Genomic DNA, 56390 nt, shown 5'->3' with positions numbered 1-56390 from the left:
CGGCGCCGGCAACATCGGCCGCGGCTTCGTCGCCCAGTTCCTCCACGCGAGCGGCTACGAGGTCGTCTTCGCCGACGTGAACGACGACCTGATCGGGGCGCTGCGATCGCAGTCGTCGTTCGAGGTCCACGAGGTCGGCGAAGAAAGCCGGACGACGGTCGTCGACGGCTACCGAGCGATCAACAGCCGCACCGACGAGGCGGCCCTCGTCGCCGAGATCGCGACCGCCGACGTCGTGACCACCGCGGTCGGCGCCCGCATCCTGCCGTTCGTCGCCCCGGTCATCGCCAAGGGCCTGGCCCAGCGGTCGGCCGACCTGGCCCCGCTCTCCGTCATCGCCTGCGAGAACGCCATCAACGCGACCGACTCGCTCGCGGCCGCCGTTCGTGAGCACGACCCTGCCGAGAACGCCGTCTTCGCGAACTGCGCCATCGACCGCATCGTGCCCGAGCAGGCCGGCGGCACGCTCGACGTCACCATCGAGTCGTTCTTCGAGTGGGTCGTCGAGAGCACGCCGTTCGGCGAGCACCGCCCCGACATCGAGGGCGTCACGTGGGTCGCCGACCTCGAGCCCTTCATCGAGCGCAAGCTCTTCACGGTCAACACCGCCCACGCCGCGGCCGCCTACCACGGGTTCCGCAAGGGGCTCGCGAGCATCCGCGAGGCCCTCGACGACGCCGAGGTCATGGCCGAGGTCCGCGGCGTCCTCGCCGAGACCAAGGGTCTGCTCGTGGCCAAGCACGAGCTCGACGCCGACGAGCAGCAGGCCTACATCGAGAAGAACCTCGTCCGCATCGCCAACCCGCACCTCCCCGACACCACCGAACGCGTCGGACGCAACCCGCTCCGCAAGCTCAGCCGGCACGAGCGGTTCGTCGGACCCGCGGCCCAGGCTGCCGAGCGCGGGCTGCCCTACGACGCCCTCGTGCGCGCCGTGCGTGCCGCCCTCGACTTCTCGGTGCCCGACGACGTCGAGAGCGTCGAGCTGCAGTCGCTGCTGAGCTCGGGCCTCGGGGCCGACGAGCTCACCCGCACGCTGACGGGCGTCCAGGACGACCACCCGTTGTTCCCCGTGTTGCTCGCGGCGGTCTCGTCCAAGCTCACCGCATGACGCCAGCCGAGCCGCAGGTGCCGGTCGGCGGCGACGCCGACGATGCCCTGACCTGGGGTGACGAGGCCGACAGCAGTCACGTCGAGGGGCCCACGCCCACGGGTCGCCCTCGTCGGGGCAGACGGTCCGACGCCACCGGCGCCGACGTCGACGACGAGTCGGGCGAGCCGGACTCGGGCGACGAGGACGACGAGGACGACGTCGACGACGGCCCGGCCGTGATGAGCTCGGCGTCGCTGGTCGTGCACGGCGTGCTCGGCGGCGTCTTCCTCCTCTGGGCCGCGGGTTGGATCGTCGCCGTGGGCGACTTCACGAACCCGTTCACCGACGCGATCTCGTCGCTCATGTGGAACCTCGGCGAGCTGTTCGCCGTGGTGGCCCCGATCGCGTGGTTCGTGGCGGTCATCGTGCTCGTCCCCGTCGATCGCACCGGCCGCCGTCTCGCCTGGATGGCCCTCGGAGCGCTCCTCGTCGCCCCCTGGCCCCTCGTGATCGGAGGCTCCGCATGAGCGACCACGAGCACGACGCCGTCTCGGTGACGGCCGGCGACGCGAGCGAACCGGGCCGCGCCTCCTTCTTCTTCTACCTCGCGGTCGCGATCGTCTTCGCCGTCTTCTTCGCCTTCGACCTGTTCGAGGCGATCTCGAACCTCGTGCTCGTACCGCAGGTCTTCACGCAGAACAACGACTTCTACCGTGAGAACGGCCTGGACGGCCTCGTGGTGTCGCCGCCCTGGGTGCCTCTGATCGTCGGGGTCGTCGTGCCGCCGCTGGCGTTCGTCGCCGCGATCGTGGTGGGCCGCCGTCGTGAACTGTGGAAGTTCACGCTGGCGCTGTTCGCGGCCCTGGGTCTCGTGGCGGCCGTGTCGCTGACCCTGACGGCGTACGTCACGACCGTCTGAGCGAGCCGAGGAGGCGCGGGTCGGGTCGTCGACGCCGTCCACCGGGGACGGCGTCATCCGGACGTAACGATCCGCGCGAGTCGATAGAGTCGTCAGCAGCCGCGCCCACGGCGCGTCGCGGCCCCTCACCGACCACCACCCAGAGAAGGACGTCCGCCCCGTGGCCAAGCCCGTCGTGTTGATCGCAGAAGAACTCTCACCCGCCACCGTCGACGCCCTCGGGCCCGACTTCGACGTGCGGTCGGTGGACGGCACCGACCGCCCCGCGCTGCTGGCAGCCCTGGCCGACGCCGACGCCATCCTCGTGCGGTCGGCGACGCAGGTCGACGCCGAGGCCATCGCCGCCGCCCCGTCGCTCAAGGTCGTCGCGCGCGCCGGCGTCGGGCTCGACAACGTCGACATCAAGGCGGCCACCACGGCCGGCGTCATGGTCGTCAACGCCCCGACGTCGAACATCATCTCGGCCGCCGAGCTGACGGTTGGGCACATCCTCAGTCTTGCCCGGCACATCCCGGCGGCGCACTCCGCCCTGGCGCAGGGGCAGTGGAAGCGGTCGAAGTACACCGGCGTCGAGTTGTACGAGAAGACGGTCGGCATCGTCGGCCTCGGCCGCATCGGCGCCCTGATCACGGCGCGGCTGCAGGCCTTCGGTGTGAACGTCGTGGCCTACGACCCCTACGTCACGCCGGCCCGCGCGCAGCAGCTCGGGGTCACGCTGCTGTCGCTCGACGAGCTGCTCGCCACGAGCGACTTCGTGACGATCCACATGCCCAAGACCCCCGAGACCACGGGCATGATCGGCCTCGAGCAGATGAAGGCCATGAAGAAGTCGGCGTTCGTCGTCAACGTCGCCCGCGGTGGCCTCATCGACGAGGACGGGCTGTACGAGGCTCTCACGACCGGTGAGATCGCCGGCGCCGGGCTCGACGTGTTCGTGAAAGAGCCCCCGGTCGACCAGAAGCTGCTCGGTCTCGAGAACGTCGTGGTCACCCCCCACCTCGGTGCCTCGACGGACGAGGCACAAGAGAAGGCCGGCGTCTCGGTCGCCCGTTCGGTGCGGCTCGCACTCGGCGGCGAGCTGGTGCCCGACGCGGTCAACGTCGCCGGCGGCGTCATCGACCCCTACGTGCGTCCCGGCATCCCCCTGGTCGAGAAGATCGGCCAGGTGTTCTCGGGCCTCGCCGACAGCCCGTTGACGAGCGTCGACGTCGAGGTTCGAGGCGACCTGGTCGAGTACGACGTCAGCGTGCTCAAGCTGGCGGCCCTGAAGGGCATCTTCACGAACATCGTCAGCGAGTCGGTCAGCTACGTGAACGCACCGGTGCTGGCCGAGCAGCGCGGCATCACCGTGCGTCTGCTCACCGATCCGACCAGCGACGAGTACCGCAACGTCATCACCCTGCGCGGCTCGTTGAGCGACGGTTCGCAGATCTCGGTCTCGGGCACCCTCACCGGGACGAAGCAGGTCGAGAAGATCGTCGAGATCAACGGTTACGACGTCGAGGTCCCCATCGCGGCCCACCACCTCGTCATGGTCTACACGGACCGCCCCGGCATCGTCGCGGTCTACGGTCGCGAGTTCGGCGACGCCGGCATCAACATCGCCGGCATGCAGATCGCCCGGCAGAGCGCCGGCGGGCAGGCCCTCAGCGTCCTCACCATCGACAGCCCCGCGCCCGACGAACTCGTCGAGAAGGTGCGTGTCGCCATCGACGCGAAGACGCTGCGCGAGATCGACGTCACGCTGTAGTCACGGCGCCCGACGACGAACCGCCCCTCATCCGGTCAGGCCGGAGAGGGGCGGTTCGTCGTCGGGGGACTGCCCGGTGTCGGCGGGCTTACAGGTCGAGCGACTCGTGCGCCTCGAGCTTCACGGCGTCACCGCCGACCGACTGTGCGGAGGCCTTCATGCGGTCGAAGTGCATGGCGAGTCCGGGCGCGGAGAGAGTCTGCTCGTGGGTCGGGAAGGCCAGTCGGGGCTTGACCGCCGCGACGTAGTCGATCACCTCGGCCACCTTGAGCCACGGCGCCCCGACGGGGGTCGCGAGGACGTCGACCGGCACCGGTGGGACCGTGAACTGGTCGCCCGGGTAGAACAGCGAGCCGTCTACGAGCACGCCGACGTTGTCGATGACCGGGATGCTCTCGTGTATGACCGCGTGGCGCGAGCCGTGGAACGCGAGTGTGAAGGGGCCGACCTCGACGGTGTCGCCGTCGGCGACGACGTGCACGTCGAAGCCCTCGGCGGCCGTGGCCACGCCCGCCGGGCCGTAGACGGTCGCGTCGGGGTTCGTGGCGAGCAGGTGGGTCAGCTGGTCGGGGGTCCAGTGGTCGGCGTGCTCGTGGGTGACCACGACGGCGTCGACGTCGTGCAGGTCGATCAGGGGGGCCGTGAACGACCCGGGGTCGACGACGAGCTTGCGCCCGTCCTTCTCGAGGATCAGGCAGGCGTGTTCGAGCTTCGTGAGGCGCATGAGAGCGACTGTACGCGCGTCGGGTGGGTCGATCTCGACGCGCCGGTGTCTCGATTTGTGACGGACTCGCGGGGTGTGGCATACTCGACGAGTTGCAAATACGGCCCCATCGTATAGCGGCCTAGTACGTCGCCCTCTCACGGCGGTAACACGGGTTCGAATCCCGTTGGGGTCACCACAAGCACCGACAAGAAACCGCCAGGCTCTCGCCTGGCGGTTTCTTCGTTTCCGGCCACCGCATGAGACGGCCCGACACGCACGAGACCGCCGGGCTCTCGCCCGGCGGTCTCGTGTCCTGCATGGTGGGTCAGCCCTTCGTGGCACCTGCCAGCAGGCCGCGCACGAAGAACCGCTGCAGGGCGAAGAACACGATCAGCGGCACGATGATCGAGATGAACGCGCCGGCCGTCAGCAGCTCCCACGACTGGCCGTACGACCCCGAGAGGTCTTGCAGGGCCTTCGTGATCGGCAGTCCCTGCCCGGACGTGAAGACGGTGGCCACGAGCAGGTCGTTCCAGACCCACAGGAACTGGAAGATGCCGAACGAGGCGATCGCGGGCATCGACAGCGGCAGCACGATGCGGAAGAACACCTGTCCGTGACCGGCGCCGTCCATGCGGGCGGCCTCGATCACCTCGGCCGGGATCTCCGAGATGAAGTTGTGCAGCATGAAGATCGCCAGCGGCAGGGCGAAGATCGTGTGCGCGATCCAGACCTTCGCGAACGAACCGTCGAGGCCGTTCACGCCGAGCCCCGGCAGGATGTACAGGCCACCGATGCGCAGGCCGTCCGAGAACAGGCGGAGCAACGGCACCAGTGCCATCTGGATCGGGACGATCTGCAGGGCGAACACCAGCACGAACATCGTGTTGCGTCCCTTGAAGTCGATCCAGGCGAACGCGTACGCCGCCAGGCTCGCGATCGTGATCGGGATGAGCGCCGCCGGCAACGTGATCACCAGCGAGTTCAGGAACGCCTTGCCGAGCGTGAGGCTGTCGCCCGAGTTCAGGGCGTTCACGTAGTTGTCGAGCGTGAACCCCGGGTTGGCGAAGACGGTCCACCAGCCGGTGGTCTTGATGTCGTTCGCGGGGCGGAACGACGAGATGAACAGGCCGGCCGTGGGCAGGGTCCAGATCACGGCGATGATCAGCGCGGCGATGGTCGCGCCGCGGCTCGTCGAGCCCTTCTTCAGCTTGCCGCTCGAGTTCTCGATCTTCGCGACGCCGCGCTTCAGCTGGCTCTCGGTGCGCGGGGTGACGGCGACCCCGACCGGGGTGGGCGTGGCGGTCATCGGATCTCCCTCTGCTTCTGGATCTGACGGGCGTTGTAGATCACGATCGGCAGCACCAGCACGAACAGGATGACGGCCAGCGCCGAGCTGTAGCCGGTGCGGCTGCCGAGCTGGAACTGCCGGACCATCTCGAACGCGAGGATCGTCGTGTCGTTGCGTCCGCCGGTCATGGCCGAGACGATGTCGTAGACCTTGAGCGACGCGATCGAGATCGTCGTGAGCACGACGATGATCGTCGTGCGGATGCCGGGGACGGTGATGTGCCGGAACGCCTGGAACCCGTTGGTGCCGTCGAGCGACGCCGCCTCGAGCTGTTCGGCGGGGACTCCCTTGATGGCGGCCGACAGCACCGTCATGGCGAACCCGGCCTGCGTCCAGATCAGCACGATCACGAGCAGGAGCGTGTTCCACGGCTCGAGCCCCAGCCAGTCGACCGGCTGACCGCCGAAGGCGACGAGGATGCCGTTGAGCAGACCGATCTGCTCGCCCTGGCGGATGTCGTAGAAGAACTTGAAGATGATCGAGGCGCCGACGAATGAGATGGCCATCGGCATGAACACGAGCAGCTTGAGAAACTTTTCGCCGCGGCTCTTGTCGATGAACACGGCATAGGCGAGGCCGATGGCCGTCGCGGTGATCGGGGCGAGCAGCACCCAGATCAGCGTGTTGCCGAAGGCCGTGAGGCCGTCGGGGCTCGTGAAGACCCAGACGAAGTTGTCGAGGCCGGCGAAGCCGGAGCCGTCGTTCTTCATGAAGGCCTGGCCGGCGGTCGTGATCGTCGGGTAGATGAGCCCGATGATCAGGAAGAAGACCGCGGGTGCCATGAAGGCGATCAATTGCAGCGAGTACCCGGCACCGCGCTTCGAGCGGTAGTCGAGCAGGAACAGTCCGCCGCCCAGGACGGCCGCGATGGCGGCGACCCAGATGACCGAGTTGTAGAGGCCGAACGCCAGAAGCACGACGACCGGGACGACCACGCAGACGGCCAGCCGGATGATCGTGTACTGCGGGCCCCGGCGGGGGGCGAACTCGACGAAGACGAGCACCACGGCCACGAGGGCGGTGAAGGCGACGAGGATCAAGGGGATCTGCGCCAGGGGCGGGATTCCCGCCAGCCACTGGAAGAAACTGGACATCTCTGTCCTTTCACGTTCGGGTCCGAGCAGGACGGGGCCCGTCGCCGTCACCCGGGGCGGCGAGCGGGCGCGGGGTCAGGGGCCACCGACGCGCGGTGGCCCCTGTGGCGCGGGTGTTACGAGGTGTAGCCGGCCTGGATCTCGTCGAGCACCGTGTCGGTGTCGGTGCCGTCGATCCAGTCGACCATGCCCTTCCAGAAGCTGTCGGAGCCGACCGACTTGGGCATCAGGTCGGAACCGTCGAAGCGGAAGGTGGTGTCGGTGCCCTGGAGGATCTCGACGGCGCCCTTGAGCAGGTCGCTGCCGGCGTTCTCGGGGTCGAGGCCCTTGTTCGCGGAGATGACGCCACCGAGGGAGACGCGGCTGTTGGCCCAGTCGGCACTGGCGAGGTACGCCTGCACCTTCGCGGTGTCGTCGTCGTTGGAGAACGCGGCCACGAACTCACCGCCACCGGTGACGGCTGCCGGGTCGTCCTCCTTCATCGGCGGGGTGAGGAAGGCCCAGACGTCGCCGTCCTCGGCGACCGTCGCCGGCTGACCGCTCGCGTTGTTCGCGGCCGTCAGGAAGCCCTCGAAGAACGAGGCCTGGTGGGTCAGGGCGCAGCTGCCGTTCGCCACGTTCGTCGCGACGTCGCCGAAGGCGGTCGAGTTGATCGACTTGACGTCGCCGTAACCGGCGTTCACGAGGCTCGGGTCGAGCAGGATGTCGCCCACCGAGTCGAAGGCCGCCTTGATCTCGGGGTCGGTGAACTTCGTGTCACCCGCGACCCACGAGTCGTAGGCGTCGGGACCGGCCTCGCGCAGGACGAGGTCCTCGACCCAGTCGGTGCCCGGCCAGCCCGAGGCCTCGCCCGAGTTGAAGCCGGCGCACCACGACGGGCCGCCGGTCTTCTCCTGGATGGTCTTCGACAGGGCGATGAGCTCGTCGTAGGTCTTGGGGACCTCGACACCCCACTCCTCGAACTTGGCGGGGGAGTACCAGACGTAGCCCTTGACGCTGGCCATCAGGGGGGCGCCGTACTGCTTGCCGTCGACCTGACCGTACTTCTGCCAGTCTTCCGACCAGCCCTCCTTGACGTTGGCCAGAGCGTCGGCGGGCAGTTCTTGCACCTTGCCGGAGGCGACCGTGTCGGCCAGCAGGCCGGGCTGGGGGAAGATCGCCAGGTCGGGGGTGTCGCCACCCTGGACCTTGATGCCGATCTGCTTCTCGAACTCCTTGTCGCCCGTGTACTTGATCTCGATGTCGTTGGCTTTTTCCCAGTCGGCCCAGGACTGCTCGAGGAGCGTGGCCTCGTCGCCGTTGATGGTGCCGTAGACGTTGACGACGCCGTCGGCGGTTCCGACGTCACCGGCACCCGCGCCTCCGGCGTTCGGGTCGTTGGGGTCGGCCGTGCCGGAGCATCCGGCCAACAGGAAGCTGGACGCCGCCAGGATGGCCAGGGGGCCCGTGAAGCGGCGGTGCAGGGATGCTCGCATTGGTGTCTCCTCGTTGAGTCGCAAGAGCGGACGGCCCGTGCTGTCGGGGTGATCGTCCGCCGCACGTCGTCGTCGACGCGCGTCGACGATGAGTGTCACATACTCGCAGGAGGCGCGCAACCGGGTCTGCTACGTCGTCCGTTCGAGGGGCGCGGCGGCCGAGGTGCCCCGCACGACGAGACGTGGTGCCACGAGGACGTGAGGGGCGTCGTGGCGTCGCCCCTCGATGCGATCGACGAGGTCGTCGACCGCGGCGGCGGCGATGTCGGCGCCGGGCGGGTTGACGGTGGTGAGCGGCGGTGAGGTCATCTCGGCGGCCAGGTCGCCGATGCTCAGCGCGACCACCGTGAGGTCGTCCGGGATCGACCGGCCGGCCGTCGCGGCGGCCTGCACGAAGCCGGCGAGCGCCATCTCGTTGAAGCCGAGCACCGCCGTCGGCCGGGCTGCCGAGGTGACGAAGGCGTCGAAGGCCCGGCGGCCACCCGAGACGGAGTCGTCGGCCGCATGCACCTCGAGCGTCAAGCCCCTCTCGCCGACGGGGCGGACCAGCGCCCTCGTCGTCCGGTCGAGCGGACCGGAGCCGCGCTCGGGGGTTCGGATGCTCTGCCCGAGGAAGAACACGCGTCGGTGACCGAGGTCGGCGAGGTGGTCGACCGCCTGACGAGCCAGCGAGTCGTAGTCGGCGTCGACGAACCAGAGCCCGTCGACGTCGTCGGGGCGCCCGATGTTCGTGAACGGCAGGCGGGACCGCGACAGCACGGCGACGCGGTCGTCGCGCGCCGTGAGCTCCATGAGGATCACCCCGTCGACCAGGCCCTCGCTCACGAGGCTGCCGAGTCCCTCGACGTCGTCGATGGGGTTCGACCACAGCAGCAGGTGGTAGCCCCGGCGCCTCGCCCGGTCGGTGGCCGCCGCCACGTACTCGAACTCGGACGACGTGACTCCGCGGCGCCCGTACGGGTAGTGCAGGGCGAGAATGCCGCCCCGCGCACCGGCGAGACCCCGGGCGAACGCGTTGGGCGTGTAGTTCAACTCGGCCATCGCCGCTTCGACGCGGCGGCGGGTGGCGGCCGAGATGGTCCGTCGCCCGCTGATGGCGTACGACACGGTGCTCGACGAGACGCCTGCCAGACGCGCCACGTCGTCACGGGTTGCCGGCATTCTCGTCCACCTCGTCGTCGATCGTGTGCACAGCATACGAGCGACCGCCCCGCGGTCCGCGCGGCGGAGGGGCTCGTCAGGGATGGGTCAGGTGGGCCACACCGGTCGGAATTGCACGCTGATGCGAGGACCGACGGCCTTCTTGGTCTTCGCGATGGCGTGTTCGTGGGTCCGTTGGCAGCTGCCGCCCATGACGAGCAGGTCGCCGTGGCCGAGCGGGAACCGCCGGGTCGTGCCGGTCGACCGGGACCGGACCGCGAGCGTGCGCGGCGCCCCGAGCGAGAGGATGCCGACCATCGTGTCGCGGTCGATCGTGCGCCCGACGCTGTCGCCGTGCCAGGCGATGCTGTCGTCGCCCGTCCGGTAGAAGCACAGCCCCGCCCGGTCGAAGCGCTGCTCGGCGGGGGCACCGCGCTCGTGCGCGTAGTAGTCGTTGAGGTCGTCCCGTGCCCGGGCCAGCACCGGGTCGGGCAGCGGGTCGCCCGCGCCGTAGGACGAGACCAGCCGCGGCACCTCGACCACCCGGTCGTACATCTGCCGTCGGTCGGCCCGCCACGGCACGTCGGTCACGAGGCGCTCGAAGAGGGCGTCGGAACTCGACGCCCAGCCGGGGACGACGTCGAGCCAGGCGCCCTCGCCCAGGTCGAGGTGGTCGACGCGCCCGACGAGCGGCGCGAGGTCGGGACCGTCCGACAGGCCGTCGAGCAGCGAGGCGGTGAAGGGGATGCTCATGTCGACACCCTACGCCAGGTTCGAACACCCGTTCGAATGACGATCGGTGGTGGAGTCACCCACCGCCAGAGCCCGTCGGGACCGCGAAGCGCGCAGGCGAGACCAGCTCGCGCGCGACCCCGTCGACGTCCACGTCGACCAGGCGCCCCGCCCACGCGTAGACCTGGAGCTGCGCGGCGTGCTGCCAGAGGGTCCGCCCGCTCGAGAGGTCGAACGCCACGAGGGTCGACCGCCCGCCCGAACTGCCGTACGCCAGGGCGTAGCCGACCGTCCGACCCGCCGCCGCGAGGACGGCCCCGTCGGGCAGCGACACCCGGGCACCGGCCGAGCCGGTGGACCCGTCGAGCACGCGGACCACGACCGGGCCGGGGCCCGCGGCCGTCGACGTCGCGAACACGCGGTCGTCGGTCTGGCCGGGCAGGCCCTCGAGGGCGGACGAGCTCGACGCCGGGTCGGTCCAGCGCACGTCTCCCGTCGCGAGGTCGAGGCACGTCACCGTCCGCGAGCGCACGTCGGTGACGGCGAGGCACGACCTCGTCACCGAGTAGCCGCCCCGGACGTCCCGGTCCGAGCTCCAGAGGCGCTCGCCGCCGGCGGTCAACGCGACGAAGCCCGCGTCCCCACGTCCCGTGGCCGCGCCTCCTCGGGGGGCGTAGACGACGTCGTCGTGGACGACGTAGCCGATCAGCCGGTCGAGTCGGGCGCCCCAGGGGCGTTCGACGCCGGTGGCCAGGTCGACCTGGACCGAGCCGTCCGCCCGGGCCACGACGAGCCGGTCGCTCAGGGCGAGGGCGACGCCCGTGGTCGAGGCGGTCCCGCTCCACACCACCCGGTCGAGGTCCCGCGCGTCGCGCAGGTCGTAGCGGTAGACGCCGCCGACGCCCTGCTGCCGGCCGGTGACCACCACGGCTCCCACGGTCTGGAACTGGTCCCCGTCACCGGCCGAGCCGGTCTCGACCACCTCGACGGGACGCCCGGTCTCGAGGGACAGCGTCGCCAGCACCTGCTCGCCGTCGACCGCCGCCCGGACGAGCACGAGTCCCGCCTCGGGCACCGCCGTCACGGACGACACGAGGGCGGGGCCGGTCAGGCCGCGCCCGTCGAGGTCGTCCGCGACGTCGTGCACCCAACGGAAGGCACCGCGGTCGACGTCGAGCGCGCCGATGCGCGTGCCCACTCCCTGGGTCGGGGTGGCGCAGTCGCCGTCGTTGGCGAAGCCGTAGGTCCAGGCCCCCGCGGCGCTCACGAGCGCGAGCCCCTGCGCCACGGGTGTGGCCCGGTAGCGGAGGCACTCGGCCGGGGCCTCGGGTGCGAGGGCGGCCCGCAGGTCGACCCGCCACCCGGTCGTGCCGGGTTCCTGCCGGAGGTCGTCGACCGAGATGCCCTGCCAGGGCGGGTCGGCCCCGTAGCCGGGCTGCGTCGGCGTGACGAGCACCGTGGTCGCGAGCGCGGCCAGGGCCACGGCGGCGTAGGTCACGGCGAGCCTGCGTCCCGGCCTCACGACGTCGCCCCGACGCGGGCGGTGTCGACGAGCCGCCGGGCGACCCCCTGCTCGTCGATCCGCACGAGATGACCGCCCCAGAACGCCACGGTGCCCGACGTCGAGGTCGACCAGAGCGGCCGGCCGTCGTCCAGGTCGAGGGCCGCCACGTCCCGCCCCGACGAGCGACCGTCGTCCGTCTGCAGGTAGAGCACCGAGCGGCCCGCCGCCGTGAGGTCGTCGAGCAGTCCGACGGACGAGCTGAAACGGGTGTGCCCGTCGGCGCCGTCGAGGGCGAGCAGTCGTGACCCACCCGATCGCTGCACGACGACGAACACGTCGGCCGCGCGCTGACCCGGCACGGCCTCGACCGCGAAAGGGGCGCCCAGGTCGGTCGTCCAGCGCACCGTGCCGTCGCGGGGGTCGAGGCACTCCGCCTCCGTGTCGCCGCCGGTGACGACGATCACGCAGGAGGGCGTGACCGCCAGGCGGCGTCCGCCGGTCGGACGGCTCCAGACGGCCTCACCGTCGTCGTCGAGGGCCTCGACGGTGCCGTTCGCGCGGGTGCGATCGATGCCGAAGGCGACGACGTGGCGTCCGTCGTCCGTCGTCACGGACGAGCCGACGGGCGGAACGGCGATCTCGTCCGGTGACGCCGCGAACGGTCGTTCCCGACCCGTGGCGGCGTCGACGAACACGGTCTCGCCGCCCCGCGACACGAGGGCGCCGTCGTTCAGGAGCGCCGGCGAACTGCCCGAGTCGACCCCGCCCTCCCACACCGGGTCGGCGAGACGCGAGGCCTCCACGAGTTGGTACCGATCGCCCGACCCGGCGACGCCCGAGAACGTGCGCAACTGCAGGGCTCCCCGCGAGTCGACGCTGACGCTGGGCAGGTCGCGCCGACCGCGGGTCGACTCGACGAGCGAACCGTCGCGCAGGTCGAGGGCGGCCAGCACGGTCGCCCCCGTGGTCTGGGTCTGCACCAGCACGCGACCGGCCGAGGGGACGACCTGCGTCGCGGGGATGCTCAGCGCGTCGGTGTCGGGGACGTCACGGGCCAGGTCGTGCACCCAGCGGACCGTGCCCGTGGCCGTCTCCACCAGTCCGATCAGGCTCGAGTCCGCCTCGGACGCGTACGAGCGGCAGGCCGGCGCGCCCAACGCGTCGCCGAAGTCCAGGTCGACCGAGGTGCCGACCGCCACGAGTCCGTCGACCGCCGGGGACGCCCAGAAGTTGAGGCACCGACGCGGCGCGTCCGGCGCGAGCGTCGCCGCCAGGTCGAGCGTCCAGCCGGTCGCGTCCGGCGACCGCCTCAGGTCGTCGACCGCGAGCCCCGTCCAGGGGCGGCCGTCGCCGTAGTGCGGAGCCACCGAGACCGCCCCGGCGGCCACGAGCGTGGACGCCACGACCAGGGCGCCCAGCACGCCGACGAGGCGACGACCAGGGGAGGCGCGGTGCCAGCGACCGGCGACCCGCGCCTCCCGGGGGTGGTCGCGCGCGCGCTCGGGGTGGCTCATGGTCGGCCTCCTCGTCGAGCGCGCCCGTCGTCCGCCCGACGGGTGTCGTCATGCTATTCGGAGCCCTCGCCCCGGGCGCTCGCCGCAGCCGTCGGGTGCGCCGGGAATGGCCGTCGTCGGGGCCGGGTTCACCCCACGACCGTCGAGAAACCTGCCCGAAACACTGGCGTAGACTCCACGGATCATCTTGCCGTCGATACAAGAGAAAGGGCGTGCCCGTGGGTAGGACGCTGGCCGAGAAAGTGTGGGACGACCACGTCGTCGTCAAGGGCGAAGACGGCGCCCCCGACCTTCTCTACATCGACCTCCACCTCGTGCACGAGGTCACCAGCCCCCAGGCGTTCGACGGACTGCGTCAGGCCGACCGGCCGCTGCGTCGCACCGACCTGACGATCGCGACCGAAGACCACAACACGCCGACCCTGGCGATCGACAAGCCGATCGCCGACCTCACCAGTCGCACGCAGATCGAGACGCTCCGCCGCAACACGGCCGAGTTCGGCGTCCGTCTCCACCCGCTGGGCGACGCCGAGCAGGGCATCGTGCACGTGGTCGGCCCGCAGCTCGGCCTGACCATGCCGGGCATCACCGTCGTCTGCGGCGACTCGCACACCTCGACCCACGGGGCCTTCGGGGCCATGGCGTTCGGCATCGGCACGAGCGAGGTCGAGCACGTCATGGCGACGCAGACGCTGCCGCTCAAACCCTTCAAGACCATGGCGGTCACCGTCGAAGGGACGCTCCGCCCCGGCGTCACCGCGAAGGACATCATCCTCGCCGTCATCGCCCAGATCGGCACCGGCGGTGGTCAGGGCTACGTGCTCGAGTACCGCGGCAGCGCGATCCGCGCCCTCTCGATGGAGGGGCGCATGACGATCTGCAACATGTCGATCGAGGCGGGCGCCCGGGCGGGCATGGTCGCGCCCGACCAGACCACGTACGACTACCTGCAGGGTCGGCCGCACGCTCCGACGGGTGCCGACTGGGACGAAGCCGTCGCCTACTGGGACACCCTGCCGACCGACGACGACGCCGTGTTCGACGCCGAGATCTTCCTCGACGCCGACACGCTCGAGCCGTTCGTCACGTGGGGCACCAACCCGGGCCAGGGCGTGTCGCTCAGCGACTCCGTGCCCGACCCCGAGTCGGTCGTCGACCCCAACGAGAAGGCCGCGGCGACGCGTGCGCTCGAGTACATGGCCCTCGAGGCCGGCACGCCGATGAAGGCCATCCCGGTCGACGCCGTGTTCATGGGGTCGTGCACCAACAGTCGCATCGAAGACCTACGCGCGTTCGCGTCGATCATCCGTGGCCGCACCAAGGCCGAGGGCGTGCGCGTCATGGTCGTGCCGGGGTCGGCTCGCGTCCGCCTCGAGGCCGAGGCCGAGGGGCTCGACCGGGTATTCACCGACTTCGGCGCCGAATGGCGCTTCGCCGGGTGCTCGATGTGCCTCGGCATGAACCCCGACCAGCTCGCACCGGGCGAGCGGTGCGCGTCGACCTCGAACCGCAACTTCGAAGGTCGCCAGGGCAAGGGCGGTCGCACGCACCTCGTGTCGCCCCTCGTCGCCGCGGCCACCGCGGTGCGTGGGACGCTGTCGTCGCCGTGGGACCTCCAGGCCGACGACGACCACGTCGTGGCGGCCTCCGCCGACGTCCGGGCGACCGACGAACCCGTCCTCGCCGACGGCACCGATCGAGCAAGGGCCCTCTGATGCAGAAGTTCACCACCGTCACCGGTGTCGCCGCTCCGCTGAAGCGTTCGAACGTCGACACCGACCAGATCATCCCGGCGCAGTTCCTCAAGCGGGTCACCAAGACCGGCTTCGAGGACGCCCTGTTCTTCGGGTGGCGCAACGACCCCGAGTTCGTGCTCAACCGGCCCGAGTTCCAGGGTGCGCGCGTCCTCGTCGCCGGACCCGACTTCGGCACCGGCTCGAGTCGTGAGCACGCCGTGTGGGCGCTGCGCGACTTCGGCTTCGACGTCATCATCAGCTCGCGGTTCGGCGACATCTTCCGGGGCAACTCCGGCAAGCAGGGGCTGCTCGCCGCGGCCGTCGCCGAAGACGACGTCGAGCGCATCTGGGCCGAGATCGACGGCCGGCCGGGCGTCGAGATCACGGTCGACCTCGTGGCACAGACCGCCACGGTCGGCAGCCTCACCGTCGGATTCGAAGTCGATGCCTACACTAAGTGGCGTCTCCTCGAAGGCCTCGACGACATCGGCCTGACCCTCCGCGACGAAGCGGCCATCACAGAATTCGAATCCCGCCGCGCCGCCTGGCGCCCGAAGACATTGCCGGTGAAGTAAGTGAACTCTCTCGTCCAAGACGCAGCAGCAGCAGGTGCCCGTGTGGGGTTGACCTCCGATGAGATCGTCATCCGAGGCGGCAAACCGCTGATCGGTCGCATCGAGGTGCGTGGTGCCAAGAACCTGGCCACGAAGGCCATGGTCGCGGCCCTCCTGGGCGACACCCCCAGCATCCTGAAGGACGTCCCGGACATCAGCGACGTCAACGTCGTGCGTGGCCTGCTCTCGGTGCACGGCGTGCGCATCACCGACCCGGCTCGCGGCGAGATGATCCTCGACCCCTCCGCCGTCGAGTCGGCCCACTTCGCCGAGATCGACGCCCACGCCGGCTCGAGCCGCATCCCGATCCTCTTCTGCGGACCGCTGCTGCACCGCCTGGGCGAGGCGTTCATCCCTGACCTCGGTGGCTGCCGCATCGGCGACCGGCCCATCGACTTCCACCTCGACGCCCTGCGTGCCTTCGGCGCCGTCGTCGACAAGTCGTACAACGGCATCCACCTCACCGCGCCCAACGGCCTCACCGGCGCCAACATCGAGCTGCCCTACCCGAGCGTCGGCGCCACCGAGCAGGTGCTGCTGACCGCGGTGCTCGCCAAGGGCGTCACCGAACTGCGCAACGCCGCGATCGAGCCCGAGATCATGGACCTCATCGCCATCCTGCAGAAGATGGGCGCCGTCGTCTCGGTCGAGCCGAACCGCGTCATCTTCATCGAGGGCGTCGAGAAGCTCCGCGGCTACACGCACCGGGCGATCAACGACCGCAACGAGGCCGCGAGCTGGGCCTCGGCCGCACTCGCGACCAAGGGCGACATCTTCGTCGAGGGCGCCGACCAGAAAGACCTGATGACGTTCCTCAACGTCTTCCGCAAGGTCGGCGGCGACTTCGACGTCCACGAGGACGGCATCCGCTTCTTCCACCCCGGTGGCGAGCTCAAGCCCGTCGTCGTCGAGACCGACGTCCACCCCGGCTTCATGACCGACTGGCAGCAGCCGCTCATCGTCGCCCTCACCCAGGCACAGGGCACCTCGGTCGTCCACGAGACGGTCTACGAGAACCGCTTCCAGTTCACCGAGGCCCTCAACGACATGGGCGCCGACATCACGGTCCACAAAGACGGACTGCCCGACCACGACCGCCGTGTCGCACGTCGCGAGTTCGAGCAGGCCGCGGTCATCAACGGCCCGACGGCCCTGCACGGAGCCGACATCCGCGTGCCCGACCTGCGCGGCGGGTTCAGCCACCTCATCGCGGCCCTGACCGCCGAGGGCGAGTCGAAGATCAGCAACGTCGGCATCATCAGCCGTGGCTACGAGCACTTCATCGCGAAGCTGCGCAAGCTGGGTGCCGACTTCGACTTCAAGGGCTGATCGACCGGTGTCCACAGCCGACCCCGACGCGCCCGTCGTCCCGGTCCCGGCGCGCAGGCGTCGCAAGGAGAAAGGCGCGTTCTTCCGCGTCCTCGCGACCCCTGCCGCGCCCCTCTTCGACCTGATGGCCCGGATCGACATCGTCGACGGCGACAAGCTGCCGGCCGGGGGCGCCTTCGTGCTGACCCCGAACCACTACACGAACATCGACCCGGTGGTCGTCGGTCGTGTGATGTGGTCTCTCGGGCGCGTGCCGCGCTTCCTGGCCAAGGCATCCCTGTTCCGGGTGCCGGTGTTCGGCCGCTTGATGCACGCCATGGGGCACATCCCCGTCGAACGGGCGGGCCGCACGCACGACCACGACCCTCTGGCGGCCGGTCGCCTGCTCGTCGCCCGGGGCGGCGGCGTGATCGTCTACCCCGAGGGCACGCTGACCCGCGACCCCGACCTCTGGCCGATGAAGGGCAAGAGCGGCGCCGTCCGGCTCGCCCTCGCCGCCGGGGTCCCTCTCATCCCGATGGCGCACTGGGGCAGTCAGCACCTCATGGGCCGCTACTCGAGTCGGCTGCACCCCTTCCCGCGCAAGCGCATCACCGTCGTGATCGGCGATCCGGTCGACCTCTCTGCCTACCGCGATCGTCCGCTCGACCAGGCCTCCGTCACGGCCGCCACCGCCGTGGTGATGGACGCCGTGACCGAGCTCGTCGAACGGCTGCGGGCCGAGAAGGCACCCGTCGAACGCTGGAACCCGACCAAGAACCACCAGAAGGAGACAGGCCGCTTTGAGTAGCTCCGAGTCACGCGAAGGCGCCATCGAGGCTCTCGGAGAAGGAGCGGTCACGACCGAGGCGATCTCGATCGTCATGCGCGACTCGATCCCTCGCCGGGTGGCCGTCCTGGGATCGGGCAGCTGGGGCACCACCTTCGCCAAGGTCCTCGCCGAGGGCGGCGCCGACGTCACCCTCTGGGCCCGTCGACCCGAGGTGGCCCGCGAGATCACCGAGAGCAAGCGCAACAGCGACTACCTGCCGGGCATCAACCTGCCCCGCACCCTCGTCGCGACCCCGTCGGTCGAGCAGGCCCTGGCGGGTGCCGAGCAGGTCTACCTGTCGGTCCCCAGCCAGACGTTGCGCGACAACCTGACGGCCATCCGCGGCATGGTCCCGTCCGGGGTGCCGGTCGTCAGCCTGATGAAGGGCGTCGAGAAGGCCACCGGGTTGCGCATGAGCGAGGTGATCGAGGCCGAGCTCGGCATCGACCGCGACCTGATCGCCGTCGCGTCGGGGCCCAACCTCGCGCTCGAGATCGCGAAGCGGCAGCCCACGGCCGCCGTCGTGTCGTCGTACAGCCTCGACACGGCGACCCTGGTGGCGGCCACCGCCACCAACCCGTACTTCCGCTCGTTCGTCAACACCGACGTGATCGGGACCGAGTTCGGCGGCGTCCTCAAGAACCTGATCGCCGTCGCGATCGGCATCGTCGACGGCGTGGGGTACGGCGAGAACACCAAGGCGTCGATCATCACGCGCGGGCTGGCCGAGATGACCGCCTTCGCGGTGTCGTTCGGGGCCAAGGCCGAGACCCTCGCCGGTCTCGCCGGGCTGGGCGACCTCATCGCCACGTGCGAGTCGCCGCTCTCACGCAACAACACCGCGGGGCGACTGCTCGGGCAGGGTTACGCCTTCGGCGACGTCGTGCGCCAGATGAACCAGACCGCCGAGGGGCTGGCCTCCGTCGCGCCGATCCTCGAACTCGCGCGGTCGCGCGGCGTCGACATGCCCATCGTCCAGCAGGTGGCCGAGGTGCTCGCCGGTACACTCGACCCGCGCAACATCGCCCCGCACCTCACCGAGACGGACGAGCCGCAGGGCGAGTGACCGCTGGTCGTCCTCGCCGGGGGCGTGCGACGACCAGAGCCCGCTCACCGCGGGTCGGCCTGCGGGCCGTGACACCGACGAAAGGCCCCTCATGGCGAGCACCGAGCCCACCACGACCGCGCGCGTCGCCTCGACCGACGCCTCGTCGGTCGACGTCTCGCCGGTCGGTGCTTCGGCACCCGAGGCGGCCAAGACCGTCGTGGTCGTCCTCTTCGGCGGCCGGTCGAGCGAGCACTCGATCAGCTGCGCGACGGCCGGGGGAGTCCTCTCGGCGATCGACCGCGCCCGCTACGACGTGGTGCCCGTGGGCATCACCGTCGACGGGGCGTTCACCCTGCAGCCCGATGACGCGGCGAGGTTCGCGCTCGACGCCGAGACGCTGCCGACCGTCGTCGACAACGGCACCCGCGTGCACTGGCCCGAGTCGTCCGCCACCCGCGAGCTGACCGTCACCGAGCCCGACGGTACGACGCGCCTGCTGGGCGAGGTCGACGTGGTGTTCCCGATCCTGCACGGTCCGTTCGGCGAGGACGGCACGGTGCAGGGCCTGCTCGAACTGACCGGGCTGCCCTACGTCGGGGCGGGCGTGCTCGCCTCGTCTCTCGGCATGGACAAGCACTTCACGAAGACGGTGCTGCAGGCCGCCGGCGTGGCCGTCGCCCCGTGGCGCACCGTCCGTCGTCGTGACTGGGACGCCGCGCCCGAGCGTGTGGCCGCCGACGTCGAGCCGCTCGGCTACCCGATGTTCGTCAAGCCCGCCCGAGCCGGGTCGAGCGTGGGGGTGTCGCGCGTCGACGTGCCCGCCGACCTCGCCACGGCCATGGCCAAGGCCTTCGCCGAGGACCACAAGGTCCTCGTCGAGTCCGCGGTCGTCGGCCGCGAGATCGAGTGCGCCGTGCTCGGTGGACGCGACGGGGCGGCGCCCCGCACCTCGGTCGCGGGTGAGATCGTCCTCGCGAGCGACACCTTCTACGACTTCGAGTCGAAGTACCTCGGTGCGCCCGGGGCCGACCTGGTCTGCCCGGCCGACCTCGCCCCGGGCGACCTGGCCGAGATGCAGCGGCTCGCCGCGCTGGCCTTCGAGGCCATCGACGGCACGGGCCTGGCTCGCGTCGACTTCTTCCTGACCGAGGACGGCTGGGTGATCAACGAGGTCAACACCATGCCCGGCTTCACGCCCATCTCGATGTTCCCCGCCTGCTGGCTCGCGAGCGGCCTCAGCTACCCCGAGCTGATCGACGAACTCATCGCGCTCGGCCTCGAGACCGAGCGCTGACGGCGGCACAGCGCTGACGGAGACCGACGCTGACGGAGAGCGGGCGCCCCCGCGACCGGCCCTACGGCGCCGGGGTCGGCGTCGGCGTGGGCGTCGCCGAGGGCTTGTCGGCCGACCCGGCCGAGCCGGGCAGGTCGCCGGCCCCGACGCACTTCATGCCGTCGTTCGGCAGGTAGCCGACCGCGTCGGCCAGGTCGCGCAGCACGTTGCCGCCGTTCGCCTTGGTGGTGTCGACGACCACCTGGACGCCGGGTTCGCGGCCGTACGTCGTGAGGATCGAGGTCTCGGCGTCGTCCGGGTCTTGATCGACGAGCCAGTCGACGCCCTGGATGTCGTAGCAGGGCAGGTCGGACACCGCGGGCGTCTCGACGCCGCAGTGCAGCAGCACGCTCGTCGGCGAACCCCAGGCACCGGTCGCCTGAGCGTCGGTCTCTCGGCGGCCTTGCCCGTCGTCGACGACCTCGGGCAGGTGGACGGTGACCTGGGCGCAGGCCGGGTCGTTCGCCCCCGCGGCGGGCTGCATCGGGACGGCTTGCGAGCAGCCGACGAGCGTCGTCGCGAGACCGGCCCCGACGAGCACGAGGGCCGAGACGCGAAGACGGGGACGGAGGCGCGCGGCGAGGCGCGAGGACGGGTTCGACATCGCATCCAGGCTACCGTTCAGCACATGGAACGACGCTCCACCGACCCCCGCCCGGACGACGCCGACACCGTCGAGGGCGTCGGCGAGCTCGCCACCCTGGCCCGCATCCTGCCGCGCCTGCCCCGGGGCGACGACACTCTGCTCGGTCCCGGCGACGACGCCGCCCTGGTCGCGGCGCCCGACGGCCGGTTCGTGGTGACGACCGACCTCATGGTGCACGGCCCCGACTTCCGTCGTGCCTGGTCGACGTCGTACGACCTCGGCTGGAAGGCCGCGGCGTCGAACCTGTCCGACGTGGCGGCGATGGGCGCGCGGCCCACGGCGCTGGTCGTCGCCCTCGCGGTGCCCGGTGACACGCGCGTGACCGAGCTCGAGGCCTTCGCGGACGGCCTCCGCGAGGGCTGTTCCGCGATGGCCCCGGGCGCGGGTGTCGTCGGCGGCGACCTCTCGGTCTCGCCGACCTTCACGGTCGCGGTGACGGCGTTCGGCGACCTCGAGGGGCGCGCGCCGGTGCGGCGGGACGGAGCGCGCGTCGGCGACGTCGTCGCGGTGTCGGGGGCGCTCGGCCGTTCGGCGCGCGGACTCGACCTGCTGTTCCGTCTCGGTGTCGAGCACGAGGGGGTGCCCGACACCGCCGCGGCCGTCGCCCTGCGCGAGCGGGACCCGGACGTCGACTGGCACCTCGCCCCCACCCCACCCGTGGCCGACGGCCGCTCGGCGGCCTCGGCCGGGGCGACCGCGATGCTCGACCTGTCGGACGGCCTCGCCCTCGACGCCGGTCGGGTGGCCCGCGCCTCCGGCGTCGTGGTCGACCTGTCGGCCCGGGCGCTGGGCGACGACCCCCGGCTCGCCCTCTCGGGCGGCGAGGACCATTCCCTCTTCGCCACGTTCCCGCCCGACGTCGCCTTGCCCGGTGGTTTCCGCGCCGTCGGCACGGTCCGCGATCCGGCAGGAGGCGCGCCCCGCGTCACCGTCGACGGTTCCGACCTCGGCGAGTCCGGCGGGTGGGACCCGTACCGCTTGTGGTCCGGGGCGCAGGGCTGACGAGCCGACCCGCGCCTCCTGGTCCGGGTCAGTCGCGCAGCGCGAACCAGACCGTCGTGTCGCCGTACTGCTTCTTCACGTCGAGGGTGAGGCCGTCGGGCCAGCCCGGTTCGCCGTCACGCGAGGCGCGCTCGACGACGACGAGGGCCTGCTCGTCGAGCGAGGGCAGCAGGGCCGTGAGGTCGGCGGTGAGGTCGGCGGCCGACAGCTCGTAGGGCGGGTCGAAGAAGACGAGGTCGACGAGCGCCGAGCCGCCCTCGAGGTACGACCGCACGGGCTGGGCGACGACGTCGACTCGCGGGGGAGTGCCCCGGGGCGGTCGGGGTGCCCGTGCCAGGACCGACTCGACGTTGCGGCGCAGCACCTTCGCGGCGGCCGGGGCCTTCTCGACCAGGACGACCGAGGCGGCACCCCGCGACGCCGCCTCGAGCCCGAGGCCACCCGTGCCGGCGTAGAGGTCGAGCACGCGCCGGCCCCGGATCTCGTCGCGTGCGTCGAGCGACGAGAACAGCGCCTCACGCACCCGGTCGCTCGTGGGCCGCGTCCCGACCTTGGGGACGACGAGCGAGAGGTTGTCGGCGAAGCCGGAGATGATGCGGGACATGGGGTCAACCATGCCAGGTCGACACGCGACACCCGGCGCGCATCGGGCGCGCACCCGGCACGCACGTGGTTCGAGCATCCCGACAACGCATCACCGTCGACCACCCCGCCCGGTCGTCGGACCTGCACAACCGAGTTGGCGGTGCCCGCCGACGTCGGCAGCATCGGTGCCATGACCAGCGTTGATCGTACTGTGAGGCCCTCGTTCACGAAGTCGCTGTTCGCCGGGCGCATCGCCTCCGAACTCGTCTTCCCGTACCCGCAGATGACCGCGGCCGAGAAGGCCCGGGTCGAGACGGTCTCGGCGTCCGCCCGCGAGGTGCTCGCCGGCTACGACCCGCTGAAGGCCGAACGCGACGGGTGGATCGGCGACGACCTCGTGCGCGAACTGGGCGAGCGGGGTCTGATGGGACTCTTCGTCTCCGAGGAGTACGGCGGTCTCGGGCTCGGCCAGAGCGCCTACTGCCGCGTGTACGAGGAGTTCGGTCGGGTCGACGGCACCCTGGCCACCGTCATGGGGGTGCACCAGTCGATCGGGACGAAGCCTCTGCACCTCTACGGCACCGACGACCAGAAGGCGCGGTGGCTGCCCGACCTGGCGAGCGGCCGGAAGCTCGCGGCGTTCGTGCTCACCGAGCCGAACGTGGGCAGCGACGCCTACGCGCTCGAGACCCGGGCCGAGCGGCAGAGCGACGGCAGCTGGCTGCTGAACGGCGAGAAGCGGTGGATCGGCAACGGCGACAAGGACGTCCTGACCGTCTTCGCGCAGAGCGACCTCGGGCACGTCGCGCTGATCGTCGAGAAGGGCACGGAGGGGCTGAGCACCGGCCCGCGGTTCGAGACCCACGGCCTCAAGGCCAACCACCTGCAGCGCGTGCACTTCAAGGACGTCCGCGTGCCCGCCGAGAACCTGCTCGGCGAGCCGGGTGACGGCTTCCGCATCGCGGTCAACACGCTCAACAACGGTCGCATGTCGATGGGGACGGCCATCGCCGGCGGCATGAAGAGGTTCCTCGAGCTGAGCCTCGAACACACGGAGGCGCGGCAACAGTTCGGCAGGCCGCTCGCGGACTTCGAGATGGTCGGCGACAAGCTCGCCTGGATGACGCAGCAGATCTACGGCGTCGAGTCGATGTCGTACCTGACCACGGGCCTCGTCGACCGCGGCGACACCGACTTCGCGCTCGAGTCCGCCCTGACCAAGGTCGCCGCGAGCGACACCGGCTGGTACGCCCTCAACCGGGCCGTGCAGCTGCACGGCGGCGAGGCGTACATGGAGGGGCACCCGCTGTCCAAGGCCCTGCGCGACTTCCGCATCTTCCCGATCTTCGAGGGAGCCAACGACGTCCTGCGCGCGTTCGTCGCCCTGAACGGCCTCAAGACGCTCAGCGAGGAGCTGCCCGACGTCGCGTCGCTGCGACTCGGCGACCCCGGTCGGGCGCTCGGGGTGCTCGCGCCGTACGTCGCAGGGCGCGTGCAGCGACGCATCCGGCCCGAGCGGCCGGTCGGGGTCCATCCCGCGCTCGCCAAGCAGGCCGCCGAGCTCGGCGACCAGGTCTCGCGGCTGCGCGAGCGCACCGAGGGGGCGCTCCGCAAGCACGGCAAGAAGGTGCAGGAGAAGCAGCTCGTCCAGAAGCGCCTCGCCGACGCGGCGAGCGGCATCTACGCGCAGACGGCCGTCCTCTCCCGGGCCTCGACGGCCCTGCAGGAGGCGCGGGCCGACTCCGACGCCGAGCGTCACCTGGCCGTCGGCTTCTGCAAGCAGTCCGCCCGCGGAGTGGGACGGCAGCTGCGGGCCCTCGAGGTGAACGACGACGGGCACGTGGCCGACCTCGCGAAGTCGACCCGCGCCTCCGGCGGGTACTCCTTCTCGCTCTGATCACGGGCGGGCCCGACGGGGTCCGGCGCAGCCTGGCGCGGGCGCTGTCGGGGGCGGGCGCTAGCGTGGTGTCCGTGCCCGACTCACCCCTCGACGCGTCGCTGGCCGGGGCCCTCGGCGGCCGGACGGCCACCGCCCTGCAGAAGGCCTTCGGCCTGCGCACGGTCGGCGACCTGCTGACGCACTTCCCCCGGCGCTACGCCCGTCGGGGCGAGCTCACGGCGCTCGACCAACTGCCCCTCGGCGAGTCCGTCACGATCGTGGCCCAGGTGCTCGACGTGCGCGAACGCACGATGCGCGCCCGGCGCGGGTCGATCCTCGAGGTGCGCATCGGCGACGGCCAGGGCATCCTGACGCTCACCTTCTTCAACCAGGCCTGGCGGGCCAAAGACCTGGTGCCGGGTGCTCGGGGCATCTTCGCCGGCAAGGTCGGCGACTACCGGGGGCTCCGTCAGCTGGCTCACCCCGACTACGAGCTGTTCGACGCCTCTCACGAGGCCGTCGCCGGGGTCGGCGACCAGCAGGCCCAGAAGTGGGCGAAGCAGCCCATCCCGATCTACCCGGCCAGCGCCTCCGTCGCGTCCTGGCAGGTGCAGAAGTCGGTCGAGGTGCTGCTCGACGGCCTGCCGCCGATCGACGACGTGGTGCCGGCGTCGGTCCGGTCCGAGCTCGACCTCATGCCCGTGTCCGAGGCGTACGAGCGCATCCACCGTCCCGAGACCGACCGTGACCACCTCACGGCCCGTGACACCCTGCGGTTCGACGAGGCCTTCGTGCTGCAGAGCGCCCTGCTCCAGCAGCGGGCGCTCGTGCGTCGATCGGCCGCCACCCCACGCCGTGCCACGCCCGACGGCCTGCTCGCCACCTTCGACGCCGCCCTGCCCTTCGACCGGACGGGCGACCAGCGCCTCGTCGGCGACGAGATCACCCGCGACCTCGAGGCCGAGGTGCCCATGAACCGCCTCGTGCAGGGCGAGGTCGGCTCGGGCAAGACCCTCGTCGCCCTGCGGGCGATGCTCGCGGTGGCCGAGAGCGGTGGCCAGTCGGCCCTGCTGGCCCCGACCGAGGTGCTCGCGGCACAGCACCTGCGGTCGATCACGGCCACACTCGGGCCCGACCTGGCGGCCCGACTGCGCCCGACCCTGCTGACCGGTCAGATGACGGTCGCCCAGCGCAAGAAAGCGCTGCTGTCGATCGTCAGCGGCCAGGCGCACGTCGTCGTGGGCACCCACGCCCTGATCAGCGAGACCGTCGAGTTCTTCGACCTCGGCCTCGTCGTCGTCGACGAGCAGCACCGCTTCGGCGTCGACCAGCGTGAGGCGCTGCGGAAGAAAGGCGCCAAGCCGCCGCACGTGCTCGTCCTGACCGCGACGCCGATCCCGCGCACCGTGGCCATGACGGTCTTCGGCGACCTCGACGTGTCGACCATCGCCGAACTGCCGAAGGGCCGCCAGCCGATCGAGTCCTTCGTCGTGCCCCTCGCCGACCACCCGACCTGGGGCGGCCGCATCTGGCAGCGCTCGGCCGAGGAGGTGGCGAAGGGGCGACAGGTGTTCGTCGTCTGCCCGGCGATCGACGCGGTCACGGCCGAACCCGGCGACCCGCCCGACGCCGACGTCGGACCCGGCGACGATCAGCCCGGGGTCGACGCGTCGGTCGCTCCGGCACCCGAACGCGCGAGCGTCGAGGGGGTCATGGCCCGGGTGCCCACGATCCCCGTGCTGCAGGGCCTGCGCGTCGAGCCCCTCCACGGGCGCATGTCGTCCGACGAGAAGGACGACGTCATGCGTCGCTTCGCGGCCGGTGACATCGACGTGCTCGTCGCGACGACGGTCATCGAGGTGGGGGTCGACGTGCCGAACGCCTCGACCATGGTCGTGCTCGACGCCGACCGGTTCGGCGTCTCGCAACTGCACCAGTTGCGCGGTCGCGTCGGCCGCGGCGGTCACCCGGGGCTCTGCCTGCTCGTCACCCATGCTGCGGCCGACACCGTGGCCCGCGAGCGGGTCGACGCGGTCGCGGCCACACTCGACGGCTTCGAGCTCGCGCAGGTCGACCTCGACCTGCGTCGCGAGGGCGACGTGCTCGGCAACCTCCAGTCGGGCGGCCGGTCGTCCCTGCGTCTGCTGCGGGTGGCGCGCGACGGCGACCTCATCGGCCTCGCCCGCGAGCACGCGGCCGAGGTCCTCGACGCCGATCCTCGCCTGGTCGACCACCCCGCCCTCGCCGCGGCCATCGCGCGTCGACTCGACGACCGGGGCCGCGAGGCCATGGGCAAGAACTGAGCGCGCCGTGGTGCGTGACGCGTCCTCGACCCCGCCGTCGCCCTGGGTGTCCGTCCGGGGTCGGCGGGATACAGTGACCGGATGAGCAGGATCGCCGTCGTGCCGGGTTCGTTCGACCCCGTGACCCTCGGTCACGTGGACGTGATCGCCCGGGCCGCCAACATCTTCGACGAAGTGCACGTCCTCGTCGTGCACAACCCCGAGAAGAGTGCGCTCCTGCCCCTCGCGCAGCGCGTCTCCCTGCTCACCGAATCGCTCCGGGCGGCCGGGCTGCCCGAGACCGTCACGGTCCACAGCTGGAGCGTCGGGTTGCTCGTCGACTACTGCACCGAGGTCGGGGCGAGCGTGCTCGTCAAGGGCATCCGATCGCAGGTCGACGTCGCCTACGAGACCCCGATGGCGATCATGAACCGCAGCCTCGCCGGTGTCGAGACCGTCTTCCTGCTCCCCGACCCGGCCCATGCGCACGTGTCGAGCTCGCTCGTGCGGCAGGTGGCCTCGCTCGGCGGGGACGTGTCGCCCTACGTGCCCGAGGCCGTGGCCGCCTACCTCAGCACCACCTGACCCCGACCCCACCCGACGAGGACGCCGCGATGACCACGACCAACGACCCCACCGTCGAGCCCGCCGCCGTCCGCGCGACCGGCTCCGGGCCCACGATGTCGCTCGCCGAGGTCCAGCAGCGCGCGAGGGGCATCCTCGAGGCCGTGGCCACCGTGATCGACGGCAAGGACGGCGCCATCTCGACGGCGCTCACGGTCCTGCTCGCCGAGGGTCACCTGTTGATCGAGGACGTCCCGGGCGTCGGCAAGACCCAGCTGGCCCGGGCACTCGCCAAGGCGGTCGACGCGACCGTCACCCGCATCCAGTTCACCCCCGACCTGCTGCCGAGCGACATCACGGGCGTCTCGGTCTACGACCGGCAGAGCGGCGGGTTCGAGTTCAAGCCCGGTCCCGTCTTCGCCAACGTCGTCATCGGCGACGAGATCAACCGCGCCTCGCCGAAGACGCAGTCGGCGCTGCTCGAGAGCCTTGAAGAGCGCCAGGTGACGGTCGACGGCATCACGCACCCGCTGCCCTCACCCTTCCTCGTCGTGGCGACGCAGAACCCCGTCGAGATGGAGGGCACCTACAACCTGCCCGAGGCTCAGCGCGACCGGTTCATGGCCCGCATCTCGTTGGGTTACCCCGATGCCCGCAGCGAGCTGCGCATGCTGCAGCAGCGCGAGCGGGTCAGCCCACTCGACACGCTGCGCCCGCTCGTCTCGCTCGACGAGCTGACGCGCATGATCGCCGCCGTCCGCACGGTCTACACCGCGCAGGCGGTCGAAGAATACGCCGTGCGGATCGTCCAGGCGACGCGCGTCCACCCCGACGTGCGTCTCGGGGCCAGCCCCCGCGCGACCCTGCAACTCATGCGGGCGGCCAAGTCCTGGGCCGCCCTCAACGGCCGAGGCTACGTGGTCCCCGACGACGTCGACGCCCTCACCGGTCCCGTCCTCGGCCACCGGGTCATCCTCGCCGGCCGAGCCGGGGCGGGGGCGGTCTCGGCGGCCTACGACCTCGTCGCCGAGGTCGTCGAACAGACCCCCGTCCCGCTCGGCGACGCGACCGACGCCCGCTGACCGTGAGACGGGGTGGGGTCCCCAGGCCGACCGGCCGTGGCGTCGGCGTGCTCGCCGCCGGGGTGCTCGTCGTGCTCGTGGGCTGGCTGCTGCAGGCCCCGCCCCTCGTCTTCGCCGGCTCGACGCTCGTCGTCCTGATCGTGGCCGTCACGCTCTCCCTGCTCTTCCGCACGGCCGACGTGCGGGTCACCCGTCGCTTCACTCCCGACCGTGGCGTCGCGGGGTGGTCCGCCGTCGAGACGGTCACGGTCCTTCCCCGAGGGGGTCGGACCAGCGGTACCGTGCGGGTCCGCGAGCAGCTGCCGTTCGGGCGACTGTCCGACTCCGAGGCCGCGGCCGTCCTGCTCGTGCCGGGCCGTGCTTCCTCGGCGGTCTTCCGTCACCACGACCTGCCGCGCGGTCGGCACCGCATCGGACCCCTGCACGTCGACCTCGTCGAGTCGTACGGCGTCGCCCGGCGACGGGTCGTGGCGGCCGGCGTGGCCGAGTTAGTCGTCGTGCCCGACGTCGTCGAGGTGGGGCTGGGACGCGAGTCCCGTGCCCTGGGCGACGGGTCGAGACGGCAGCGCGAGCACAGCCTGGCCGGTGGCGAGGACGATCCGGTCACGCGTGAGTACCGCCGGGGTGACCCGATGCGTCGGGTGCACTGGAAGGCCACGGCCCGGCACGGCGAGCTCATGGTCCGACAAGAAGAGCAGCACGGCCTGCCCAGCGCGCGGGTCGTCATCGCCGTCGCAGCCGAGGGATGGTCCGACGCGCGCCCGACGGTGCCGCCGACGAGCGGCGTCCGGGCGAGGTCGGCGACCGCCGCGATCCCGCTCGTCAGCGACGCCTTCGAGTGGGCGGTCTCGTTCGCCGCGACGATCGCGGTCGAGGTCGGCCACGCGGGGTCGGCGACCGTGCTGACGACACCCGGCGGCACGCTCGTCGCCCGGCACGACCCGGAGTCGACCACGGGGTTCCTCGACGACCTCGCCGACCTGCGGCTCGACGACGCGCTCGGGGCACCGGCTCCCGCCCCGTCGCCCCGGGAGCCCGTCGTGGCGGTCGTCTCGGGACTGGGCCGGCTCGATCTCGAGCTGCTCGTCGCCTCGAGGGCTCCCGGGTCGTCGGCGGTCGCCGTCGTCGTCACCGCCGCCCTGCCCCTCGGTGCCGGCCTGACCTCACGACCCGCACGCCTCGCCGACGGTCCGGGCCGGGGCGACGACCGCGTGCTCGCCCCCGACGAGGTCGCCGGCGCCCTGCGCGACTCCGGCTGGCGGGTCGTCGAGACGGACTCGAGCGTCGACGTCGGCCGCCTGATCACGACCTCGGGGGTCCTCGATGACTGACTCGCCGACCCGCGTGGGGTTCTTCGGGGCCGAGCCCGCGGGCACGGCCCGCTGGCAGACCTCGGCCTTGCTCTGGCTCGTGCTCGTCCTCTCGCTCGCGAGCCTGCACCCCGTCTTCGTCGGGGTCGGTTGGTGGGTCGCGGGGGCCGTCGTGGCCGCCGTGGTGCTGGGGGGCTCCCTGGCGGTCCGGGCGCTGGGAGGCGCCTCCTGGCTGGGCGTGGTCGGCGGGGCGGTCCTCGGCGCGCTCGTCACGACGGCCTTCGCCTCCGGAGGGACGGCCCTGCTCGGGGTCGTGCCGACGGGGGCGACCTTCGCGCGCATCCCCGAGCTCTCGGCTCAGGCGAACGCGGCCATCGTCGAGGGATCGGCCCCCGTCGAGGTGAACGACGGCCTGCTGGTCACGGTGGCCCTCTCGGTCCTCGTGGTCGCCGTCGTCACCGACCTGCTGTCGTCGGTGGGGCAGCTGCCGGTCGTGACCGGGGTCTTCCCGGCCCTCGTGCTGGCCGTGCCGACCTTCGTGCCGGGCGTCGTCACGAGCTGGCCCTGGGTGGTGGCGACCGTGCTGGCCTACCTCGTGCTGCTCATGGTCTCCACCGGGCGACGACCCTCGCGTGCCGGCCTCGTCGGTGCTGCCGCGTCGGTCGCCGTGGCCGGGCTCCTGACGGCCGTCGTCCCCCTGACGGGCGTGGCGCCGTTGACCGGTTCGGGGACCGGCACCGGCCTCGCGACCGGCGTGAACCCGATCATCGACCTCGGCGACGACCTGCGGCGGGGTGCCCCGGTCACCGTCCTGTCGTACCGGACCGACGACCCGCAGGGAAACTACCTCAAGCTCGTCGACCTGGTGGACTTCTCGGGCCGCACGTGGAGTCCCGCCGACGTGCCGCTCGACCCGCTCAACACGCTCGACACCCTGCCCGACGCTCCCGGCATCGACCCGGGCACCGCACGACGCGACGTCACGACCGACGTCACGATCGGGGCGCTGCGCAGCCCGTACCTGCCCGTCCCGGTGCCGCCGACGACCATCGAGGGCCTCGACGACGGGTGGCGGTTCGTCGACGAGAGCGGCGTCACCGTCCGCAGCGACTCCGAGGGCACGCAGGGCCTCGAGTACGAGGTGACGAGTCGGCCCGTCGACCCGAGCCCCGAGCAGGTCGTCGCATCGCTCGACGACACGGGGCCCGACATGGCGCCCTACCTCTCGGTCGAGGAGGTGCCGCAGACCGTCACCGACCTCGCCGCCGAGGTGACCGCCGGCTCGGCCAACCCGTTCGACGCGGCCGTCGAGCTGCAGGACTTCTTCCGCGACGGCGACTTCACGTACTCGGAGGACACCCCGGTCCAGCGAGGCTACGACGGCAGCGGCCTCGACGCGATCGAGACGTTCCTGCAGGTCCGCAGCGGGTACTGCGTGCACTTCGCCTCGGCGATGGCGGTCATGGCCCGGACGCTGGGCATCCCGTCGCGGGTGGCCGTGGGCTTCCTGCCGGGCGACCTGCAGGGCGTGGGTGACGACGCCGCGTTCCGGGTGAGCAGCGACGACCTGCACACCTGGCCCGAGCTGTACTTCGCCGGGCTCGGCTGGGTCCCGTTCGAGCCGACCGTCGGCCTCGGCGCCCCCCAGCAGTACCTGCAGCAGACCGGTGTCGAGCCGAGCGACGTCCCCAGCGACGACGCCAGCACCGCGCCCGACGCGAGCACGGCCCCCTCGGCCTCGACCGCTCCGACCAGCGCAGCTCCGAGCGCGAGCGCCACGCCGACGTCCGCCGCCTCGGGTCCGGGCTCCGGCGTCGGGCCCGTCCCGTCGATCGCCCTGTCGGTGCTCGCGGCGATCGTGCTCGCCGCCCTCGTCGTCCCCTCGGGTCTGCGCGCCGGCCGTCGACGTCGTCGTCTGTCGGCGTCCCCGCCCGACCTGGCGCTGCACGCCTGGCACGAGGTGGTCGACACCGCTCGAGACCTGGGTGTCCCGGTGACGGCCACGATGACCCCGCCGGCCGTCGCCGACCTGCTGGCGCAGCGCCTCGGGGCAGGGGGCGCCGTGACCGGAACGGCGACGACACCGTCCTCCGGCCGGTCGCCCAGGGCCGAGGAGGCGCGGGTCGCCTCGGTCGCGCTGCTGGACGCTCTGCAGGCCGAGCGCTTCGGGGCCGAGCCGGCCGCTCGGCAGGTGCAGGCGGACGCGCGTCGCGTGATCGACGGGCTCCGCGCCTCCTCGTCCGTGGGGCAGCGCGTCGCGGCCACGATCGCGCCGCGATCGCTCGTCGGGGGCACGGAGGCGGCGTCCGGCTCGACGGCGTAAACTCTCTCTTCGTGCCTCATTTCACCCAGACCCCCTACACCGTCCCGGTGTTCGACCTCGTGCACCGTCCGGGCGAGATGCGCGAGCACGAACTCGACGTCGTCGTGCCCGAGAAGCTCGGCGAGGGCCAGATCTCGGTGCCGAAGGGTGCCGAGCTGGCGATCGACGTCAAGCTCGAGGGGCTGCACGACGGCATCCTGGTGTCCGCGCACGTCTCGGGCACGGCGGTCGGTGAGTGCAGCCGATGCCTCCGTGACATCTCCGAGCCCGTCGAAGTCGATTTCGCCGAGCTTTTCGCGTACGATGTCGACGAAGCTTTTGACTATCAGGTTCAAGACGATCACGTGGATCTTGAACCTGTGGTCAGAGACGCAGTGGTTCTGTCACTGCCCTTCCAGCCGGTCTGTCGGCCGGATTGTCCGGGCCTCGACCCCGAAACGGGCGAGCGCGTGGACGACATCCCCGACTACCAGCCCCGCGAGATCGCCGACCCCCGCTGGTCGGCCCTGGCAGGGTTCCAGGCTGAATCGGCACCCGCCGACGGCACGTCACAGGGCACCGGTCACGACGACCGGCGCCCGGCCGACGAGCAGCACTGAACACCACCGCGTCACCCACCATCGTCAGACCCAGGCACCCGTGAGGGTGCCGACAGAGAGAAGAGAAACCCATGGCCGTCCCGAAGCGCAAGCAGTCACGCTCCAACACGCACGCTCGTCGTTCGCAGTGGAAGGCCACGCCGGTCCAGCTCGTCAAGACGATCGAGAACGGCAAGGTCACCTACAGCCTCCCGCACCGTGCCAAGGTCGTCGAGGACAGCGCCGGCACCGCCCTGTACATGGAGTACAAGGGCCGCAAGGTCGCCGACGTCTGATCACCGACGTGAACCCGTCCACCCTCGCGGTGAGCGCATGAGTCAGCCCGAGTCGAGCCCTGGTGCCGACCGGGCTGTTCTCTTGTCCCGGCTGCAGATCGAGCTCAGCGACGCCCTGATCGACCAGGCGCTCACGCACCGGTCGTACTCGTACGAGCACAACGGCGTCGGCAACAACGAGCGCCTCGAGTTCCTCGGTGACTCCATCCTGGGCCAGGCCGTCACGGTCATGCTCTTCACCGAGAACCCCGACCTCGACGAGGGTGACCTCGCCAAGCGTCGGGCCAGTCTCGTCAGCACCGTCGCCCTGGCCGAGGTCGCCCGCATCATCGGTCTCGGCCCGCACCTGCGCCTCGGTCGGGGCGAAGAGTTGACCGGTGGTCGCGACAAGCACTCGATCCTCGCCGACACCGTCGAGGCCATCATCGGTGCGACCTACCTCGAGGCCGGGGGCGAGGCCGCCACGGCGCTCGTGCTGCGTCTCGTCGCGCCGCTGCTCGTCGACCCCGATCGCTTCGGTGCCGCGATGGACCCCAAGACCAGCCTGCAAGAACTGGCCGCGACGCTGGGGCGCGGCATGCCCTCGTACTCGGTGACCGACAGCGGCCCCGATCACGACAAGCGCTTCCACGCCGTGGTCGCCCTGGGTGACGAGCAGGGCGTCGCCGAGGGGTCGGGTAGCAGCAAGAAGCAGGCCGAGATGGCCGCCGCGCTCGGGGCCTGGACGTCGCTCAACGCGTCGGCCGCCGGGGTGGCCGCCGCCCGTCGGGCCGCCGCCTCCGCCGACTGACCGTGCCCGAACTGCCCGAGGTCGAGGTCGTCCGGGCCGGTCTGCACCCCGTGGTGGCCGGTGCCGTGGTGACGGCGGTCGACGTCCTCGACCAGCGGTCGCTCAAGCGACACCGCGGTCCGAGCGACGACTTCGCCGACCGGCTGGTCGGTGGCACCATCGACTCGGCCGTCCGCCGGGGCAAGTTCCTCTGGTTCCCCTTCGAGCCGGCCGAGCCGCACGAGCAGCCCCTTGCCCTCGTGGCTCACCTCGGCATGAGCGGTCAGGTGCTGCTCCGCAGCCGGGACGCCGAGCCCGACCGCCTGATGCGCATCCGGCTCGAGGTCGAGAGCCCCTCGCTCGGTCCCGTTCGACTCGCCTTCGTCGACCAGCGCATCTTCGGCTCGATGGCCCTCGACGAGACCGTGCCCACGCCGGACGGGCGGGCGGCGGGGTTCGCCGGCCCGCGCCTCCTGGGGTCCGCTGTCGAGGCCGCTGTCGAGGCTTCCGACGACGCCGGCACGGACGCCTCGACGATCACCGCCGCCGGGACCGACGCCGATCCGGCCGCGTGGGTGCGCCGGGTCCCGCAGCAGGTCTCGCACATCGCTCGCGACCCGCTCGACCCGGCCTTCGACGAGTCGCGGGTGATCACCCGACTGCTGGCTCGACGCACCGGTGTGAAGCGTGCGCTCCTCGACCAGGGTCTGCTGAGCGGGGTGGGCAACATCTACGCCGACGAGAGCCTCTGGGCCGCGCGGGTGCACCCCGAACAGCCCACCGAGTCGCTGTCGAGGGCGCGTGCCCGCGTGCTGCTGGCCGAGGTGCGTGTCGTGCTGCTCAAGGCGCTCGGCGAGGGCGGGACGAGCTTCGACGCCCAGTACGTCAACGTCAACGGCCAGTCCGGCTACTTCAGCCACAGCCTCGCCGCGTACGGGCAGCAGGGGCGCCCCTGCCCCCGGTGCGGCACCCCCGTCGTGCGCGAGGCCTTCATGAACCGCTCGAGCCACTTCTGCCCCCGCTGCCAGCGGGTGCGCACGCGCTGATCCCTGCCTCGTCCGGCGCCGCCCGCCTCCCCGGACGGCGGGGCCTCCACCCGTATCCTTGAGAACGGGTCACGACCGGCCGTCGGCGCACCTGTCCGCCCCGTCCACCACCCGTCACGAGCCCCGAGGAGGCGCGGCGCATGTACCTGAAGAGCCTCACGCTCAAGGGCTTCAAGTCGTTCGCCTCGGCGACCACGTTCGCCTTCGAGCCGGGGGTCACCTGCGTCGTCGGCCCGAACGGTTCGGGCAAGAGCAACGTCGTCGACGCCCTCGCCTGGGTGATGGGAGAGCAGGGGGCGAAGAACCTCCGCGGCGGCAAGATGGAGGACGTCATCTTCGCCGGCACCTCCACCCGCGGCCCGCTCGGTCGGGCGCAGGTCGTCTTGACGATCGACAACTCCGACGGGGCCCTGCCGATCGACTACACCGAGGTGACGATCAGCCGCACCCTCTTCCGCAACGGCGGCAGCGAGTACGCCATCAACGGCGAGGGCTGCCGGCTGCTCGACGTGCAAGAGCTGCTCAGCGACTCCGGCCTCGGCCGCGAGATGCACGTCATCGTGGGGCAGGGGCAGCTCGACGCCGTGCTGCGTGCCACCCCGGAGGACCGCCGGGGCTTCGTCGAGGAGGCCGCCGGCATCCTCAAGCACCGTCGTCGCAAGGAGAAGACCCTCCGCAAGCTCGAGGCCATGCAGACGAACCTCACGCGGCTCAGCGACCTCGCGGGCGAGCTCCGCCGTCAACTCAAACCGCTCGGGCGCCAGGCCGAGATCGCCCGCGAGGCGCAGACCATCGCCGCGGTCGTCCGGGACGCCCGCGCCCGTCTCTTGGCGGACGAGGTCGTCGGCCTGCGCGAGTCGCTCACGGCCAGGTCGAGCACCGAGGCCGAGCGCAAGAGCGAGCGCATCGTGCTGCAGGACCGCCTCGACGAGAACAAGCAGCGTGAGCACCGCCTCGAGCAGGCCATGATCGGCGACGCCGTCGACGACGCCCGCCGGGTGGTCTTCGGGCTCGAGTCGGTCCACGAGCGCCTGCGCAGCCTGTCGAGCCTCGCGCAGCAGCGTCTCCAGCTGCTCGCCCAGCAGGCGGACCAGCCCGCCGTGGCGACCACCGTCAGCGCGGGCATGGTCGCCGACGCCCGCGACGAGGCCGAGCGTCTGCGCGGCGACGTCTCGCAGGCCGAGGCGGCGGTGGGGGCCGCCGGGGCCGAGCTGGCCACCGTCCGCGCGTCCCTCGACGCCCTCGACGTCGAGATCCAGGCGCAGAGCGTCCTCGTCTCGCAGCACGACCTCGAGGCGACCCGCCTGCGTGGCGCCCTCGAGACGGCGCGGTCGGGGCTCGCCGCCGTCCGGGGCGAGCAGCTGCGTCAGCGTGCCGCGCTCGAGGCCGCCGAGGCGCGTCGTGACGCCGGGCGGGCCGAGTACGCCGAGCTCGAGCATCGGTCACCGCGTGCCGACGCCGACGGGGTCGATCACGCCGCCGTCCAGGCCGAGGCCGAAGAGCGACTGACGGCTCTCACGGCGAGCGTCGACGAGCTGCGCGACCGCCTGCACGCGGCCGAACGCGAGCGGGACGCCCTCGCGGCCCGCCGGAGCGCCCTGTCTCTCGCCCTCGACCAGAACGACGCCACGGCCGCTCTCGTGGCCGCGGGCCGACCGGGCATCCGTGGCCTCGTGACCGAGCACGTGCAGGTGCGTCCCGGCTACGAGGCCGCCGTCGCCGCGGCGCTCGGCAGCGTGGTCGACTCGGTGCTGGCCGACGACGTCGAGGCCGCGGTCGACGCCGTCGCGCACGCCACCGAGGCCGAGCTCGGCCGGGTCGAGGTCGTCGTGGCCGAGCCCGTGCGGCCCCTGTCGACGCTCGACGTCGACCTCCCGACCGGAGCCGTCGCCGCCACGGCCGTCGTCACCGCGCCTCCCGGGGTGCTCGGACTGCTGGCCGCCACCGTCGTGGCCGACGACCTCGTGGTCGCGCGCACGGCCTGGCAGGCCCTCGCCGGCCACCCGGTCCCCGTGACCGTCATCACGCGGGCGGGCGAGGTGTTGACCGACTACGTGCTGCGCGGCGGGTCGGGCGCCGAGCGGTCGCGCCTCGAGCTCGTCGCCGAGCGTGACGCGGCCGCCGACCGGCTCACCGGCGCGGCCACCGAGATCGAACGTCTCGCCCCCGAACTCGCCGAGCTGCGGGAGCGGCTCACCACGACGCGCACCCGCGCGAAAGAGGCAGCGGCAGCCGCCCGGGACGAGGAGGCGCGGGTCACCTCCCACGGGCAGCAACTCGGTCGCCTGCGTGCCCGGGTCGAGGCCGCCGAGGCCGAGGTCGACCGTCTCTCGGACGCCCTCGACGCGTCGGTCGAGGCCGTCGACGCCGCGAGCCGCACCGTCGACGCCGCGTCGGCCGCCCACGACCAGCACGCCGCCCGCCCGCGTCCGCTGCTCGACGCGTCGGCGCGCGACGGCCTGCTGGCCGAGGTCGAGGCCGCGCGGGCCGTCGAGACCGAGCGCCGCATCGCCCTCGAGACGGTGCGCGAACGGGTCCGGGCCGAGATCGCCCGTGCCGAGGCCCTGCAACGCCAGCTCGACGAGCAACGGGCGGCCGCCGAGCTGCAGGCGCGTCAGACGGTGGTGCGGCAGCGCCAGATGGCCGCCACGTCGTCGGTGCTCGAGGCCTTGCCGCCGACCCTGGACGCGGTCGCCCGGTCGGTGGCCGAGGCGCGCGCGGTGCTGGCCGAGGCCGAGGCGGCCCGGGCCGAGCAGAACACCGAGTTGCAGGCGCTGCGCCGGGCCGAGCGCGAGCTGCGCGACCGGCTCGCCACCGTGACCGAGAGCGTGCACGGCCTCGAGATGGAGATCTACGAGCAGAAGTTGCACCTGTCCGGGCTGCTCGAACGAGCCGGCTCCGAGCTCGGCCTCGTCGAGGACGTCCTCGTGGCCGAGTACGGACCGCACGTGCCCGTGCCGAGCGACGACGAGGTCGTGGCCCGACCGTCCGTCGACGACGAGGTCGACCTGGTCGACGTCGACGCCGCGGGCGAGGACGACGCCGCGGACGAGGGCGACGCCGCGGACGAGGGCGACGCCGCGGGCGAGGGCGACGCCGCGGGCGAGGACGACGCCGCGCCTCCTCGGGGCGTGCCCTTCGACCGGGCGGCCCAGCAGCGCCGGCTCGCCGCGGCCGAGAAGAAGCTCGCCCGGCTCGGGCGGGTCAACCCGCTGGCCCTCGAGGAGTTCGCGGCGCTCGAGCAGCGCCACGTCTTCCTGACCGAGCAGCTGACCGACCTGACCGGCACCCGCAAGGACCTCTTGACGATCATCGACGAGATCGACGACAAGATGCAGACCATCTTCGCGAGCGCGTTCGCCGACACCCAGGCCGCCTTCGACGAGGTCTTCCCGATCCTCTTCCCCGGAGGCAGCGGCTCGCTGCACCTGACCGACCCCGACGACCTGTTGGCGACCGGTATCGAGGTGACGGTGAAACCGGCCGGCAAGAAGATCGAGCGGCTGTCGCTGCTGTCGGGTGGCGAGCGGTCGCTGGCCGCCGTGGCGCTGCTGATCGCGATCTTCAAGGCCCGGCCGAGCCCGTTCTACATCATGGACGAGGTCGAGGCGGCCCTCGACGACGCCAACCTCGGCCGGTTGCTGACCATCTTCGAAGACCTCCGCGAGTCGAGCCAGCTCATCGTCATCACGCATCAGAAGCGCACGATGGAGATCGCCGACGCCCTCTACGGCGTCTCGATGCGTCAGGACGGCGTCAGCGCCGTCGTCGGACAACGCGTCGTCGCCGAGCGGGGCACCGCCGCCCCCGCCCGCTGACCACCGTTCGCCCTCGCCGCCCTCGCCGTCCTCGTCAGCGCGGAACCGCCTCAGCCCGTCCCCGCCCGCCCCTGCCCGCTCCTGGTGTGCAATTCGCGACCAGGAGGCCTCCAGCCGATTGCTCAGGAGGAACTGAGCGGCGCGTCGCGCACGAGTTGTCGGGTTCGGCACGCCGCGAGCCCTCAGTGGGGTCGGGTTCGGCACGCCGTGAGCCTCGGAGTCGGTCTGCCCGGGTCAGGTCGGGCCCTGACCCGACCCGACCCGACCCGACGAGAGACGCAGGAGGCGCGACCTGCGTGGCCGCGCCTCCTGCGTTCTCGTCGTGCCCCGTGGAGCACCGGGGTGTCAGTCGATCGGCGTGTCGACGACCCCGCCGTTGATGCTCAGCACGTGCCAGGCGGTGCCGTCCCACTCGACCGTGTTCGCCGCCGCGTTCTCGATGTGCGGGACCTCTCGGCCGAGGATCTCGGCGAGGGTGAAGCGGATGATCGTGCCGTGGCAGACGACGACGATGTGGGCGTCGTCACCGTCGAGCGGCAGTCGCGTGTCGCGGATCATCTCGAGCGCGCCGATGCCCCGGGCGGCGACCGACTCGCGCGGCTCGATGTCGGGGTAGTCGGCGTTCGGCTGGTCGGGGATCGGCGACTCCGGGGTCCGCCCTTCGTGCGAGGCGTAGTCGCGCTCGATCAGCTCGTCGTAGGCGTCACCGAGCTCGATGCCGAGCTCGCCGGCGATGATCTCGGCGGTCTCGCGGGCACGGCCGAGCGGCGACGACACGATGGCGCTCCATTCGACGCCGGCCAGCAGACGTGCCGCCTCGAGGGCCTGGCCGCGGCCGGTGTCGTTCAGTGGGATGTCGGACGAGCCCTGCAGCTTGTCGGCGAGGTTCCAGTCGGTCTGACCGTGGCGGATGAGTTCGAGGCGCATCGGGGCGTTCCGTTTCGTGGTGCGGCCGCGGCGGTGCCGCGGGGGAGTGACGACGGGCGGCCCCGGACGGGGCCGCCCGTCGGGGGATCAGTGGTCGTCGTCGGTGCTCGCCGTGACGCCGGCCTTCGCGCCGGCGTCCCGTCGGGTCTTCGCGAGGCTGGCGACCGTCGCCACGGCGATGGTCAGCACGATGAAGCCGAGGGAGAACCAGATGGGGATCTCGGGGATCCAGGTGATCGGCTCGCCGCCGTTGATGAACGGCACCTCGTTGACGTGCAGGGCGTGGAACAGCAGCTTGACGCCGATGAAGGCGAGGATGACCGCCAGCCCCTGGGCCAGGTAGACGAGGCGCTCGAGCAGACCCGAGATCAGGAAGTACAGCTGACGCAGGCCGAGCAGCGAGAACGCGTTCGCCGTGAAGACGATGTACGCCTCTTGCGTGAGGCCGAAGATGGCGGGGATCGAGTCGAGCGCGAACAGGACGTCGGTCAGGCCGATCGCCACCATGACGAGGAAGAGCGGGGTGAAGAGGCGTTTGCCGTTCACCTTGGTGGTGAGCTTCTGGCCGTCGTAGTCGTTCGACGTCGGGATGACGCGGCGCAGGGCGCGGATGAGCTTGCTGTCCGCCTCGTCCTTCTCGTCGTCCCCGTGGCCGCCCTTGACCTGGCTGTAGGCGAGCCAGAAGAGCAGGATGCCGAAGAGGTAGAAGACCCACGAGAAGTTCTCGATGATGACGACGCCGGCCGCGATGAACAGACCGCGCGAGAGCAGGGCGATCGCGATGCCGACGAGCAGCACCTTCTGCTGGTAGATGCGGGGCACCGCGAAGCTCGTCATGATGATCAGGAAGACGAACAGGTTGTCGACCGAGAGGGCCTTCTCGGTGATGTAGCCGGCGAAGTACTCGCCACCGAAGGTCCAGTTCGAGAAGACGCCGACGCCGACGCCGAACAGGACCGCGATGCCGATGTAGACGCCCGACCAGATGGCCGACTCGCGGATGGTCGGCTCGTGCGGCGTGCGGACGTGACTGAAGAAGTCGAAGAACAGCAGGCCGATGATGCCGGCGATGGTGATCGCCCAGGTGAAGAAGTGGACGTCCATGTGTGTACCTCCAGTACGCAGCGGGTACCGAAGGTCTCCTCCACTCGCGTCGCGTCCTGATCAGGACGACTGCGAACCGGTGCACCGGGTCGAGATCGGTCTCTTCCGTATTGACGACGCCACCGCGTGGGAGTACTCCCCTTCAACCTGACGAGCTTACAGCCTCTGCACGTCCGCGGTCTCGCCCGGGGCCGAATATGCTGGCCCGCATGGCTTCTCCCTGGTCCCTCTCCGGTGCCCTCCGTGGCATGTTCGCCAAGAAGACGATCGACGAGACCACGTGGGACGACCTCGAGGCCGCCCTGATCGGCGCCGACTTCGGCCCCGACGTGACCGAGCAGATCATCGACGACCTGCAGGCGAAGGTGCAGCGTTACTCGACCACCGACCCCGCCGACCTCAAGCGCATGCTGCGCGAGACGCTCGAAGAACGGCTCTCGAAGCTCGACTCGACCCTCAAGCTCAGCGCCCGACCCGCCGTGGTGCTGATGGTCGGCGTCAACGGCGTCGGCAAGACGACGACCATCGGCAAGTTCGCCAAGTTCCTGCGCAACTACGACCGCTCGGTCGTCGTGGGAGCGGCCGACACCTTCCGTGCGGCCGCCGTCGAGCAGGTCGCGACCTGGGCCGAGCGTGCCGGCGCCCGCATCGTCCGCCCCCAGCAGCAGGGCCAGGACCCCGCGTCGGTGGCGTTCCAGACGGTCGAGCTCGCCATGCGCGAGGGCATCGAGATCGTCCTCATCGACACGGCGGGGCGCCTGCAGACGAAGTCGGGCCTGATGGACGAGCTCGGCAAGATCAAGCGCGTGGTCGAGAAGCAGACCGAGATCGCCGAGGTGCTGCTCGTGCTCGACGCGACGACCGGCCAGAACGGCCTGGCCCAGGCGCAGGCCTTCATCGAGCACGCCGGGGTGACCGGCCTCGTCCTGACGAAGCTCGACGGCTCGGCCCGAGGCGGTTTCGTCCTCGCGGTGCAAGAGCAGACCGGCATCCCGATCAAGCTCGTCGGTCAGGGCGAGGGCATCGGCGACCTCACCGGCTTCACCCCCCACGTGTTCGTCCAGAACCTGATCGCCTAGCTGCCGCCGCCCGGAACGCAGGAGGCGCGGGTCCCGTGACCCGCGCCTCCTGCGTCCACCCCACCGCGGGTCACACGGCCTGGCGTCCGGCCCCCGCCTCGAGCAGGTGCCGCAGCGCCTCGGGCACGATCCCGCCGCGTGCCTCGGTCGCCCGCGCCCACAGCCGGCCCGCCCGGTACGACGACCGCACGAGCGGCCCGGCGAGCACGCCGCTGAAGCCCATGTCCTCCGCGATCTCGCGGAAGTCGACGAACTCGTCCGGGTGCACCCACCGGGCGACCGGCAGGTGCCGGGGGCTGGGGCGCAGGTACTGGGTCAGCGTGACGATGTCGGTGTGCGCCTCCCGGAGGCGTTCGAGGGCGTCGATCACCTCACCCCGTTCTTCACCCATGCCGAGGATGAGGTTCGACTTCGTGACGAGCCCGGCGTCGTGCCCCTGCGTGATGACGTCGAGGGACCGCTCGAAGGTGAACGCGGGGCGGATGCGCTTGAAGATGCGAGGCACCGTCTCGACGTTGTGCGCGAAGACCTCGGGCCGGGCGTCGAAGACCTGCCCGAGCAGGTCGGGGCGACCGGTGAAGTCGGGCACGAGGATCTCGACGCCCGTGCCCGGGTTCAGCTCGTGGATGCGCCGGATGGTCTCGGCGTAGAGCCACGCGCCTCCGTCGTCGAGGTCGTCGCGCGCGACGCCCGTGACGGTCGCGTAGTGCAGCCCCATCTCGCGCACCGACTCGGCGACCGAGAGCGGCTCGCGGCGGTCGAGCGGGCTCGGCCTGCCGGTGTCGATCTGACAGAAGTCGCAGCGGCGCGTGCACTGCGAGCCGCCGATCAGGAACGTGGCCTCGCGGTCCTCCCAGCACTCGAAGATGTTCGGGCAGCCGGCTTCCTGGCAGACGGTGTGCAGCTTCTTGTCGACCACGAGCTCGGTCAGGGCGCGGTACTCGGGCCCCTGCCTCGCGGTCGTCTTGATCCAGGCCGGCTTCTTCTCGATCGGGGTCTCGGCGTTGCGGGCCTCGACGCGCAGCAGGCGTCGGCCCTCGGGGGCGGTCGTCGTCATCGGTGGGCTCCCACGGGGTCGGGTCGGGCAGGCAGGCGGCGGGCGGTCTCGAGGCTGGTCAGGTAGGCGGTCAGGGTCGCCTCGAGGGCGTCCGCGACGTCGGTGACGGCCACGCGCCTCCCGGAGGCGCGGGTCAGGCTGGTCACGCCGGCGTCGGTGATGCCGCAGGGCACGATCTGGGCGTAGGGGGACAGGTCGGCGTCGCAATTGACGGCGACGCCGTGCATCGTCACGCCCTCGGCGACCCGCACGCCGACCGCCGCGACCTTCTCGTCACCGAAGGGCCCCCGCACCCAGGCGCCGCTGCGCCCCGCCACCCGCACCGCCGGCACGCCGACGCCCGAGCACGCGTCGATCAGGCACGCCTCGAGCGCCCGGACGTGCGCGACGACGTCGAGCGGCTCGGGCAGGCGCCCGATCGGGTACGCCACGAGCTGGCCGGGGCCGTGCCAGGTGATGCGTCCGCCGCGGTCGACCGGGACGACGGGGGAGCCGTCGCGGGGCAGGTCGCTCGGCTGCGTCCGCGTCCCCGCCGTGTAGACGGACGGGTGCTGGCAGAGGACGAGGGCCGAGTCGAGCCGCCCCGCCACCACGTCGGCGTGCAGCTGTCGCTGCAGGCGCAGCCCCTCGCGGTAGTCGAGCGGCGGACCCGTCAGGCCGACACGTCGCGTCGTGGTCATGCCCTGAGGGTAACCACATTGATGCACCGAGTACAACAAAAGCGGGCCCAGGAGGCGCGGCCACGCAGCGCGGGACGCCGACGGTCGGTTAAGATGGGCGCACCATGGCCACTTTTGGAACCCTCTCCGACCGCCTCGCGGAAACGTTCAAGAACCTCCGCAACAAGGGCAAGCTGAGCCCCGCCGACGTCGACGGCACCGTGCGCGAGATCCGTCGCGCCCTGCTCGACGCCGACGTCGCGTTCGACGTCGTCAAGGCGTTCACGAACACGGTGCGCGACCGCGCCCTCGGCGACGAGGTCAGCAAGGCCCTGAACCCGGCGCAACAGGTCGTCCAGATCGTCAACGAAGAACTGGTGCAGATCCTCGGTGGTCAGCAGCGTCGGCTCGAGTTCGCCAAGAACCCGCCGACCGTCATCATGCTCGCGGGCCTCCAGGGTGCCGGCAAGACGACCCTCGCGGGCAAGCTGGCCAAGTGGCTCGCGAAGGACGGCCACACGCCCATGCTCGTGGCGGCCGACCTCCAGCGTCCCAACGCGGTGACGCAGCTGCAGGTCGTCGGTGAGCAGGCCGGTGCCCACGTCTTCGCACCCGAGCCCGGCAACGGCGTCGGCGACCCCGTCAAGGTCGCCAAGCAAGCCATCAAGTACGCCCGCGACAAGCAGTACGACACCGTCATCGTCGACACGGCCGGTCGTCTCGGCGTCGACGCCGAGCTCATGAAGCAGGCCGCGAACATCCGCAAGGCCGTCGATCCCGACGAGGTGCTCTTCGTCATCGACGCGATGATCGGTCAGGATGCGGTCGCCACAGCCAAGGCCTTCCAGGACGGCGTGGACTTCACCGGCGTCGTGCTCTCGAAGCTCGACGGCGACGCCCGCGGTGGTGCCGCCCTCAGCGTCGCGTCGGTCACCGGCCGCCCCATCATGTTCGCGTCGACGGGTGAGTCGCTCGACGACTTCGAGCCGTTCCACCCCGACCGCATGGCGAGCCGCATCCTCGACCTCGGTGACATCCTCTCGCTCATCGAGCAGGCCCAGCAGGCCTTCGACGAAGAAGAGGCGATGGCGGTCGCTCAGAAGATCGCGACCGACTCCTTCACGCTCGACGACTTCCTCACGCAGATGCAGCAGCTTCGCAAGATGGGCTCGATCAAGGGCATGCTCGGCATGCTGCCGGGCGCCAAGGGCATGCGTGAGCAGCTCGAGAACTTCGACGAGCGCGAGATCGTCCGCACCGAGGCGATCATCCAGTCGATGACCCGGCAAGAGCGCGCGATGCCCAAGCTGCTCAACGGCTCGCGTCGACTGCGCATCGCCCGAGGCTCGGGCATGACCGTAACCGACGTCAACCAGCTCGTCCAGCGCTTCGAGCAGGCCTCGAAGATGATGAAGACCGTCGCCAAGGGCGGCGTGCCCCAGGTCCCCGGCATGGGCCCGATCCCCGGGGCCTCGTACGCCGGCAAGAAGGCGCAGCCCAAGAAGAAGGGCTCCAAGGCCGGCAACCCGGCGAAGCGTGCCGCCCAGAACGCCGCCCTCGCCACCGGTGCCAAGCCGGCTTCCTCGGCTCCCGGCGGTTCGGGCTTCGGGCTCGGCGGCGGTGGGGCCACGGCCGGCGGCACGGCACCCTCGCCCGAAGAGCTCGCGTCGCTGCAGAAGATGCTCGGCCGCGGCTGACCCGACCCGCGCCTCCTGAAGGCCCACGACGCCCGTCCCGCCAGACGCGGGGCGGGCGTCGTCGTCCGTGCGTGACGCCGGACGCGACGGCTCACTCGGCCGCGGACAACCCCTCGTCGAACTCGCGGACCAGCGAGGCCACGACGGGCCGGAGATCTCCGCCGTGGGCGGCGGCGACGGCGAGTTGGCGCTGGTAGCTGGCCCCGCGGTCGGTGATCGTGGCGAGCGAGTGCAGTTCGTCGAGGCACCCGAGGCGTTCGGCCGCCGGCTCGAGCGTCGTCACGAGTTCGCGGAGGTCGTCCGTCACCAGTCGTTCGTCACCGGCCGCGTTCTGGATGACGATGGCGTCCATGCCGTACCGGGCGGCACGCCACTTGTTCTCGCGCACGAACCACGGCTGCATGCTCGGCAGGTCCTCGCCGCGGTCGAGCCGCTCGGACATGTCGTCGACGAGGCACTGCACCAGCGCCGTCACGGCGGCGAGCTCGTCGGTCGTCGCGATGCCGTCGAACACGCGGGTCTCGAGCGTGCCCCACTTCGGCGAGGGGCGGAGGTCCCAGCGCAGTTCGCTGTGGTCGTCGATCACGCCGGTGTGCGTCATGTCGGCCACCATGGCCTCGTACTCGAACCAGGTCGCGAACTGGGGCGGCAGGCCCGCCGTCGGCAACTGCTGGAACATCAGGGCGCGGTTCGAGGCGTATCCCGTCTCCTCCCCGACCCAGAACGGGCTGGACGCCGTGAGGGCCTGGAAGTGCGGCAGGTAGGTGAGCATGCCGTTGAGGATCGGCAGGGCCTTGTCACGGTCGTCGATGCCGACGTGCACGTGGACGCCCCAGATCATCATCTGGCGACCCCACCAGCGCGTGCGGTCGATCAGGGTCGCGTAGCGCTCCTTGCCGGGGGTCACCTCCTGGTCGACGTAGCGGCTGTAGGGGTGCGTCCCGGCGCACATCAGGTCGGCGCCGAGCACCGAGGCGGGGCCGCGGACCTGGTCGATCGTGCCCGTGAGGTCGTCGACGGCGTCGGCCACCCGGCGGTGGACTCCGGTGACGACCTCGACCGTGTTCGTGAGCAGTTCGGTCGTCAACCGCTCGGGACCGCCGTCGTTGACGTGGGCGAGATCGGCGAGGATCGCCGGGGCGTGCGGCGCCAGCTCTCCCGACTCGTGGTCGACGAGGGCGAGCTCCCACTCGACGCCGAGGGTCGACCGCTCTGAGGTCGTGAAATCGATGCGCATCCGCGTGGCCTTCCCGTGGGCGTCAGGGCGGGTCCATCCTGCCAGCCGAGGGCACGAGGGGGCCGTCCGCCGGGCTGGCCGGCGCCGCCCGTGTCCTCCGCTGACGCCGAGGAGGCGCGGTGCCGGACACGACGCGACGCAATTCGTGCAGATCGCCTTTCGTCTGCAACAATGGGAGGTCGAGTCTTCTGTCGTCCGACCCTCTAATCAGGCGACGTTCGACTCCCATCAGAGCTTTCGAGCCGAGTGTGCCCCCACGCTCACGGCTGGCAACTCGCCCACATCACATCACACAGGAGAATTGTGGCTGTCAAGATCCGTCTCAAGCGCATGGGCAAGATCCGCGCCCCCTACTACCGCATCGTCGTCGCCGACTCGCGCACCAAGCGCGACGGTCGCGTCATCGAAGAGATCGGCAAGTACCACCCGACCGAAGAGCCCTCGTTCATCGAGGTCGAGTCCGAGCGTGCGCAGTACTGGCTCGGCGTCGGCGCACAGCCGACCGAGCAGGTCGCCGCGCTGCTGAAGCTCACGGGTGACTGGGGCAAGTTCAAGGGCGACGCCGACGCCGTCAGCACCGTCAAGACCAAGACCCCGAAAGAGGCCTTCGTCGCCGACGAGAAGAAGAAGCCGGTCCTCGTGCCCAAGACCGAGAAGCCCGCGGTCAAGGCCGAGGCGCCCGCCGAGTCCAGCGACGACACCGAGACCACCGAGGCGTAGTCAGTGCTCGCACCTGCACTCGAACACCTCGTCCGGGGGATCGTCGATCACCCGGACGAGGTGCAGGTCGTGGAGAAGAACTCCCCGCGAGGTGACGTCCTCGAGGTGCACGTCCACGCGGACGACCTCGGTCGCGTGATCGGCCGCGCCGGCCGCACCGCCAAGGCCCTCCGCACCCTGATCACGGCGCTGGCCGACGGCAAGCGTGTCCGGGTCGACGTCGTCGACGGCGATCTCTAGAACCGTGCCGTCCGACCGCAAGACCGAACTCCGGGTGGGGCGACTCACCAAGGCCCACGGCCTCAAGGGCGCCCTGAAGCTCGAACTCTTCACCGACACCCCCGAGCAGCGCTTCGTGCCGGGTGCCGTGTTCCGCCTGCAGGTGCCCGCCGACAGTGCCTGGCACGACAAGACCCTCACCCTCACCGAGTTGCGCTGGTACAACAGCCACCCGGTGGGCTTCTTCGAGGGCGTCGACGACCGCACCGCCGCCGAGTCCCTCGTCAAGGCGATCCTCTGGGTCGACCAAGACACCGACGAGCTGCCGCACGAGGACGACGCCTGGTACGACCACCAGCTGGTCGGCCTCCGCGTCGAACGCGACGGCGTCGTCGTCGGCACCGTGGCCCGGGTCGACCACCTGCCGGCCCAAGACCTCCTCGCGGTCGACACCGCGTCGGGCGAGGTCCTCGTCCCGTTCGTCTCGGCCCTCGTGCCGAAGGTCGACGTCGAGGCCGGTGTGGTCGTCGTGACCCCGCCGCAGGGGCTCTTCGAAGAGCTGGCCGACGACACGGACGACGAGCCGACATCCGACGGTGGGTCCATTCCCGACGCCGAGCCGACTTCCGACGCCGAGTCCGCTCCCGACGACGAGCGCTGACGCGTGCGCATCGACATCGTGTCGATCTTCCCCGAGTTCTTCGGGGTGCTCGACATCTCGTTGCTCGGCAAGGCCAGGCAGCAGAAGCTGCTCGACGTCGAGGTGCACGACCTGCGTGACTTCACGCACGACCGGCACCGCACCGTCGACGACACGCCCTACGGCGGGGGAGCCGGCATGGTCATGCGCCCCGAGCCCTGGGGCGAGGCACTCGACCACGTCTTCGGCGAGACGTCCACGCCGGACGACACGATCATGATCGTCCCGTCGCCGGCCGGCACGCCGTTCACCCAGGCCACGGCTCGTGAGCTCGCGTTCGCGCCCCACCTGGTCTTCACCTGCGGCCGTTACGAGGGCATCGACCAGCGCGTCGTCGAGCACGCCGCCACCCGGGCGACGGTGCGTGAGATCAGCCTCGGCGACTACGTGCTGAACGGCGGCGAGGTCGCCGTCACCGCCATGATCGAGGCCATCGGGCGTCTCGTCCCGGGTGTCGTGGGCAACCCCGAGAGCCTCACCGAAGAGAGCCACGAAGACGGCCTGCTCGAGTACCCGAGCTACACCAAGCCGGCTTCCTGGCGGGGTCTCGACGTGCCTCCCGTGCTGCTCAGCGGCAACCACGCGGCCATCGCGACCTGGCGTCGTGAGCAGCAGCTCGAACGCACCCGCCGGGTGCGGCCCGACCTGCTCGACTGACGCGGTCCGCGGGCTGAGGCCCGCGCCTTGGGGCCCAGGCCCCCGGCGCCTCCGGGTCAGCCGCGTGCGGTGAGCACGAGCGGTCCGTCCTCGGTGACGGCGACGGTGTGCTCGACGTGCGCCGCCCTCGAGCCGTCGACGCTGCGCAGGGTCCAGCCGTCGGCGTCGGTGACGATCTCGTCGGTGCCCCGCATCAGCCACGGCTCGATCGCGACCACGAGCCCGGGCCGCACCGGCCAGCCCCTGCCCGCGCGTCCGTCGTTCGGCACGTGGGGATCGCCGTGCATCGTCCGTCCGACCCCGTGGCCGCCGAACTGCAGGTTGACCCCGTAGCCCGCACCACGGGCGACCTGGCCGATCGCCGCCGAGACGTCGCCGAGCTTGGCGCCCGGCCTCAGGGCGGCGATGCCGGCGTCGAGTGCGACCTCGCACGTCTCGATCAGGCGGAGGTCCTCCGACGTCGCCTGCTCGCCGACGACGAACGACACGGCCGAGTCGGCGACCCAGCCGTCCACCGACGCGGCGAAGTCGAGGCTGAGCAGGTCTCCGTCGCGCAGGCGGTAGCGGTGCGGCAGGCCGTGCAGGGCCGCGTCGTTCACCGACGTGCAGATCACCTTGCCGAACGGACTCGCGCCGAACGACGGGTGGTAGTCGACGTAGCAACTCTCGGCACCCGCCTCGCGGATCATGCGGTGCGCGAGCGCGTCGATCTCGAGCAGGTCGACCCCCGGTCGTGCGGCAGCTCTGGTCGCCTCGAGCACGCGGGCGACGAAGGCTCCGGCGGGCCGCATGCGCTCGATCTCGTCGGGGGTGCGCAGTTCGATCATGCAGCCATTCTTCACGATCGTTTCGTAGCCTCGACCGCATGACGATGCGCCGGGTGTTCTACCGCCTCCTCTGGGTGGCCGTGTTCGTGCTGCCTCTCTGGGTGCTGCTGGGCCGGGCGTTCTTCGGCGTCCCGTTGGGACTGCAGTTCGTGGGTCAGCTGCTGCTCGTGCCCCTGCTCTTCGTGGGGCAGGCGGTGGCCACCGGTGTGGTGGTGGGCCGCCGCAGCGTCCGGCAGGCGAAGGCCGTGTCGTGGGCCGACGTCGGTCTGCTCACGCTGTCGTGGCTCGGGCAGCTCGGTCTCGGGTTCTTCATCGTCGACAGCTCCGCCGAGTCCGAGTCCGCGTCGGCCTTCACGCAGGTCGCCGGCGGGGTCTCGTCCCTCGACCTCTCGACCGCCCTGTTCGCGCTCTGCGCCGTCGTGACGATCGCGGCGGGCGTGGGCCTGTTCGCCGCGGCGCTGTGGCAGTTCGTGACGGAGGCGCGGGCCCGCATGGCCGTGTCGCTCGCCGACCTCGAGAGGGTCGCGTCGGGCACCGGGGTCGCCGCGGGGCGTCGGCCCGGTTACGGCGACGACGGCCCGGTCATCACCATCACGCCGCGAGGCTGACACGGGTGCCCGTGCTGTGGCACAATTGACGCTTGTGCCTGCGCACGACTCTGCCACAGGGGAGTCTGCCGATCCAGAGCACACCTTCTTCATCATGACGGGCGCGTGACGCGCCCCAGACACGCAGTCGACCTGTGGCGGTTGCAGAGAGCGAACGACAATGCACATCCTCGACGCGGTTGACTCCGCCAACCTCCGTACGGACGTCCCCGACTTCCGTGCCGGCGACACCGTCAAGGTGCACGTCAACATCATCGAAGGCACGCGCTCGCGCGTCCAGGTCTTCCAGGGTGTCGTCATCGGCAAGCAGAACGAGGGCATCCGCGAGACCTTCACGGTCCGCAAGGTGAGCTTCCAGGTCGGCGTCGAGCGCACCTTCCCGGTGCACTCCCCGGTCATCGACCACATCGAGGTCGTCAGCCGTGGTGCCGTCCGTCGCGCCAAGCTCTACTACCTGCGCGAACTGCGCGGCAAGAAGGCCAAGATCAAGGAGAAGCGCGACAACTAGTCACGCCTCTCAGCGACATCCTCCGAGCTCCCCGCCGTCTAAGATGGCGGGGAGCTCGGGTGGTTAAATGACGAATGACACAGTGAGGCGCGCCCTGCGTCCTCGACGCGACGACGGCAAGAAGCGCGGCATCGGCACGTTCGTGCGCGACGTCCTCGTCATCTTCCTGGCGGCCCTCCTCATCTCGTTCCTCATCAAGACGTTCCTGATCCGGTCGTTCTACATCCCCTCGGGGTCGATGGAACAGACGCTCCAGATCAACGACCGCATCATCGTCAACGAGCTCGTGCCCGACCTCGTCGACGTCAAGCGGGGCGACGTGGTCGTGTTCACCGATCCGGGTGGGTGGCTCGACGGCACCGCGCCGATCAGCACCACCACGGGCAATCCCGTGTCCGACGGCATCTCGTGGTTCCTCACGTTGGTGGGGCTCGGTGCGCAAGACAGCAACGACCACCTGATCAAGCGGGTCATCGGTCTGCCGGGCGACACGGTCGAGTGCTGCAACGACTTCGGCCAGATGTCGGTCAACGGCGTCCCCCTCGACGAGCCCTACGTGAACCTGCCGCCGGGCGAGACCCGCGTCTCGGCCGACGACTTCTCGGTCACGGTCCCCGCCGATTCGCTGTGGGTCATGGGCGACAACCGTTACAACTCGAAGGACAGCCGGTACAACGGCGCCACGCCGAGCAAGGGGTTCGTCCCGATGAGCGACGTCGTCGGGCGCGCCTTCGTCATCAGCTGGCCCACCGATCGCTGGACGTGGCTCGGCGACTACCCCGACGTCTTCCGCGGCACCGAACGAGAGGGCGAATGAGCCCCGTCGTCGACCCCACGCTCGACTTCGAGCGCGAGCTGCACGCCACCGGGGCGACCTGGGTGATCGGCTGCGACGAGGTCGGTCGGGGCGCCATCGCCGGGCCGGTCGCCGTCGGGCTCGGGGCGGTCCACGTCGAGTGCCTCGACGTCCCCGAGGGTCTGCGCGACTCGAAGCTCCTGTCCGAGAAGCGCCGAGAGGCGCTCTACCCGCTGGCGACGTCCTGGGTGTCGCACCACGCGGTGGGCTTCGCCGAGGCGCGCGAGGTCGATCAGCTGGGCATCGTCGTGGCGCTCGGTCTGGCGGGCAAGCGCGCCCTGACCGCGCTGCACCACGCCGGCGTCGGCATCATGCAGTCCGTCGTGGTGCTCGACGGCAACCACGACTACCTGTCGCCTCAGCTCACCACCCCGCCCCGCATCACGACCCGGGTCAAGGCCGACCGCGACTGTGCGTCGGTGGCCGCGGCATCGGTCATCGCCAAGGTCGAGCGCGACCGGCTGATGATCGAGGCCGATGGCGTCCACCCGGGCTACGGCTGGGCCGGCAACAAGGGCTACGGCTCGTCGGCGCACTACGGTGCCCTGTCCGAATTGGGGCCGTCGCCGTTGCACCGCCTCACCTGGCTGCACTGACCTCGAGCGCCCACGCCGGCGGCAGCGGGATGGCGGCGACCGCTACGCCGAGGGCCGCGTAAGCTCGACTCCGATGGACGAGGACGATTTCGAAGACTACGACCGCGAGGTCGAGCTCGCGCTGTACCGCGAGTACCGCGACGTGGTGTCGCAGTTCCGCTACGTGGTCGAGACCGAGCGGCGCTTCTACCTGGCCAACGAGGTCGACCTCGTCCGGCGCGACACCGAACACGATTTCTACTTCGAACTGTCGATGACCGACGTCTGGGTGTGGGACGTCTACCGTTCCGACCGGTTCGTCAAGTCGGTCCGGGTGCTCACCTTCAAAGACGTGAACGTCGAAGAGCTCACCACCCGCGACCTCGAGCTGCCGAAAGAACTCGCGCTCGACGAGTAGTCCCGGCCGCGACGCGACCCGTTGCAGCGGGATGCGATCCGTCTGACACGGCTCGTCCCCAGCCGTTGCCGGATCGGTGGCGTCCCCAGGCGACCTCTCGCCCGCCCTCCGTGGGGCAGGCCTCCGCCAGCCTGCTGGCAGGAGGTCAGACATGGCGAAGAAGGACGAATTGGGACGGCGCGGCGAAGACGTCGCGGCCGAGTACGTCGAGGCGCAGGGAATGCGGGTCGTCGAGCGCAACTGGCGGTGTCGCGAGGGCGAGATCGACGTGGTCGCCCTGGACGGCGACGAACTCGTCGTCGTCGAGGTCAAGACGCGATCGGGCACCGGCTACGGGCACGCGCTCGAGGCCGTGACGCCGGCCAAGTTGGCGCGCCTGCGACGGCTGGCGGGGGCCTGGTGCCAGGCGCATCCCTCCACGTCGCCCCGGGGGTTGCGCATCGACGTCGTGGGCATCACGGTCGAGCGGTGCGCAGGGCACGAGCGCATCGACCACGTCCGCGGGGCCGGAGCATGAGTGTGGCGCGGACGAGGGCGGTCGCGCTGCTGGGGGTCGACGGGGCCCTGGTCGAGATCGAGGCCGACATGGGTGCCGGGCTGCCGGCGTTCGTCACCATCGGTCTGCCCGACACCTCGCTGGGGGAGGCCCGCGACCGGGTGCGGTCGGCCGCGACGAACTCCGGGTGTGCCTTGCCGGCGCGCAAGCTGACCGTCAACCTGTCACCGGCCTCGCTGCCCAAACAGGGGTCCTCCTTCGACCTCGGCATCGCCATCGCAGCCCTGGCCGCAGCCGAAGTCGTTCCCGCCGAGTCCGTCGAGCGCGTCGTCCACCTGGGCGAGCTCGGTCTCGACGGCCGGCTCCGCCCCGTCGACGGCGTCCTGCCCGCCGTGCTGGGCGCGCGTCGGGCCGGGGCGACCACCGTCATGGTGCCGACCGACAACGCCGACGAGGCGGCTCTCGTGCCCGGCATCCGCGTGGTGGCCGTGCCGAGCCTCCGCGAGGCCGCGATCTGGCACGGAGCGGGTCTCGAACCCGAACCGGTCGAGGCCATCACGAGATCGCGCTCCGAACCGGCGGTGCCTGCCGAACTCGACCTCGCGGACGTCATCGGCAACGTCGACGCCGTCGAGGCGCTCGTCGTCGCCGCGGCCGGCGGCCACCACCTCCTCATGGTGGGCCCTCCCGGTGCCGGCAAGAGCATGCTGGCGGCCCGCCTGCCGGGTCTGTTGCCCGACCTCGACGCCGACTCGGCCCTCGAGGTGGCGTCGATCCGCTCGTTGGCCGGGGTGGCCGTCACGGGCGATCTCGACCAGCGGCCGCCGTTCGAGGCACCGCACCACACCTGCAGCGCGGCGGCCCTGGTCGGCGGCGGCAGCGGGGTCATCCGGCCCGGCGCCGCGTCGAGGGCGACCCGCGGAGTGCTGTTCCTCGACGAGGCGCCCGAGTTCCAGCAGACGGTCCTCGACTGCCTCCGCCAGCCCCTCGAATCGGGCGAGACCGTGGTCCACCGGTCGCGGTCGGTGGCCCGCTTCCCGGCGAGGTTCCAACTCGTCGCGGCGGCCAACCCGTGTCCCTGCGGGCAGTACGGTTCCCGCGACTCCGACTGCAGCTGTTCCCCGCACCAGCGGCGTCGGTACCTCGGCAAGCTCTCCGGGCCGCTCGTCGACCGCATCGACCTGCAGTTGCGGGTGGCCCGCATCAGCTCGTCGCAGTTCCGCGCCTCGGCCGACGTCGTCCCGACGACGACGCGTCAGGCCCGCGAGCGTGTCGACCGGGCACGCGACCGTGCCGCCCGTCGGCTCGACGGCACGCCCTGGCGGTTGTCCGGCGAGGTCCCGGGTACGTGGCTGCGTGACCCGGTGAACCGCCTGGCCGTGGCCGACTCGCAGCCCGTCGACCGGGCTCTCGAGACCGGTGCCCTGACGATGAGGGGCTACGACCGCGTGCTGCGCGTCGCCTGGACCCTCGCCGACCTCGACGACGAACCCGCCCCCGTCCGCCGTCACGTCGTGCGGGCCCTGAGCATGCGGCAGTCGCTGTGAGCGACCTGCTCCGGGCGACCCCCGGCGAGCTGGCCGATCTCGTGCGGCCCGTCCTGCCGAGGCCCGACGATCTCAGCGAGGCGCAGGCCGTCCGGGCCTTCGCCTCAGGCGCCTGGACGGGCGTGGTCGAACCGGGGGACGCGGTGGGTGGGGTCGTCAGGTCGATGTTGGGCCCGACCGTGGGGCTCCGCGTCGTGCTCGAGGCGGCGGTCGGTCATGACGAACCCCGCCCGGGTCTCCTCGCGGGGGCCCTGGTCGAGGCCGGGGCGACCCTCGACGACGTCGAGCGGCTCGACCTCGTCCGGGCGCTGAAGAGATGGCGGCCACGACTCGAGACCGGCGTGATCCTCCGGTCGTTCCACACGGCGACAGCGGTGGGGGCGCAGCTGCTCGTGCCGGGCTCCCCGCTCTGGCCCTCGGTCCTCGACGAGCTCGGCGATCACGCGCCCGTGGCCCTCTGGGCGCGAGGTCCGGCGGCCGTCCCGGCACCGGCGTCGAGCATCGCGATCGTCGGCTCGCGGGCGGCGACGGCCTACGGCGAGCAGGTGTCGGCCGAGCTCGCCGACGGCGTGGCCGACCGAGGCCTCGCGATCGTCTCGGGTGCCGCCTACGGCATCGACGGGGCCGCCCACCGGGCGGCCCTGGCCGCGTCGGCGACGACGATGGCGGTCATGGCCGGGGGAGTCGACCACCTCTACCCGGCCGGGCACGACGGCCTGCTGCGACGCATCCTCGAGACGGGTCTGCTGATCTCCGAGGCTCCGTGCGGTGGCAAACCCTCGCGGTGGCGGTTCCTGCAACGCAACAGGCTCATCGCGGCCCTGACGGCCGCGACCGTCGTCGTCGAGGCCGGCGGGCGCTCGGGGTCGCTGAACACGGCCGCCCACGCCCAGTCGCTCGGTCGTCCGGTCGGCGCCGTGCCCGGCCCGGTGACCTCGACCTCGTCCGTGGGCTGCCACGCCCTGATCCGATCCGGTCTGGCCGAGTGCGTGACGAGTGCCGACGAGGTCGTCGCACTCGCCGGGGTGTCGACCGACCTCGTGGTGGCCTCGTACCAGGGGCGGCGTCTCGACCCCGAGACGATGAGGGTGCTCGACGCGCTCAGCACGACGGCGACCCGAGAGACCGACGAACTGGCGGTCGCGAGCGGTCTGTCGCTCGAGACGGTCCGCGACGTGCTCGCCGAACTCGACCTCTCGGGTGCGGCCCGACGGCACGGGTCGGGGTGGCGGCGGGTGAGGGGGCGCCGCGATGGCTAGCCTGGCGGCATGCACGAGCCGGGGTCGAGACGCGAGGGGCGGACCCTGCCGTGACGCGCCTCCTGGGCGAGGTCGAACGCTTCGCGGACCACCTGCACGACGGCCGGGGGCTCAGCGACCACACGGTGCGGTCGTACGGGGCCGACCTCGACTCGCTCGTCGTCTTCGCCGAGAACCGGTTCGGTCGCCCGGGCGAGGTGGGCGACCTCGACCTCGACCTGCTGCGCGACTGGCTCTGGCAGGGCACGCAGGCCGGCCTCGCCCGGGCCACCCTCGCGAGGCGGTCGGCGAGCGTCCGGGCCTTCACCCGGTGGCTCGACGAGACCGACCGGACGCCGGTCGACGTCGGTGTCCGGTTGCGCGCACCGAAGCCCGAGAGTCGTCTGCCCCGCGTCCTCACCCGTGAGCAGGTCGACGGTCTGCTGGCCTCCCTCGCCGTCCGTGCCGACACGGGTGACCCCGGTGCGCGTCGGGACCTCGCTGTCGTCGAACTGCTCTACGGGGCTGGTCTGCGCGTGTCCGAGCTCGTCGGGGCCGACCTCGGTGACGTCGACCTCGAGCGACTGACCGTGCGGGTGACCGGCAAGGGGGCGAAGCAGCGCGTCGTGCCGTTCGGGGTGCCGGCGGCCGCGGCTCTGGGACGATACCTCGAACTCGCGCGCCCGACGCTCGTCACCCCGGCCACGGACGCCGCGTTCTTCGTGGGGTCGACCGGGGGCCGGCTCGGCACGAGAGCCGTCTACCGGCTGGTCGCCGGGCTGCTCGCCGACCTTCCGGGCGGGGGACCGGCTGGGCCGCACGCCCTGCGGCACACGGCGGCCACCCACCTGCTCGACGGGGGCGCCGACCTCCGAGCGGTCCAGGAGCTGCTCGGCCACGCGAGCCTCGGCACCACGCAGATCTACACGCAC

General features: G+C 71.4%; 53 protein-coding genes and 1 tRNA gene (2 of these 54 cut by a window edge). 38 read left to right on the top strand and 16 right to left on the bottom strand.

Annotated features, from left to right (window positions below; translation table 11 throughout):
* The 4 genes from AC1MBW_RS01325 to serA all read left to right on the top strand — a co-directional run.
* Positions 1 to 1111, top strand: partial view of a mannitol-1-phosphate 5-dehydrogenase gene (locus tag AC1MBW_RS01325; protein WP_480025204.1) — the 3' portion only. 29 nt of this gene lie to the left of the window's left edge; the window shows 1111 of its 1140 coding nt (coding positions 30-1140); its start codon lies off the left edge, out of view; the stop codon is at positions 1109 to 1111.
* Positions 1108 to 1620: a hypothetical protein gene (locus AC1MBW_RS01320; RefSeq protein WP_054145648.1), complete on the top strand. Its 513-nt coding sequence runs from the start codon at positions 1108 to 1110 to the stop codon at positions 1618 to 1620. Before AC1MBW_RS01325 ends, AC1MBW_RS01320 begins: the two co-directional genes overlap by 4 nt.
* A complete protein-coding gene (locus AC1MBW_RS01315) occupies positions 1617 to 2012 on the top strand; it encodes a hypothetical protein (protein WP_054145647.1) in 396 nt (131 codons plus the stop codon). The genes AC1MBW_RS01320 and AC1MBW_RS01315 overlap by 4 nt, the downstream gene beginning before the upstream one ends.
* 160 nt (positions 2013 to 2172) lie before the next feature.
* Complete coding sequence (gene serA / locus AC1MBW_RS01310) at positions 2173 to 3762, top strand: phosphoglycerate dehydrogenase (RefSeq protein ID WP_054145646.1); 1590 nt, start codon at positions 2173 to 2175, stop codon at positions 3760 to 3762.
* A gap of 88 nt (positions 3763 to 3850) precedes the next feature.
* Here serA and AC1MBW_RS01305 read toward each other — a convergent pair whose 3' ends face one another.
* Positions 3851 to 4486 (bottom strand): MBL fold metallo-hydrolase, encoded by a 636-nt coding sequence (locus tag AC1MBW_RS01305; protein ID WP_071254264.1) that lies wholly within the window; start codon positions 4484 to 4486, stop codon positions 3851 to 3853.
* A 102-nt stretch (positions 4487 to 4588) separates the two neighbouring features.
* Between AC1MBW_RS01305 and AC1MBW_RS01300 the strand changes: the two genes are divergently transcribed.
* Positions 4589 to 4664, top strand: a tRNA-Glu gene (locus AC1MBW_RS01300).
* Positions 4665 to 4793: 129 nt separating this feature from the next.
* On the opposite strand, the gene AC1MBW_RS01295 is transcribed toward AC1MBW_RS01300, so the two are convergent.
* The 7 genes from AC1MBW_RS01295 to AC1MBW_RS01265 form a co-directional block, all read right to left on the bottom strand.
* Positions 4794 to 5777: a carbohydrate ABC transporter permease gene (locus AC1MBW_RS01295; RefSeq protein ID WP_054145644.1), complete on the bottom strand. Its 984-nt coding sequence runs from the start codon at positions 5775 to 5777 to the stop codon at positions 4794 to 4796.
* Complete coding sequence (locus tag AC1MBW_RS01290) at positions 5774 to 6913, bottom strand: carbohydrate ABC transporter permease (protein WP_054145643.1); 1140 nt, start codon at positions 6911 to 6913, stop codon at positions 5774 to 5776. Before AC1MBW_RS01290 ends, AC1MBW_RS01295 begins: the two co-directional genes overlap by 4 nt.
* Before the next feature lie 116 nt (positions 6914 to 7029).
* Positions 7030 to 8388 (bottom strand): ABC transporter substrate-binding protein, encoded by a 1359-nt coding sequence (locus AC1MBW_RS01285; protein ID WP_480025203.1) that lies wholly within the window; start codon positions 8386 to 8388, stop codon positions 7030 to 7032.
* A 129-nt stretch (positions 8389 to 8517) separates the two neighbouring features.
* Positions 8518 to 9549: a LacI family DNA-binding transcriptional regulator gene (locus AC1MBW_RS01280; protein WP_480025202.1), complete on the bottom strand. Its 1032-nt coding sequence runs from the start codon at positions 9547 to 9549 to the stop codon at positions 8518 to 8520.
* Between the two features lie 87 nt (positions 9550 to 9636).
* Positions 9637 to 10281, bottom strand: coding sequence for an alpha-ketoglutarate-dependent dioxygenase AlkB (locus AC1MBW_RS01275; protein ID WP_480025201.1), 645 nt, complete (start codon positions 10279 to 10281; stop codon positions 9637 to 9639).
* Between the two features lie 55 nt (positions 10282 to 10336).
* A complete protein-coding gene (locus AC1MBW_RS01270; protein WP_480025200.1) occupies positions 10337 to 11758 on the bottom strand; it encodes a PQQ-binding-like beta-propeller repeat protein in 1422 nt (473 codons plus the stop codon).
* Between the two features lie 20 nt (positions 11759 to 11778).
* A complete protein-coding gene (locus AC1MBW_RS01265; protein WP_480025199.1) occupies positions 11779 to 13278 on the bottom strand; it encodes an outer membrane protein assembly factor BamB family protein in 1500 nt (499 codons plus the stop codon).
* Between the two features lie 218 nt (positions 13279 to 13496).
* Here AC1MBW_RS01265 and leuC point away from each other — a divergent pair, with 218 nt between their 5' ends.
* The 6 genes from leuC to AC1MBW_RS01235 all read left to right on the top strand — a co-directional run bounded on the left by leuC (position 13497) and on the right by AC1MBW_RS01235 (position 20110).
* Entirely contained in the window at positions 13497 to 14993 is a 1497-nt protein-coding gene (gene leuC, locus AC1MBW_RS01260; protein WP_054145638.1) for a 3-isopropylmalate dehydratase large subunit, read from the top strand.
* Entirely contained in the window at positions 14993 to 15589 is a 597-nt protein-coding gene (leuD, locus tag AC1MBW_RS01255; protein ID WP_054145637.1) for a 3-isopropylmalate dehydratase small subunit, read from the top strand. The genes leuC and leuD overlap by 1 nt, the downstream gene beginning before the upstream one ends.
* Entirely contained in the window at positions 15590 to 16957 is a 1368-nt protein-coding gene (murA, locus tag AC1MBW_RS01250; protein WP_054145636.1) for a UDP-N-acetylglucosamine 1-carboxyvinyltransferase, read from the top strand. It begins immediately after the preceding gene.
* Positions 16958 to 16964: 7 nt separating this feature from the next.
* Positions 16965 to 17747, top strand: a complete 783-nt coding sequence (locus AC1MBW_RS01245; RefSeq protein WP_054145635.1) for a lysophospholipid acyltransferase family protein — start codon at positions 16965 to 16967, stop codon at positions 17745 to 17747.
* A gap of 73 nt (positions 17748 to 17820) precedes the next feature.
* Positions 17821 to 18834, top strand: a complete 1014-nt coding sequence (locus tag AC1MBW_RS01240; protein WP_043594016.1) for an NAD(P)H-dependent glycerol-3-phosphate dehydrogenase — start codon at positions 17821 to 17823, stop codon at positions 18832 to 18834.
* A 91-nt stretch (positions 18835 to 18925) separates the two neighbouring features.
* On the top strand, positions 18926 to 20110 hold the full coding sequence (locus AC1MBW_RS01235; RefSeq protein ID WP_480025198.1) for a D-alanine--D-alanine ligase family protein: 1185 nt from the start codon (positions 18926 to 18928) through the stop codon (positions 20108 to 20110).
* 61 nt (positions 20111 to 20171) lie between these two features.
* On the opposite strand, the gene AC1MBW_RS01230 is transcribed toward AC1MBW_RS01235, so the two are convergent.
* Complete coding sequence (locus AC1MBW_RS01230) at positions 20172 to 20753, bottom strand: DUF3515 family protein (RefSeq protein ID WP_480025197.1); 582 nt, start codon at positions 20751 to 20753, stop codon at positions 20172 to 20174.
* Between the two features lie 24 nt (positions 20754 to 20777).
* Between AC1MBW_RS01230 and AC1MBW_RS01225 the strand changes: the two genes are divergently transcribed.
* Complete coding sequence (locus AC1MBW_RS01225) at positions 20778 to 21797, top strand: thiamine-phosphate kinase (protein WP_480025196.1); 1020 nt, start codon at positions 20778 to 20780, stop codon at positions 21795 to 21797.
* A 28-nt stretch (positions 21798 to 21825) separates the two neighbouring features.
* Here the strand turns inward: AC1MBW_RS01225 and rsmD are convergent, their stop codons facing one another.
* Entirely contained in the window at positions 21826 to 22401 is a 576-nt protein-coding gene (rsmD, locus tag AC1MBW_RS01220; RefSeq protein WP_054145633.1) for a 16S rRNA (guanine(966)-N(2))-methyltransferase RsmD, read from the bottom strand.
* Between the two features lie 171 nt (positions 22402 to 22572).
* On the opposite strand from rsmD, the gene AC1MBW_RS01215 reads away from it, so the two are divergent.
* The 11 genes from AC1MBW_RS01215 (at position 22573) to smc (ending at position 38329) form a co-directional block, all read left to right on the top strand.
* Positions 22573 to 24279, top strand: a complete 1707-nt coding sequence (locus AC1MBW_RS01215; RefSeq protein WP_480025195.1) for an acyl-CoA dehydrogenase family protein — start codon at positions 22573 to 22575, stop codon at positions 24277 to 24279.
* A gap of 74 nt (positions 24280 to 24353) precedes the next feature.
* Positions 24354 to 26564 carry an ATP-dependent DNA helicase RecG gene (locus AC1MBW_RS01210; RefSeq protein ID WP_480025194.1) on the top strand — a complete coding sequence of 737 codons (2211 nt, stop codon included), beginning with the start codon at positions 24354 to 24356 and terminating at the stop codon, positions 26562 to 26564.
* 81 nt (positions 26565 to 26645) lie between these two features.
* Complete coding sequence (gene coaD / locus AC1MBW_RS01205) at positions 26646 to 27128, top strand: pantetheine-phosphate adenylyltransferase (RefSeq protein WP_054145631.1); 483 nt, start codon at positions 26646 to 26648, stop codon at positions 27126 to 27128.
* A gap of 29 nt (positions 27129 to 27157) precedes the next feature.
* Positions 27158 to 28189 carry an AAA family ATPase gene (locus tag AC1MBW_RS01200; RefSeq protein ID WP_369700689.1) on the top strand — a complete coding sequence of 344 codons (1032 nt, stop codon included), beginning with the start codon at positions 27158 to 27160 and terminating at the stop codon, positions 28187 to 28189.
* 47 nt (positions 28190 to 28236) lie between these two features.
* Positions 28237 to 29520: a DUF58 domain-containing protein gene (locus AC1MBW_RS01195; protein WP_480025193.1), complete on the top strand. Its 1284-nt coding sequence runs from the start codon at positions 28237 to 28239 to the stop codon at positions 29518 to 29520.
* Positions 29513 to 31822 carry a transglutaminase TgpA family protein gene (locus AC1MBW_RS01190; protein WP_480025192.1) on the top strand — a complete coding sequence of 770 codons (2310 nt, stop codon included), beginning with the start codon at positions 29513 to 29515 and terminating at the stop codon, positions 31820 to 31822. The genes AC1MBW_RS01195 and AC1MBW_RS01190 overlap by 8 nt, the downstream gene beginning before the upstream one ends.
* Positions 31823 to 31899: 77 nt before the next feature.
* The gene (locus tag AC1MBW_RS01185; RefSeq protein ID WP_082383265.1) at positions 31900 to 32421 is read left to right on the top strand and encodes a YceD family protein; all 522 of its coding nucleotides are present in this window, start codon (positions 31900 to 31902) and stop codon (positions 32419 to 32421) included.
* Between the two features lie 71 nt (positions 32422 to 32492).
* Positions 32493 to 32696, top strand: coding sequence for a 50S ribosomal protein L32 (gene rpmF / locus AC1MBW_RS01180; protein WP_043593937.1), 204 nt, complete (start codon positions 32493 to 32495; stop codon positions 32694 to 32696).
* A 37-nt stretch (positions 32697 to 32733) separates the two neighbouring features.
* Entirely contained in the window at positions 32734 to 33486 is a 753-nt protein-coding gene (rnc, locus tag AC1MBW_RS01175; RefSeq protein ID WP_480025191.1) for a ribonuclease III, read from the top strand.
* 2 nt (positions 33487 to 33488) lie between these two features.
* Positions 33489 to 34511 carry an Fpg/Nei family DNA glycosylase gene (locus AC1MBW_RS01170; protein WP_480025190.1) on the top strand — a complete coding sequence of 341 codons (1023 nt, stop codon included), beginning with the start codon at positions 33489 to 33491 and terminating at the stop codon, positions 34509 to 34511.
* 140 nt (positions 34512 to 34651) lie between these two features.
* Positions 34652 to 38329: a chromosome segregation protein SMC gene (gene smc / locus AC1MBW_RS01165; protein ID WP_480025189.1), complete on the top strand. Its 3678-nt coding sequence runs from the start codon at positions 34652 to 34654 to the stop codon at positions 38327 to 38329.
* A gap of 345 nt (positions 38330 to 38674) precedes the next feature.
* Here the strand turns inward: smc and AC1MBW_RS01160 are convergent, their stop codons facing one another.
* Both AC1MBW_RS01160 and AC1MBW_RS01155 read right to left on the bottom strand, forming a co-directional pair.
* Positions 38675 to 39256, bottom strand: coding sequence for a histidine phosphatase family protein (locus tag AC1MBW_RS01160; protein WP_480025188.1), 582 nt, complete (start codon positions 39254 to 39256; stop codon positions 38675 to 38677).
* Positions 39257 to 39343: 87 nt separating this feature from the next.
* Positions 39344 to 40360, bottom strand: coding sequence for a TerC family protein (locus tag AC1MBW_RS01155; RefSeq protein ID WP_480025187.1), 1017 nt, complete (start codon positions 40358 to 40360; stop codon positions 39344 to 39346).
* Positions 40361 to 40557: 197 nt separating this feature from the next.
* Between AC1MBW_RS01155 and ftsY the strand changes: the two genes are divergently transcribed.
* The gene (gene ftsY / locus AC1MBW_RS01150; protein ID WP_369813588.1) at positions 40558 to 41439 is read left to right on the top strand and encodes a signal recognition particle-docking protein FtsY; all 882 of its coding nucleotides are present in this window, start codon (positions 40558 to 40560) and stop codon (positions 41437 to 41439) included.
* Between the two features lie 70 nt (positions 41440 to 41509).
* On the opposite strand, the gene lipA is transcribed toward ftsY, so the two are convergent.
* Both lipA and lipB read right to left on the bottom strand, forming a co-directional pair.
* On the bottom strand, positions 41510 to 42496 hold the full coding sequence (gene lipA, locus AC1MBW_RS01145; protein ID WP_054145623.1) for a lipoyl synthase: 987 nt from the start codon (positions 42494 to 42496) through the stop codon (positions 41510 to 41512).
* Positions 42493 to 43176, bottom strand: coding sequence for a lipoyl(octanoyl) transferase LipB (gene lipB, locus AC1MBW_RS01140; RefSeq protein WP_480025186.1), 684 nt, complete (start codon positions 43174 to 43176; stop codon positions 42493 to 42495). Before lipB ends, lipA begins: the two co-directional genes overlap by 4 nt.
* Before the next feature lie 104 nt (positions 43177 to 43280).
* Between lipB and ffh the strand changes: the two genes are divergently transcribed.
* On the top strand, positions 43281 to 44852 hold the full coding sequence (gene ffh / locus AC1MBW_RS01135; RefSeq protein WP_480025185.1) for a signal recognition particle protein: 1572 nt from the start codon (positions 43281 to 43283) through the stop codon (positions 44850 to 44852).
* A gap of 91 nt (positions 44853 to 44943) precedes the next feature.
* Here ffh and AC1MBW_RS01130 read toward each other — a convergent pair whose 3' ends face one another.
* Entirely contained in the window at positions 44944 to 46089 is a 1146-nt protein-coding gene (locus AC1MBW_RS01130; RefSeq protein WP_480025184.1) for a glutamate--cysteine ligase, read from the bottom strand.
* A gap of 303 nt (positions 46090 to 46392) precedes the next feature.
* On the opposite strand from AC1MBW_RS01130, the gene rpsP reads away from it, so the two are divergent.
* From rpsP to trmD, 4 genes are read left to right on the top strand one after another with little or no spacing between them, the layout of a single operon-like run.
* Positions 46393 to 46809 carry a 30S ribosomal protein S16 gene (gene rpsP / locus AC1MBW_RS01125; protein ID WP_480025183.1) on the top strand — a complete coding sequence of 139 codons (417 nt, stop codon included), beginning with the start codon at positions 46393 to 46395 and terminating at the stop codon, positions 46807 to 46809.
* 3 nt (positions 46810 to 46812) lie between these two features.
* Positions 46813 to 47049, top strand: a complete 237-nt coding sequence (locus tag AC1MBW_RS01120; RefSeq protein WP_043596309.1) for an RNA-binding protein — start codon at positions 46813 to 46815, stop codon at positions 47047 to 47049.
* Between the two features lie 4 nt (positions 47050 to 47053).
* Entirely contained in the window at positions 47054 to 47689 is a 636-nt protein-coding gene (gene rimM / locus AC1MBW_RS01115) for a ribosome maturation factor RimM (RefSeq protein WP_480025182.1), read from the top strand.
* A 3-nt stretch (positions 47690 to 47692) separates the two neighbouring features.
* Positions 47693 to 48385 (top strand): tRNA (guanosine(37)-N1)-methyltransferase TrmD, encoded by a 693-nt coding sequence (gene trmD, locus AC1MBW_RS01110; RefSeq protein WP_054145618.1) that lies wholly within the window; start codon positions 47693 to 47695, stop codon positions 48383 to 48385.
* Between the two features lie 56 nt (positions 48386 to 48441).
* On the opposite strand, the gene map is transcribed toward trmD, so the two are convergent.
* On the bottom strand, positions 48442 to 49212 hold the full coding sequence (gene map / locus AC1MBW_RS01105; protein WP_054145617.1) for a type I methionyl aminopeptidase: 771 nt from the start codon (positions 49210 to 49212) through the stop codon (positions 48442 to 48444).
* Between the two features lie 38 nt (positions 49213 to 49250).
* Between map and AC1MBW_RS01100 the strand changes: the two genes are divergently transcribed.
* From AC1MBW_RS01100 to AC1MBW_RS01060, 9 genes are all read left to right on the top strand, one after another.
* Entirely contained in the window at positions 49251 to 49820 is a 570-nt protein-coding gene (locus tag AC1MBW_RS01100) for a hypothetical protein (RefSeq protein ID WP_480025181.1), read from the top strand.
* Positions 49821 to 49980: 160 nt separating this feature from the next.
* Complete coding sequence (gene rplS, locus AC1MBW_RS01095) at positions 49981 to 50328, top strand: 50S ribosomal protein L19 (protein WP_054145615.1); 348 nt, start codon at positions 49981 to 49983, stop codon at positions 50326 to 50328.
* 67 nt (positions 50329 to 50395) lie between these two features.
* A complete protein-coding gene (gene lepB / locus AC1MBW_RS01090) occupies positions 50396 to 51145 on the top strand; it encodes a signal peptidase I (RefSeq protein WP_480025180.1) in 750 nt (249 codons plus the stop codon).
* Complete coding sequence (locus tag AC1MBW_RS01085; protein ID WP_480025179.1) at positions 51142 to 51780, top strand: ribonuclease HII; 639 nt, start codon at positions 51142 to 51144, stop codon at positions 51778 to 51780. The genes lepB and AC1MBW_RS01085 overlap by 4 nt, the downstream gene beginning before the upstream one ends.
* 73 nt (positions 51781 to 51853) lie before the next feature.
* Positions 51854 to 52177: a DUF2469 domain-containing protein gene (locus AC1MBW_RS01080; RefSeq protein ID WP_043596320.1), complete on the top strand. Its 324-nt coding sequence runs from the start codon at positions 51854 to 51856 to the stop codon at positions 52175 to 52177.
* A gap of 151 nt (positions 52178 to 52328) precedes the next feature.
* Positions 52329 to 52694, top strand: coding sequence for a YraN family protein (locus AC1MBW_RS01075; protein ID WP_480025178.1), 366 nt, complete (start codon positions 52329 to 52331; stop codon positions 52692 to 52694).
* Positions 52691 to 54220, top strand: a complete 1530-nt coding sequence (locus AC1MBW_RS01070) for a YifB family Mg chelatase-like AAA ATPase (protein ID WP_480025177.1) — start codon at positions 52691 to 52693, stop codon at positions 54218 to 54220. Before AC1MBW_RS01075 ends, AC1MBW_RS01070 begins: the two co-directional genes overlap by 4 nt.
* Positions 54217 to 55479 carry a DNA-processing protein DprA gene (gene dprA / locus AC1MBW_RS01065; RefSeq protein ID WP_480025176.1) on the top strand — a complete coding sequence of 421 codons (1263 nt, stop codon included), beginning with the start codon at positions 54217 to 54219 and terminating at the stop codon, positions 55477 to 55479. The genes AC1MBW_RS01070 and dprA overlap by 4 nt, the downstream gene beginning before the upstream one ends.
* 50 nt (positions 55480 to 55529) lie before the next feature.
* Positions 55530 to 56390, top strand: partial view of a tyrosine recombinase XerC gene (locus AC1MBW_RS01060; protein ID WP_480025175.1) — the 5' portion only. Its footprint extends 54 nt past the window's final position; 861 of the gene's 915 nt are visible here — the first part of the coding sequence; the start codon lies at positions 55530 to 55532; the stop codon falls past the right edge of the window.

The sequence above is a fragment of the Frigoribacterium sp. AP1 genome (assembly GCF_056680555.1).
Note: the sequence above shows the minus strand (reverse complement) of the source record. Positions and strands in the feature narration are given on the sequence as shown.

Coding starts and splice junctions, on each gene's coding strand:
- AC1MBW_RS01320 (WP_054145648.1), top strand. CDS start 1,108: ATGACGCCAGCCGAGCCGCAGGTGCCGGTCGGCGGCGACGCCGACGAT.
- AC1MBW_RS01315 (WP_054145647.1), top strand. CDS start 1,617: ATGAGCGACCACGAGCACGACGCCGTCTCGGTGACGGCCGGCGACGCG.
- AC1MBW_RS01305 (WP_071254264.1), bottom strand. CDS start 4,486: ATGCGCCTCACGAAGCTCGAACACGCCTGCCTGATCCTCGAGAAGGAC.
- AC1MBW_RS01295 (WP_054145644.1), bottom strand. CDS start 5,777: ATGACCGCCACGCCCACCCCGGTCGGGGTCGCCGTCACCCCGCGCACC.
- AC1MBW_RS01290 (WP_054145643.1), bottom strand. CDS start 6,913: ATGTCCAGTTTCTTCCAGTGGCTGGCGGGAATCCCGCCCCTGGCGCAG.
- AC1MBW_RS01285 (WP_480025203.1), bottom strand. CDS start 8,388: ATGCGAGCATCCCTGCACCGCCGCTTCACGGGCCCCCTGGCCATCCTG.
- AC1MBW_RS01280 (WP_480025202.1), bottom strand. CDS start 9,549: ATGCCGGCAACCCGTGACGACGTGGCGCGTCTGGCAGGCGTCTCGTCG.
- AC1MBW_RS01275 (WP_480025201.1), bottom strand. CDS start 10,281: ATGAGCATCCCCTTCACCGCCTCGCTGCTCGACGGCCTGTCGGACGGT.
- AC1MBW_RS01265 (WP_480025199.1), bottom strand. CDS start 13,278: ATGAGCCACCCCGAGCGCGCGCGCGACCACCCCCGGGAGGCGCGGGTC.
- leuD (WP_054145637.1), top strand. CDS start 14,993: ATGCAGAAGTTCACCACCGTCACCGGTGTCGCCGCTCCGCTGAAGCGT.
- AC1MBW_RS01240 (WP_043594016.1), top strand. CDS start 17,821: ATGCGCGACTCGATCCCTCGCCGGGTGGCCGTCCTGGGATCGGGCAGC.
- AC1MBW_RS01235 (WP_480025198.1), top strand. CDS start 18,926: ATGGCGAGCACCGAGCCCACCACGACCGCGCGCGTCGCCTCGACCGAC.
- AC1MBW_RS01230 (WP_480025197.1), bottom strand. CDS start 20,753: ATGTCGAACCCGTCCTCGCGCCTCGCCGCGCGCCTCCGTCCCCGTCTT.
- AC1MBW_RS01225 (WP_480025196.1), top strand. CDS start 20,778: ATGGAACGACGCTCCACCGACCCCCGCCCGGACGACGCCGACACCGTC.
- rsmD (WP_054145633.1), bottom strand. CDS start 22,401: ATGTCCCGCATCATCTCCGGCTTCGCCGACAACCTCTCGCTCGTCGTC.
- AC1MBW_RS01215 (WP_480025195.1), top strand. CDS start 22,573: ATGACCAGCGTTGATCGTACTGTGAGGCCCTCGTTCACGAAGTCGCTG.
- coaD (WP_054145631.1), top strand. CDS start 26,646: ATGAGCAGGATCGCCGTCGTGCCGGGTTCGTTCGACCCCGTGACCCTC.
- AC1MBW_RS01200 (WP_369700689.1), top strand. CDS start 27,158: ATGACCACGACCAACGACCCCACCGTCGAGCCCGCCGCCGTCCGCGCG.
- AC1MBW_RS01190 (WP_480025192.1), top strand. CDS start 29,513: ATGACTGACTCGCCGACCCGCGTGGGGTTCTTCGGGGCCGAGCCCGCG.
- AC1MBW_RS01185 (WP_082383265.1), top strand. CDS start 31,900: ATGCGCGAGCACGAACTCGACGTCGTCGTGCCCGAGAAGCTCGGCGAG.
- rpmF (WP_043593937.1), top strand. CDS start 32,493: ATGGCCGTCCCGAAGCGCAAGCAGTCACGCTCCAACACGCACGCTCGT.
- rnc (WP_480025191.1), top strand. CDS start 32,734: ATGAGTCAGCCCGAGTCGAGCCCTGGTGCCGACCGGGCTGTTCTCTTG.
- smc (WP_480025189.1), top strand. CDS start 34,652: ATGTACCTGAAGAGCCTCACGCTCAAGGGCTTCAAGTCGTTCGCCTCG.
- AC1MBW_RS01160 (WP_480025188.1), bottom strand. CDS start 39,256: ATGCGCCTCGAACTCATCCGCCACGGTCAGACCGACTGGAACCTCGCC.
- AC1MBW_RS01155 (WP_480025187.1), bottom strand. CDS start 40,360: ATGGACGTCCACTTCTTCACCTGGGCGATCACCATCGCCGGCATCATC.
- ftsY (WP_369813588.1), top strand. CDS start 40,558: ATGCTGGCCCGCATGGCTTCTCCCTGGTCCCTCTCCGGTGCCCTCCGT.
- lipA (WP_054145623.1), bottom strand. CDS start 42,496: ATGACGACGACCGCCCCCGAGGGCCGACGCCTGCTGCGCGTCGAGGCC.
- lipB (WP_480025186.1), bottom strand. CDS start 43,176: ATGACCACGACGCGACGTGTCGGCCTGACGGGTCCGCCGCTCGACTAC.
- ffh (WP_480025185.1), top strand. CDS start 43,281: ATGGCCACTTTTGGAACCCTCTCCGACCGCCTCGCGGAAACGTTCAAG.
- AC1MBW_RS01130 (WP_480025184.1), bottom strand. CDS start 46,089: ATGCGCATCGATTTCACGACCTCAGAGCGGTCGACCCTCGGCGTCGAG.
- map (WP_054145617.1), bottom strand. CDS start 49,212: ATGATCGAACTGCGCACCCCCGACGAGATCGAGCGCATGCGGCCCGCC.
- AC1MBW_RS01100 (WP_480025181.1), top strand. CDS start 49,251: ATGACGATGCGCCGGGTGTTCTACCGCCTCCTCTGGGTGGCCGTGTTC.
- rplS (WP_054145615.1), top strand. CDS start 49,981: ATGCACATCCTCGACGCGGTTGACTCCGCCAACCTCCGTACGGACGTC.
- lepB (WP_480025180.1), top strand. CDS start 50,396: ATGACGAATGACACAGTGAGGCGCGCCCTGCGTCCTCGACGCGACGAC.
- AC1MBW_RS01085 (WP_480025179.1), top strand. CDS start 51,142: ATGAGCCCCGTCGTCGACCCCACGCTCGACTTCGAGCGCGAGCTGCAC.
- AC1MBW_RS01080 (WP_043596320.1), top strand. CDS start 51,854: ATGGACGAGGACGATTTCGAAGACTACGACCGCGAGGTCGAGCTCGCG.
- AC1MBW_RS01075 (WP_480025178.1), top strand. CDS start 52,329: ATGGCGAAGAAGGACGAATTGGGACGGCGCGGCGAAGACGTCGCGGCC.
- AC1MBW_RS01070 (WP_480025177.1), top strand. CDS start 52,691: ATGAGTGTGGCGCGGACGAGGGCGGTCGCGCTGCTGGGGGTCGACGGG.